Annotated in this window: 42 protein-coding genes (1 of these 42 cut by a window edge); 7 read left to right on the plus strand and 35 right to left on the minus strand. The window is 57.3% G+C overall.

Annotation, left to right across the window (positions count from 1 at the left end):
* The 35 genes from ACO54Z_RS06205 to rpsB all read right to left on the minus strand — a co-directional run.
* Positions 1-24: the beginning of a hypothetical protein gene (locus tag ACO54Z_RS06205; RefSeq protein WP_485996244.1), read on the minus strand. It extends 444 nt beyond the left edge of the window; the window shows 24 of its 468 coding nt (coding positions 1-24); its start codon is at positions 22-24; its stop codon lies beyond the left edge, outside the window.
* A gap of 187 nt (positions 25-211) precedes the next feature.
* Positions 212-625, minus strand: coding sequence for a nuclear transport factor 2 family protein (locus tag ACO54Z_RS06210; RefSeq protein ID WP_485996245.1), 414 nt, complete (start codon positions 623-625; stop codon positions 212-214).
* A gap of 166 nt (positions 626-791) precedes the next feature.
* On the minus strand, positions 792-2234 hold the full coding sequence (gene sufB, locus ACO54Z_RS06215) for a Fe-S cluster assembly protein SufB (RefSeq protein WP_485996246.1): 1443 nt from the start codon (positions 2232-2234) through the stop codon (positions 792-794).
* A complete protein-coding gene (locus ACO54Z_RS06220; RefSeq protein ID WP_485996247.1) occupies positions 2231-2698 on the minus strand; it encodes an SUF system Fe-S cluster assembly regulator in 468 nt (155 codons plus the stop codon). Before ACO54Z_RS06220 ends, sufB begins: the two co-directional genes overlap by 4 nt.
* Before the next feature lie 80 nt (positions 2699-2778).
* Positions 2779-4773, minus strand: a complete 1995-nt coding sequence (locus tag ACO54Z_RS06225) for a transglutaminase TgpA family protein (RefSeq protein ID WP_485996248.1) — start codon at positions 4771-4773, stop codon at positions 2779-2781.
* On the minus strand, positions 4770-5717 hold the full coding sequence (locus ACO54Z_RS06230) for a DUF58 domain-containing protein (RefSeq protein WP_485996249.1): 948 nt from the start codon (positions 5715-5717) through the stop codon (positions 4770-4772). The genes ACO54Z_RS06225 and ACO54Z_RS06230 overlap by 4 nt, the downstream gene beginning before the upstream one ends.
* A 3-nt stretch (positions 5718-5720) precedes the next feature.
* Positions 5721-6287: a YagU family protein gene (locus ACO54Z_RS06235; protein ID WP_485996250.1), complete on the minus strand. Its 567-nt coding sequence runs from the start codon at positions 6285-6287 to the stop codon at positions 5721-5723.
* A gap of 369 nt (positions 6288-6656) precedes the next feature.
* Positions 6657-7574, minus strand: a complete 918-nt coding sequence (locus ACO54Z_RS06240; RefSeq protein WP_485996282.1) for an AAA family ATPase — start codon at positions 7572-7574, stop codon at positions 6657-6659.
* An 868-nt stretch (positions 7575-8442) separates the two neighbouring features.
* The gene (locus tag ACO54Z_RS06245) at positions 8443-9285 is read right to left on the minus strand and encodes a hypothetical protein (RefSeq protein ID WP_485996251.1); all 843 of its coding nucleotides are present in this window, start codon (positions 9283-9285) and stop codon (positions 8443-8445) included.
* Between the two features lie 3 nt (positions 9286-9288).
* On the minus strand, positions 9289-10866 hold the full coding sequence (gene guaA / locus ACO54Z_RS06250) for a glutamine-hydrolyzing GMP synthase (RefSeq protein WP_485996252.1): 1578 nt from the start codon (positions 10864-10866) through the stop codon (positions 9289-9291).
* A gap of 13 nt (positions 10867-10879) precedes the next feature.
* Entirely contained in the window at positions 10880-11242 is a 363-nt protein-coding gene (locus tag ACO54Z_RS06255; RefSeq protein WP_485996253.1) for an MmcQ/YjbR family DNA-binding protein, read from the minus strand.
* The gene (locus tag ACO54Z_RS06260; protein ID WP_485996254.1) at positions 11217-11753 is read right to left on the minus strand and encodes a hypothetical protein; all 537 of its coding nucleotides are present in this window, start codon (positions 11751-11753) and stop codon (positions 11217-11219) included. The genes ACO54Z_RS06255 and ACO54Z_RS06260 overlap by 26 nt, the downstream gene beginning before the upstream one ends.
* Positions 11731-12243 (minus strand): hypothetical protein, encoded by a 513-nt coding sequence (locus ACO54Z_RS06265; RefSeq protein ID WP_485996255.1) that lies wholly within the window; start codon positions 12241-12243, stop codon positions 11731-11733. The genes ACO54Z_RS06260 and ACO54Z_RS06265 overlap by 23 nt, the downstream gene beginning before the upstream one ends.
* Positions 12236-12655 (minus strand): DUF6404 family protein, encoded by a 420-nt coding sequence (locus tag ACO54Z_RS06270; protein ID WP_485996256.1) that lies wholly within the window; start codon positions 12653-12655, stop codon positions 12236-12238. Before ACO54Z_RS06270 ends, ACO54Z_RS06265 begins: the two co-directional genes overlap by 8 nt.
* Complete coding sequence (locus tag ACO54Z_RS06275) at positions 12648-13034, minus strand: DUF6404 family protein (protein WP_485996257.1); 387 nt, start codon at positions 13032-13034, stop codon at positions 12648-12650. Before ACO54Z_RS06275 ends, ACO54Z_RS06270 begins: the two co-directional genes overlap by 8 nt.
* A 137-nt stretch (positions 13035-13171) precedes the next feature.
* On the minus strand, positions 13172-13540 hold the full coding sequence (locus ACO54Z_RS06280) for a DUF6404 family protein (RefSeq protein WP_485996258.1): 369 nt from the start codon (positions 13538-13540) through the stop codon (positions 13172-13174).
* 149 nt (positions 13541-13689) lie between these two features.
* On the minus strand, positions 13690-14064 hold the full coding sequence (locus ACO54Z_RS06285; protein WP_485996259.1) for a DUF6404 family protein: 375 nt from the start codon (positions 14062-14064) through the stop codon (positions 13690-13692).
* 269 nt (positions 14065-14333) lie between these two features.
* On the minus strand, positions 14334-14723 hold the full coding sequence (locus ACO54Z_RS06290) for a DUF6404 family protein (protein ID WP_485996260.1): 390 nt from the start codon (positions 14721-14723) through the stop codon (positions 14334-14336).
* A gap of 170 nt (positions 14724-14893) precedes the next feature.
* On the minus strand, positions 14894-16345 hold the full coding sequence (gene guaB / locus ACO54Z_RS06295) for an IMP dehydrogenase (protein WP_485996261.1): 1452 nt from the start codon (positions 16343-16345) through the stop codon (positions 14894-14896).
* A 74-nt stretch (positions 16346-16419) separates the two neighbouring features.
* Positions 16420-17433, minus strand: coding sequence for a tetraacyldisaccharide 4'-kinase (gene lpxK / locus ACO54Z_RS06300; RefSeq protein WP_485996262.1), 1014 nt, complete (start codon positions 17431-17433; stop codon positions 16420-16422).
* Between the two features lie 52 nt (positions 17434-17485).
* Entirely contained in the window at positions 17486-18349 is an 864-nt protein-coding gene (locus ACO54Z_RS06305) for an alpha/beta hydrolase (protein WP_485996263.1), read from the minus strand.
* 281 nt (positions 18350-18630) lie between these two features.
* Positions 18631-20454, minus strand: a complete 1824-nt coding sequence (gene typA / locus ACO54Z_RS06310) for a translational GTPase TypA (RefSeq protein ID WP_485996264.1) — start codon at positions 20452-20454, stop codon at positions 18631-18633.
* 91 nt (positions 20455-20545) lie between these two features.
* Positions 20546-21976 carry an Asp-tRNA(Asn)/Glu-tRNA(Gln) amidotransferase subunit GatB gene (gatB, locus tag ACO54Z_RS06315; protein WP_485996265.1) on the minus strand — a complete coding sequence of 477 codons (1431 nt, stop codon included), beginning with the start codon at positions 21974-21976 and terminating at the stop codon, positions 20546-20548.
* Positions 21977-22044: 68 nt separating this feature from the next.
* Positions 22045-24285, minus strand: a complete 2241-nt coding sequence (locus tag ACO54Z_RS06320) for a type IV pilus secretin PilQ (protein ID WP_485996266.1) — start codon at positions 24283-24285, stop codon at positions 22045-22047.
* Positions 24286-24307: 22 nt separating this feature from the next.
* A complete protein-coding gene (locus ACO54Z_RS06325) occupies positions 24308-24883 on the minus strand; it encodes a pilus assembly protein PilP (RefSeq protein WP_485996267.1) in 576 nt (191 codons plus the stop codon).
* The gene (locus ACO54Z_RS06330; RefSeq protein WP_485996268.1) at positions 24873-25523 is read right to left on the minus strand and encodes a type IV pilus inner membrane component PilO; all 651 of its coding nucleotides are present in this window, start codon (positions 25521-25523) and stop codon (positions 24873-24875) included. The genes ACO54Z_RS06325 and ACO54Z_RS06330 overlap by 11 nt, the downstream gene beginning before the upstream one ends.
* The gene (locus ACO54Z_RS06335) at positions 25520-26110 is read right to left on the minus strand and encodes a PilN domain-containing protein (protein WP_298079119.1); all 591 of its coding nucleotides are present in this window, start codon (positions 26108-26110) and stop codon (positions 25520-25522) included. The genes ACO54Z_RS06330 and ACO54Z_RS06335 overlap by 4 nt, the downstream gene beginning before the upstream one ends.
* Positions 26110-27213: a type IV pilus assembly protein PilM gene (gene pilM / locus ACO54Z_RS06340; protein WP_485996269.1), complete on the minus strand. Its 1104-nt coding sequence runs from the start codon at positions 27211-27213 to the stop codon at positions 26110-26112. The genes ACO54Z_RS06335 and pilM overlap by 1 nt, the downstream gene beginning before the upstream one ends.
* A gap of 305 nt (positions 27214-27518) precedes the next feature.
* Positions 27519-28874, minus strand: a complete 1356-nt coding sequence (gene rseP / locus ACO54Z_RS06345; RefSeq protein WP_485996270.1) for an RIP metalloprotease RseP — start codon at positions 28872-28874, stop codon at positions 27519-27521.
* Positions 28875-28902: 28 nt separating this feature from the next.
* Positions 28903-29736, minus strand: a complete 834-nt coding sequence (locus tag ACO54Z_RS06350) for a phosphatidate cytidylyltransferase (protein WP_485996271.1) — start codon at positions 29734-29736, stop codon at positions 28903-28905.
* 14 nt (positions 29737-29750) lie between these two features.
* On the minus strand, positions 29751-30470 hold the full coding sequence (uppS, locus tag ACO54Z_RS06355; protein WP_485996272.1) for a polyprenyl diphosphate synthase: 720 nt from the start codon (positions 30468-30470) through the stop codon (positions 29751-29753).
* Positions 30470-31027: a ribosome recycling factor gene (gene frr, locus ACO54Z_RS06360; RefSeq protein WP_485996273.1), complete on the minus strand. Its 558-nt coding sequence runs from the start codon at positions 31025-31027 to the stop codon at positions 30470-30472. The genes uppS and frr overlap by 1 nt, the downstream gene beginning before the upstream one ends.
* Positions 31028-31036: 9 nt before the next feature.
* Positions 31037-31762, minus strand: coding sequence for a UMP kinase (gene pyrH / locus ACO54Z_RS06365; RefSeq protein WP_298079128.1), 726 nt, complete (start codon positions 31760-31762; stop codon positions 31037-31039).
* Between the two features lie 96 nt (positions 31763-31858).
* Positions 31859-32740 carry a translation elongation factor Ts gene (gene tsf, locus ACO54Z_RS06370; RefSeq protein WP_485996274.1) on the minus strand — a complete coding sequence of 294 codons (882 nt, stop codon included), beginning with the start codon at positions 32738-32740 and terminating at the stop codon, positions 31859-31861.
* A 68-nt stretch (positions 32741-32808) separates the two neighbouring features.
* Positions 32809-33591 (minus strand): 30S ribosomal protein S2, encoded by a 783-nt coding sequence (rpsB, locus tag ACO54Z_RS06375; protein WP_485996275.1) that lies wholly within the window; start codon positions 33589-33591, stop codon positions 32809-32811.
* A 153-nt stretch (positions 33592-33744) separates the two neighbouring features.
* On the opposite strand from rpsB, the gene map reads away from it, so the two are divergent.
* From map to ACO54Z_RS06410, 7 genes are all read left to right on the plus strand, one after another.
* Positions 33745-34545, plus strand: a complete 801-nt coding sequence (gene map, locus ACO54Z_RS06380) for a type I methionyl aminopeptidase (RefSeq protein ID WP_485996276.1) — start codon at positions 33745-33747, stop codon at positions 34543-34545.
* Positions 34546-34620: 75 nt separating this feature from the next.
* A complete protein-coding gene (locus ACO54Z_RS06385) occupies positions 34621-34902 on the plus strand; it encodes a hypothetical protein (protein WP_392405450.1) in 282 nt (93 codons plus the stop codon).
* A gap of 5 nt (positions 34903-34907) precedes the next feature.
* Entirely contained in the window at positions 34908-38099 is a 3192-nt protein-coding gene (locus tag ACO54Z_RS06390) for a [protein-PII] uridylyltransferase family protein (protein WP_485996277.1), read from the plus strand.
* Between the two features lie 100 nt (positions 38100-38199).
* Positions 38200-38784 (plus strand): PAS domain-containing protein, encoded by a 585-nt coding sequence (locus ACO54Z_RS06395; protein ID WP_485996278.1) that lies wholly within the window; start codon positions 38200-38202, stop codon positions 38782-38784.
* 39 nt (positions 38785-38823) lie between these two features.
* A complete protein-coding gene (locus ACO54Z_RS06400; protein WP_485996279.1) occupies positions 38824-39687 on the plus strand; it encodes an HlyC/CorC family transporter in 864 nt (287 codons plus the stop codon).
* 95 nt (positions 39688-39782) lie between these two features.
* Entirely contained in the window at positions 39783-41213 is a 1431-nt protein-coding gene (locus tag ACO54Z_RS06405) for a tetratricopeptide repeat protein (protein WP_485996280.1), read from the plus strand.
* A gap of 374 nt (positions 41214-41587) precedes the next feature.
* Positions 41588-42925 (plus strand): patatin-like phospholipase family protein, encoded by a 1338-nt coding sequence (locus ACO54Z_RS06410; protein WP_485996281.1) that lies wholly within the window; start codon positions 41588-41590, stop codon positions 42923-42925.
* Positions 42926-43318 lie beyond the last annotated feature (393 nt).

A 43318-nucleotide genomic window follows, 5' to 3' on the forward strand; every position in this document is an offset into this window, starting at 1 on the left:
TAAATCTATGTTGCGTAGTGTCATGGCTGGTTTGTGTTCGTAAGGTGAATGGTTTTGGGTTTACGGTTTTACATACAGGGTAGCGGGGTTGGTGTATGTATGATGGGAGGCAGCAGATATGAAAAAGCAATGCCTCAATTCATGAACCACATCGCTCACCCCCACCCCGCCCCTCCCCCGCTGCGGGCTTCGCCCTGCGGGGGAGGGGGGGTTACTGCTGCTTCGCCAGCGCCGAGGCAATCAGCCTTTGTGTGCCGAACCAGCCCCAGTAGATGCGGTGCTGGCGGATTTTGCCGTCCGCCAGTTCCATCAGTTCGAGGATGTCGATTTGTTCGCCGTCCGGGGTGTGGCGCGGGTATTCCCATACCAGCAGGTTGCCGCTGGCGAGGTAGCGGCCATCGCGGTACCAGCGCACCAGTTCGTTCGGGCGGCGGCGCGTGCCTTCTTCGAGGAAGGCCTGTATTTCCACGCGGCCACGCAGCACACCGCTTGCGCGCGCCATGATGATGGGGACGAGCGGCGATTCAAATTCGGCGTCGTCGTGGTAAAGGGCAATCAGCGCAGCGGTGTCGCGGTTTTTGGCAGCTGTGTGCCAGGCTTCGTAGATGTGTTGGGCGTCGTTCATGGTTGGTTTCGGGGTTAGTTTCGGGTTTTACATACGGGGTAGCGGGGTTGGCGTATGTAAATAGCAGCGAGGTGGCGGTTCGAAATTTCGATTCATCAACAACATCGTTCACCCCCACCCCAGCCCTCCCCCGCTGCGGGCTTCGCCCTGCGGGGGAGGGGGTTTTTTAGCCGACGCTGCCTTCCAGTTTGAGCTCTATCAGCCGCTGCGCTTCAACGGCAAATTCCATCGGCAATTCCTGAAAGATTTCTTTGCAGAAGCCGTTGACGATGAGGCTGACCGCGTCTTCTTCGGAGAGGCCGCGTTGCATGCAGTAGAAAATCTGGTCCTCGCCGATTTTGGCGGTGGTCGCTTCGTGTTCGACTTGCGCCGTCGGGTTCTGCACCATCAGGTAGGGGAAGGTGTGCGCGCCGCAGTCGCTGCCGATGAGGAGCGAGTCGCATTGGGAGAAGTTGCGCGCGTTTTCCGCCCCCGGCAGGATTTTGACCAGGCCGCGGTAGGCGTTTTGCGCGTAACCGAGCGAGATGCCTTTGGAGATGATGGTGGATTTGGTGTTTTTGCCGATGTGGATCATTTTTGAGCCGGTGTCGGCCTGCTGGTAGTCGCGGGCGAGCGCGACCGAGTAGAACTCGCCGATGCTGTCGTCGCCTTTCAGCACGACGCCGGGGTATTTCCAGGTAATCGCCGAGCCAGTTTCTACCTGCGTCCACGAGATTTTGCTGCGCGCGCCTTCGCACAGGCCGCGTTTGGTAACGAAGTTGTAGATGCCGCCGTTGCCGTCCTTGTCGCCGGGAAACCAGTTCTGCACGGTGGAATATTTCACTTCGGCATCTTCGTGGGCGATGATTTCGACGATGGCAGCGTGTAGCTGGTGTTCTTCGCGTTTCGGCGCGGTGCAGCCTTCGAGGTAGGAAACGTAGGCGCCTTTGTCGGCGATGATGAGGGTGCGTTCAAACTGGCCGGTGTTGGCGGCGTTGATACGGAAGTAGGTGGATAGCTCCATCGGGCAGCGCACGCCGGGCGGGATGTAGCAGAAGCTGCCGTCGCTGAAGACGGCGGAGTTGAGCGCGGCGAAGTAGTTATCGTCCATGCGCACCACCGAGCCGAGGTATTTGCGCACCAATTCGGGGTGTTCGCGCACCGCTTCAGAGAAGGCGCAGAAGATGATGCCTTCTTTGCCGAGGCGCTCTTTGAAACTGGTGGCGACCGAGACGGAGTCAAAGACGGCATCGACCGCGACGCCAGCAAGCATTTCCCGCTCTTGTAGCGGGATACCGAGTTTTTCGTAGGTGCGCAGCAGTTCGGGATCGACTTCGTCCAGCGATTTCGGCCCTTCTTTTTTGTTTTTCGGCGCGGAGTAGTAGGAGATCGCCTGGTAGTCAATCGGCTTGATGTTGAGGTGTCCCCAGTCGGGCTGCTCCAGCGTCAGCCAGTGGCGGTAGGCGGCAAGGCGAAATTCGAGCAGCCAGTCGGGCTCGTTTTTCATGCGCGAGATGTGGGTGATGACGCCTTCGTCCAGCCCCGGCGGCAGGGTGTCTTGTTCGATGTGGGTTTCAAAGCCGTACTGGTATTCGGTTTCGGCGATTTTTTTCAGTTCTTCGTTGCTCATGAGGCTTCTTGTTTGAGGTCGTTTTTGTCGGGGAATTGCAGGGTGCGTTCGCGCTGGCGGCGTTCAAAGCGCTGCATTTCCGCCAGCGTTTTTGCAGCGAGCATGGTGCGGATGTCGTCGTTGATTTCCAGCCAGAACGGGCTGAGGGTGCAGTGTTCGGCGAGCGCGCAGTTATGCTCGCTGCTGGCGCATTCGACCAGCTCCGGCGCGCCTTCTATCGCTTCGACGACTTCCAGCGCGGTAATGCTTTCCGGCGCGCGCGCGAGCTGGTAGCCGCCATGCGCGCCACGGATGGATTCGAGGATGCCTTGCTGGGTCAGGCGTTTTAAGACTTTGCCGGACATCGGCACGGCAATGCGCGCTTCTTTCGCAAGGGTCGCGGTGTTGCGCGCCGCGCCGTCGGCAGCAAGCACCGCGCCCAGCAGGAGGAAGGCGTACTCGCTTTCTTTGGTTATGCGCAGCATGGTTGCTCCAATCAGAACGGGGCGGGTACTTTATGCCTTTTGCCGGGAGCGCGCAAGTGAATGATGCAGAAAAACTGGCGTTATAAGCGGATTCGTTTTAGCAAACTCAATAGTTGCGAAGCGTTATCATCTTCACGGTAACGCAGCGATTCGTAGAGGGTCGCCGCCTGTTGCAGTTGTGCCGCCTGTTTGTCGCCAGCCCTTGCGGCGAGGCGGCGGAAGAAGACGGCGACGGATTCGGCGGTTGCCTTGCTGTAGCCGCGTTTTTCCCACGCTGCCAGTTTGCGCCGCAGCGCGCGGGCAATGGCATCGTCGTCGCTGCGCGGGCGGCGCGTCCAGTACCAGTAGAGGATGGCGCTGCCGATGGCGAGCAGTAGCGCCATGACGATGAATAGTCCCGCCGAACCGAAGGCTTGCAAACCGAGGCCTTCGAGCAATCCCTGTTGTTGGTCGCGGTCGAGGTTGATGACCCAGTCCTGCCAGAAGGCTTGCGTTGCATCGATGGCATTGCGCAGCCAGGCGACAGCACCGAGGTTTTCGGCAATGCGGGTACCAAAGGCGCGGCTGTCTTCGCCGCTCAGGCTGTTGCCGGAAAGGCGACCTTGCAGGATACGGTCCGGGGCGACGGCGGCGGTCGGGTCGAAACGCACCCAGCCTTCGCCATCAAGCCACAATTCTGTCCAGGCGTGCGCCGATTCTTCGCGCACCACCCAGTCGCCGGTGAGCGGGTTCAATTCGCCACCCTGATAGCCGATGACCACCCGCGCCGGGATGCCAACACTGCGCGCCGCCAGCACCATCGCACTGGCGTAGTGTTCGCAGAAGCCGATGCGGTCGCGGAAGAGGAATGTTTCCGGGTTGCCCGCGCCGGGCGGCGGTTCGAGCGAGTAGTAGTATTCTTCTTCATGTAGCCGTTTGAGGAAACCTTCGGCGAAGCCGCGCGCCGTGCCGCCGTTTTCCTGAAGCAGACGTTGCGCCAGTCCCTGTGTCTGCGGGATGGTCAATCCGGGTGGCAGTTGCAGCGCATCCTGACGGTCGCGCCGCGACAGTTCGCCGGTGGTGTGATAAGCGAGCGCCGAGGCGAGCCGGAAACGTTTGCCGGTCACGCCGTTAGCCGCAGGAAACAGCGCAATCTGGTAGGCATGGCCAAGCGGCAGGTTATCCGGCAGTTGCTGCGGCAAATCCAGTGCGGGCAGCCATTTCAGCGACGACTTCACCAGCGTTGTTTCGTAGCGAACGATGCTGTCCTGTTGATAATCCACCGGTGCAGGCGGGCGGAAAGGGTCGCCACGGCGCTGCAACCACTGCGTGCCGTCAAACTGCCACAGCACCGGGCCGCGCCAGTACAGGTTGCGGCTCTGCGGCACCTGGTCATGGTCAAAGCGGGCGCGGAAGGCTATTTCGTTGGACTGCGCCAGCGACGACAAATCGCCCATGTTCATCTCGTCCGGCAGGCCGGTGACGGCACCCTTGCCCTGCTGCGGCATCCCCCACAGCGGCTGGATGCGCGGGAAAAAGAAAAACATCGCCGCCGCAAACGGCAGGGCGATGAGGAAAAGGCGCAGCAAATCGCGCCAGCGGGCGAACTGCACCCGCGCCCGCCCGCGTTGCTCGAAGCGCACCAGACCATGCACGCTGATGGCCAGCGCAAAGAGCAAATAGAGGAAAATTAGGATGGACTGCGAATACATCAAAAACGCCAGCATCAGCAGCGTTTCCAGCAAAAACAGCACATGAACATCGCGGCGGTTGCGCGACTCCAGCAGCTTGCAGACGCTCATCGTCACCAGCAGCGCGACGAACGACAGCGTCAACCCCTGCGAGCGCAAGCCGCCATAAATCAAAAAAGCGCCCGTCAATATCAGGCCAATCGCAACGCCAATGGCGAGGCGCTCATCATCACGAGCAATAGCGACGAATTTCAGCGCAATCGCCGCTGCCAGCAGCACGCCAAGCGCACTCGGCAAAAAGAAAAACAGCGGCAACGCCACCAGCGTAAACGTGGCGGTAATGCGCCGCCATTCGCGCCCGTCCAGCCGGTCCTGATACGCCTGCGCGCTCACCCAGCGAATCATGCCCCACCCCCGAACAGCGCCAGCGCGCACAAACAGGCCTCGCGCTGCTCGCGCCCGTGACCAAAATCAAAATACTGCTGTTGCAGGCGCAGCGCGTAGGACAACCCCTGCGCCTCCGCCTCGACAATCCATTGGGCGAGCTGCGACAGGCGCTGCTCGGTGCCGCCGGGAATCGCGGCAAAATCGAACAACAACTGCGGCGCGCCTTCCCCGGCAAACTGCTTCAGCAACAGCTCGCCGCGACCATAACGCTTCCAGGCAACCCGCGACAGCGAATCGCCCAGCACATACGGACGCAAGCCGGACAACTCATCATCGCCCGACGTCGCGCCCTGCGCCTTGCCCTCGCCGGCTGCCGCCTGCCACGGCAGCGGCAAATCGCCCGCCGGACGCGGATAGACCAGCACCCGCGCTTCCAGCCACGTCCACGACCAGGTGACAAACGCGCCGAGCGGATGCGTACAAAACACCTCCAGCGGCGCCATCGCGTGCCAGCCGCGTTGCCACGTCGCCTCGCGCAACACCACCCGTGCCGTCGCACCTGCCTGCAAATCATCACAGGCGACGCGCTGCTCCTCATTGCGCAAAAACACCAGCCCGCGCGCACGGCCATCGCGCTCGGTAATCGTCACCGTAAACGCCGCCTCGTCGCCCGCCCACACCGGCTCACCGCCCTGTGCGGCGAGCGACAGCCCGGACAACTGCCCGGCGGTAATCGTGCCGCCGAGCAAAAACACGGTAAAAGCGAGGAACGTCAGCGCATAACCGAGATTGAGCTGGTGATTCGCCGACCAGACGAACATCACCGCCAGCACCGCAAAAAAAGCGAGGCCGAAGCGCGTCGGCACCACCGGCATCCGCAGCGCCGAGGGCAAATCGCGGCTGGCGACGGCATAACGCTGCCGCGCCTGCCAGCGGGTGCGGATTTTGTCCTCAATCGCCATGAATCAGCGCACCACCCAATCGCCACGAATCGGGCGGGCATAATGGGCAAGTACCGCAATCATGCAGACCTCAATCGACACCGACCAATAAATATGACCGAGAATCTCGCTCCACAGCTCATAACCATTCAAATTCCATAACCAGCCGACCTTGCCCTCTGCATACACCGGATTACGAAAACCGAGCAGCGGAATCAAAAAGCCGTGCATCACTACCGTAATAATCAAACCATAAAGCACGCCATACCACATCCGAATGCGCGGCCAAAAAACAGAGCAAAAGACATAGACAAAAGCAAAACTGAAGAGCCAGTGATACAGCGTGACCGCACCGGCGACCGTCGCCCCCTGATAGACATAATCAAGCGAGTGCGAATTAAAACCGAGCCAACCGAGCCAGGCATCAATATGCGCCCCCGGCGGCGACACCTCGCCCGGCACACGCGGCGGCATATTCACCTCTGAGCCCCATTTCACCAGCGAACTGAAAAAGCCGCCGACAATCGTCGTCCAAAAAATCACGCCAAAATTGACGCGGCGTTCCGTCAGGCCATAACCCAAAATAGACATAACAATCTCCCAATATCCAAAAATAAAAAGAATGACAAAACGGCACAAAAACGTGCCAATCCTTGAAGTCTGCCTGAAATCTGCGGATAGAAGCAATGTCCCCCTCCCCTGCAGGGCGAAGCCCGCAGCGGGGGAGGGTCGGGGAGGGGGTGAACAATATTGTTTCCGAAGAGCCGTTTCGGTTTTTCATCTCAGCCGCTCTCCCCAAATCTCTCTTGCTATACAAACAATGCTTTTCACCGCGCGAACTGTTCCAGCTCTCCACCGGGACGCATTGCCCGCGTAGCGAGAGAGGGAGAATATCAACGGTTGCCCTACTTCCATTTACGCAGGGAACCGGGTTCTTCCCAGACTCCAAACAAACTCCTGTTACAACGGCACATCCACCTGCCCCAGCACCCGTGCCAGAGCCGCCTGATGACCGTCGCTGTCGGCGTGTACCGAACGCAGCCGGTGCCAGGCGACCGCCGGAAACACCTTCTGCACAAACTCCGGCAACACCGCCGATTCACCGCGCAACAGCGCATACGCCTGCGCCGCCCGCACCAGCGCCAGACCGGCGCGGGTGGACAGCCCGTGGACAAAATCGCCGCTGGTGCGCGTATGCGCCAGCAACTTCTGCACATATTGCGACAGCGACTCCGACACCACCACCTGCACCACCGCCTGCTGCAACGCGAGAATCTCCTCGCGCGACAGCACCGGTTTCGCGGCGGCAAGCATCTCGCTACGCGACACACCGCGCAAAATCTCCGCCTCGCGCGCCGCCGACGGATAACCGAGCGAGAGGCGCATCAAAAAACGATCGACCTGCGACTCCGGCAGGGCAAACGTGCCAATCTGCTCCAGCGGGTTTTGCGTGGCAATCACAAAAAACGGCGACGGCAGCGGGTGGGTGTGATGATCCACCGACACCTGCCGCTCCTCCATCGCCTCCAACAGCGCCGACTGACTCTTGGGCGAAGCGCGGTTAATCTCGTCAGCCAGCAACAACTGCGTGAACACCGGCCCCTGATGGAACACCAGCGCCTGCGTCGCCGTATCCAGCGTGGAAAAACCGATGACGTCCGCCGGTAACAAATCCGAGGTGAACTGAATGCGGCGGAAATCCAGCCCCAGCGTGGCGGCAAAGGCCTTCGCGAGCGTGGTCTTGCCCGCACCGGGCAAATCTTCGAGCAACAAATGCCCGCGCGCGAGCAGACAGGCAACCGAAAGCGCAATCGCCTCCTGCTTGCCGACGACAATCGAGGCGAGCTGCGACAGCGCCTGATGCAGCCGCTGGCGCAAATCGGCAGGTAACACCGGTGATTTCATACATATCTCCCTGAAAAAGCTCCGTAGTGAAAAAACCGCACTGCGCGGGCGGTGCGGTACGAATGTGGCGGAATCTTAACAAAAAGCCGCCGACCGCGACGGGGATTTTCCCAATGCTGCCATTTACATACAGGATAGCGGGGAAGGTGCATGTATAGCGATACTCACAAAGTTCTGTACAAGGCACGCCGCCGAAGGCAGTACAGTTTAGTACGGCGAGGCGGCGCAACGCTGTACAGGGCTTTGCGAGGATTGCTATAAACAGCGGACGGTTTCAGGCGTTCAGATATTTTTCGCACGAGGCTTCCGGCGGTTGTAGGGTGGGGCTTGCCCCACCGTTAAAGCCGCGGGTTCCGTCATGGTGGGTCAAGCCCCCCTACAATTTACATACAGGATAGCGAGGAAGGTGTATGTAAACGGCGAACGGTTTCAGGCGTTCAGGTATTTTTCGCGCGAGGCTTCCAGCGGTTGTAGGGTGGGGCTTGCCCCACCGTTAAAGCCGCGTGTTCCGTCATGGTGGGTCAAGACCTACCCTACTAATTACGAAGGTGGCCTGAAATGTATGCTGATAACCAGCAGAGCGGCAAAAACCAGCCGTTGCCAATATTCCGCCGGTTCGCCCCCTCCCCCGCAGGGCGAAGCCCGCAGCGGGCGGGTTCCCATGCAAAATGCGTCCGCATTTTGCATGGGGCCCGGGGGGAGGGTTGGGGAGGGGGTAGCATCCGTAACTTCACCGCCAATGCAATTCAGACGCCCCTGAGACAGCATACATTTCAGGACACCATCCAATTTACATACAGGATAGCGGGAATGGTGTATGTAAACGACCTGCCTTCTGCGCTCACTCCGTCGGACTGTCCGCTGCCCCTGGGGAAAGTATTTGCCGCAACAGCGCAGTTTTCACCGGGTCGGCGGGGTCATTCAGCGCTTCGTAGAAATCAATCGTCGCCGCGCAAAGAAAGGCGCGGTCTTCCGCTGTTTTTGCCATTTCTGGTACCGCCGCCAGAACGATTTTCTCGCCGTAGCGTTGGTGCAGGTCTTGCCGGATTTGCGCCTGTAGCGCCTGAATGGCGGCGGCATCTGGCGGTGCGGCAGGCGTGGTTTTGTCGCGCAGGATGGCGATTTGCATCGCGTCCATGCCGCTTTGGGCGGTGGTTTCGCGCAACAGCGCCATGTCGCTCGCTACGCCGTTACCCGGAAAAAGCAGGGCAAAGCATTGCTCCGGGTCGCGCTCCTGTAACAGCTTGAGCTGTTTCAAAAAAATCGCCTCGAACTGTTGCAGGGTAGCGTCGCCGAGGCGCGGCAGTCGTCGCAACAGCACCGGCGCGTAGGTCTCGCGCAAGAGCGTCTCCAGCTGTTGCGGGTCGGTACTCCCGCCCTGCCGCATTTTGGCGAGGATTTCCTGATAAACCTGCGGCTCTTCTTCTTTCAGCGTCGCCAGCAGTGCGCCCTGTTGTGGTTCATCCTCGCCCTGTTGCGGCGCAGGCTCACTGTCCGGCGTGGTGGTGCGCAGATAGTGATTCAGCCCCCACAGCGCGGGGGCGACAAGAATGGCGAAGACCATCGTGGCGACGAGCAGGCGTACGCCTTTGCGCTCGCTATCAACCACCATCCTGCTGATAAACAGGGCAATAATGCCACTCACGCTGATGACGGCCAGCGTCAGCATCAAGTCGGTACTCATCGCTCACTCCCACTCAATCGTCGCCGGCGGCTTGCCGCTGACGTCATAAACGACGCGGTTGATGCCGCGCACCTCGTTGATGATGCGGTTGGAGACGCGCCCCAGCAGGCTGTAGGGCAGCTCCGCCCAGTGCGCGGTCATGAAATCGCTGGTAATCACCGCGCGCAGCGCGACCACATAATCATAAGTGCGGCCATCGCCCATCACCCCGACCGACTTCACCGGCAGAAAAACGGCAAACGCCTGACTGGTGCGGTCATACCACGAGACACCGTTCTCATCGCGCGTCTGCCGCAGTTCCTCGATAAAAATTGCGTCGGCGCGGCGCAGCAGGTCGGCATAATCGCGCCGCACCTCGCCGAGAATGCGCACGCCGAGACCGGGGCCGGGGAACGGATGGCGGTAAACCATGTCATGCGGCAGGCCGAGGGCGACGCCCAACTCGCGCACCTCGTCCTTGAACAAATCGCGCAGCGGCTCCAGCAACTTGAGATTGAGCGACTCCGGCAAACCGCCGACATTGTGGTGGCTCTTGATGGCGTGCGCCTTCTTCGTCTTCGCCCCGGCGGACTCAATCACATCCGGGTAAATCGTTCCCTGCGCCAACCAGCGCGCGTTTGCCCGCTTGCCCGCTTCACGCTGGAAGACCTCGACGAACTCCGCGCCGATAATCTTGCGCTTCTGCTCCGGGTCGGTAACGCCCGCCAGCTTCGCCATAAAATCGGCGCTGGCATCGACGTGGATGACATTCACGCCGAGATTTTTGGCAAACATCTGCATCACGTTCTCCGCCTCATTGAGACGCAGCAGGCCATGATCGACAAACACACAAGTAAGCTGCTCGCCAATGGCGCGGTGAATGAGCGCGGCGGCGACCGACGAATCCACCCCACCGGAAAGACCGAGAATCACCTCCTCGTCGCCGACCTGCGCGCGAATCTTTTCGACCGCTTCCTCAATATAATTCGGCATCGTCCAGCTTGGCCGCGCGCCGCAAATATCCAAAACAAAGCGGTTAATTAGCGCCCTGCCCTGCTTGGTGTGCGTAACCTCCGGATGGAATTGAATGCCATAAAAATGCTTGGCAACATTTTCCATCATCGCAATCGGGCAAGAAGGCGTCTCGCCAATAATGCGGAAACCCTCCGGCAATTGCGAAACCTTGTCGCCGTGGCTCATCCACACATCGAGCGTATGCGGCAAATCATCCTGAATATTGCGGGTCAAATCGCTGTCAATCGTTTTCACCTGCGCATAACCAAACTCGCGCTGATCGCCGGGGCTAACCACACCGCCCAAATGATGCGCCATAAACTGCATCCCGTAACAAATGCCCAATATAGGCACACCCAAATCAAAAATCCCGGTATCGGCCTGATAGTCCGAATCATAAACCGAATTGGGGCCGCCGGAAAGAATAATCCCCTTCGGATTAAAAGCCCTAATCTCGGCCAGCGGCATATCAAACGGATGCAACTCACAATAAACATGAGCCTCGCGCACGCGGCGGGCAATCAATTGCGCAACTTGCGAACCAAAATCGAGGATAAGAACCTTGTCGGCATCGGGCGGGGTCGTCATAAAAAATCCTTGGTCAAGAAAAACGTTTACGGGTTAAAAGAAAACTGTCATCCAGCAAATCCCAAATTACCGCATCGGGCAAAACCGCGAGCTGCAAACTTACCCAATGCGCCTTGTTCATATGCCAGGCGGGTAGCACACCATCCATACCGCGCAATATTAACAGATTTTCCGGCTGCGCCTTCACATTCAGGAGCTGCACCGCCTCCGCCTGCGGCAAACCGACACTTGTACCGGGCGGATTCAACAACACCGCAAACCATTTGCGGTTATCCGCATGACGGAACACCGCATAATCAGGATGCGCGCGCCACAAAAACTCTGGCGCGACGCCATAGCGGGTTTCCATTTCAGTGAATAACATTTGCGGATTCACGACTATCCTCCTTGCGGAAAAAACGGCGGATCATAACCCGGCGCAAAATACGGTAAAGAATGACGGCGAAAGGAATAGCGTAAACAGCAGAAACCATCTTTTTCAGCGTAGCTGCATGACGCCACCATAATGGCGTAACCGTTGACGGCTGGGTGCTGTCATCAATACGGTAAGAAAACTCCAGCGGATCGCTCATACTGTCGGCAAATTCCCTGACATAAAGCGCATCGCCATCGCGTTCAAGATAAATACGGTGCAATCCATCATTCTCCTCAAAATACAGCGACTCACGACAAAGCGGCTTGCTTTGCCATTGCGCCGGCTCTGCCAAACGCACCAGTTGCGGACGTGCATCATCCAAAATACAAACCGAAAATAACGCATTGGGCGTATCAAGTTTTGGTGCCAGCCAAAGAAAAAAGCCCAAACTCAATAAGAGCCAACAAGCAAGACCAAGCGGAATGCGCAGCCAAAAGGGAAGTAACGATTTAGCGCAGGTTTTCTTTGCCATATTTCCCTCTATAACGGATAACATAAAAAGAGATGACACTATAAAGCAACCATGCCAACGGTATCGCATAAAAAGCAGCGGTAATTTTCTCTACCGTTGTTGCCCGTTGCCACCAAAGCGGTATAACCGTCGGCGGGGTTGCCCTTTCGTCCAGACGATAAACAAACTCTCGCGGGTCGCCCGGAATATCCTCATAGACCTTGCCATAAACCGTATCACCATCGCGCACAATATCGATACGATAACTGCCATCCTGATACTGCAAGGCTTCACGACACAGCGGATACTTCCCCCAGTTTTTGCCCGAAAGCCGGTCAAAACGCGGATAACTCCCATCCATAACACAAACCGCAAAATGTTCATCCGGCATTTGCCGCTCAGGAATATCCCGCACCAGCCGAAAATAAACCATCAACCAAACCACACCCCAACAAATCAAAGCCAGCAACAGGCGAAACCATAGCGCAGGCTTGGGATACTTTTTACTCATGTAATTTCCAGATTTCCTGCCACGATGGCAAATTGTGTGCTTCCCGCCATTCACGCAAACGGCAGGCGACGATTAACCCGCCAATCATCGCGGCAGAAAAAGCGCCGCCCATGATTGCCAGCAATGACCCGCCAGAAAGCAGCCATAAAACCAAAGCGGCAAGCAGTGCAAAGCAAAAACCATAGCCCATAAAATTGCCGACAAAACCCGCCAATATCGGCGGCGACAACATCACGCCCCGCTGCCAAAGAAAATGATGCAACGGCGTGCGCTGACACCAGCCGGGCAACCCAAGCGGTTGCAAGATTGCCAAAGCGCTGCGGATAGAAGGCGGATAAACGCCATTTTGCTGCCCGGTTTTTGCTGGCCGGTAAATGACGGGCTTTGGATAATGGGGGAAAGGCTCAGTCATGGTTATTATTTGGAATGGTGGGAAGATTCTGCATTTCTTGCCACGAAAGCAGTTTCAATTTTTTCTGTACACGCCTAATACCGAACGCACCACCCAATCCGGTAGCAATACCAAAGATAGCCCAGTGGAAGAAAAAATCACTAGGAAAATGCCATTCATTGCGTTTTATCAATAAAAATAATATTAAAACGACAAAAAATCCATTTATTAGTCCTGAGATTATCATATTAGTAAAAAATCCTGCCAATAATACAGGCGGAAGCGTGATGCCTTTTCTCCAAAGTAATCTGTAAAACCAAGGATGTTTTCGATAGCCTTTGGGCATATCAATAGTTTGCAGATAGGCTAGTGCTTTTTCAATGGAAGGCGGATATGACATGATGAACTCCTTCAAGAACACGGATAGTTTACTGCCCCCACCCAGCCCTTACGGGAGAGGGAGTTGTTGGTGATTTTACGCGCTTTTGTTCCCGTATCCCGTTTTGGAATGGTACTCTAAAGCGCACCCTGTGGCCTTTACGGTTTTTCATCGGGCAGGTTTTGGATTTCTTTCCACGAAAGCAACTTTAATTTTTTCTGCGTCCTTCTCACATCAAACGCACAACCCAATCCGATAACTACTCCATAAATAACCCAGCGATAGAACAACCCACCAGGGAAACTCCAATTATTGCGCTCTACCAGGAAAAATATTGCCAAAACCAAAAGGGTTCCATATCTCAGCCCAAAAACCAGCATATTAGTAAAAAATCCTGACAACAAAGCAGGCGGTATACCTTTTTTCCAGAGGAATTGGTAAAACCGAGGATATTCCTGGTATCCTTTCGGTATATCAACCGTTTGCAGATATACTAGTGCTTTTTCAATGGAAGGCGGATATGACATGATGAACTCCTTAAGAAATACAGTCGCTAACGCGGATGGTTTGCTGCCCCCACCCCTCCCCCACGGGGGAGGGAGGTGTTTGGTGGCTTTACGCACTTTTGTTCCCGTATCCCGTTTTGGGACGGTACTCCAAAGCGCACCTATGGCCTTTACAGCTTTTCATCAGGCAGGTTTTGGATTTCCTGCCACGAAAGAAGCGCAAATTTACGACGCGCGTAGCGCTCCAACAATGCGAGAAACAGCCCCCAAAATATGGCGTTAAAGACAAAGATAAAAATCCATAATCCCGCAGACGCATGAATATTGAAGCCGTAGATAAATATCAGCATTATTGGTACAAGGCGGATACTGGTATTTATACCGCCAGTAATAATATTTATTGTAATGCTTGCCAGTATCGGCGGCGGTATCTCAATACCGCTCCGCCATAATATTTTGTGCAATACCGATTCCCGGTGAAAGGAAATAATGTTTTTTTCTTGCAGGTATGCTAATGCTTTTTCGATAGCGGGCGGATAAGTCATGATGTACTCCTTGCAGATTGACAGAAGAAAAATATTGCCGCTTGATGATTCGCCATGCAGGCTTTTTGTTTTAGATGATTTTATACATACACCTGAGCGCTCGATGTGTATGTAAATGGCAGATAGCGCCTGCCGTAATAGGCACCGAAGTATACGGGCTAACCCCACCCCCGCCCTCCCCCACAGGGGGAGGGCGTTATTTGGTGGTTTTACGCTTTTGTTCGCGTATCCCGTTTTGGGATGGTACTCCAAAACGCTCCCTGTGGCCTTTACGGTTTTTCATCGGGCAGATTTTGGATTTCTTTCCATGAAAGCAAGCCTAGATTGCGTCGCTCACGACTTTTCTGCCAGGCCAAAACAAAGCCAAAAGCGACAAACCAAAGCAGCAAATCAACCATCACTTCTGAAGCAATCCAACTTTTATTAATGCGAAATACCAGACCCGTTATCAATGACACCGGAAAATACATCAGCATTCCATAAATGCCAAAGTAAAGCGTATTAACAGAGAAATCTGCCAATATAGCAGGCGGCAAGGCAATACCGCGTTTCCAGAAGAATTTGTGCGCGTACCACATTTTGTCATTTTTGAATTCATCCGGAATATCTTTGGTTTGCAGGTAAGCCAGTGCTTTTTCGATAGCGGGCGGATAACTCATGGTGTACTCCTTGCAGATTGACAGAAGAAAAGTGTTGCCGCTTGATGATTCGCCATGCGAGCTTTTTGTTTTAGAGGATTTTATACATACACCTGAGCGCTCGATGTGTATGTAAATGGCAAATGGCGCAGGAAAACAAATACCCGCCTGTGCAGGGCGGGCATTGCGGTTTAGCGCCGGTAGTTCGGCGGCTCTTTGGTGATGGTGACGTCGTGGACGTGCGATTCTTGCATCCCGGCGTTGCTGATGCGGACGAAGCGCGGTTTTTCCCGCATTTCCGCGAGGTTGCGGCAGCCGGTATAGCCCATGCTGGAGCGCAGGCCGCCCATCAGTTGTTCGATGACGCCCGCGACCGCGCCTTTGTACGGCACGCGGCCTTCGATGCCTTCCGGCACGAATTTTTCTGCTTTTTGTCCGCCCTGGAAGTAGCGGTCGGCGGAGCCCGCGCTCATCGCGCCGAGCGAGCCCATGCCGCGATAGGCCTTGTAGGAGCGGCCCTGGTAGAGTTCGACTTCGCCGGGCGATTCTTCGGTACCGGCGAGCAGGCCGCCGACCATCACCGCGTGCGCCCCGGCGGCGATGGCTTTGGCGATGTCGCCGGAGTAGCGCAGACCGCCGTCGGCGATAACGGAAACCGGGCGACCTTTCATCGCCTGGGCGACGTTGCTCACCGCCGAGATTTGCGGCACGCCGACACCGGCGACGATGCGGGTGGTACAGATGGAGCCGGGGCCGATGCCGACTTTGACCACGTCCGCGCCCGCGTCTGCCAGCGCGATGGCGGCGTCGGCGGTGGCGATATTGCCGCCGACGATGACCAGTCCGGGATGCTGGCGGCGCAGGTCACGCACGCGGTCGAGCACGCCTTTGGAATGGCCGTGTGCGGTATCGACGACGATGATGTCCACCCCGGCGGCGGTGAGGAGTTCGATGCGGCGCTCGCTGTCGCCACCGGTGCCGATGGCGGCGCCGACGCGCAGGCTTTCGTTTTCGTCCTTGCACGCCTGCGGGTAGTCGCGCGCGCTGCGCAAGTCCTTGACGGTGACGAGGCCTTTCAGGCGGAATGCGTCATCAACCAGCAGTACTTTTTCGATGCGGTGTTTGTGCAACAGGCCTTTGATTTCTTCGGTGCTGGCGTTTTCTTTGGCGGTGACAAGGCGCTCTTGCGGCGTCATCACTTCGCGCACGGGGACGTCGTCTTCGACGTAGCGCAGGTCGCGGCGGGTGACGATGCCGACCACTTTGCCGTTTTCGATGACCGGCAGGCCGGAGAATTTGTGCTCCTGCGTGGTTTCGCGCACCGCGCCGACGGTGGTGTCCGGCGTGGTGGTGAGCGGGTCGCGGATGACGCCGGATTCAAAGCGCTTGACTTTGCGCACCTCGTTCGCCTGTTGTTCCGGCGTCATGTTTTTGTGAATGATGGCGATGCCGCCGAGTTGGGCGAGGGCGATGGCAAGGCGCGCTTCGGAGACGGTGTCCATCGCGGCGGCAAAGAGGGGGATGTTGAGCCGGATGTCGCGCGCCAGCGGCACGGAGAGATCGACGTCGCGCGGGAGGACGTCGGAATAGTCGGGGACGAGCAGGACGTCGTCAAACGTCAGTGCTTCTTCGATGATACGCATGGTGTGAGCCTCCTGATTTTCAGTGGCGGCGTATTTTAGCAGAATGCACGGCGGGGCTTGGGCGCGGGGCGTGTTCACACCCCCAACTTGCGTCGCAACGCGGGCAATAATTCTGGCGGCAACACGGCGCGATAATCGGCGACGAAGGTGCGCGCCTTGAGTGTCTCCGGCCAGGCAGCGGTTTTCACCGCATCTTTGCCGCTGATGATGAGCCAGCCGTCTTCGGCAAACGCGGCGGCGTCAGCGGGTATCGCAGCGTGGTCGGGCAGACTGCGCGTCGCGGCGAGTTCTGCACCCTGCGCGCGCAGGCTGTTAAAAAGGCGTTCGGGACGGGCGATGGCGGTCAGCGCGTACAGCGGGCAGTCATTCAGGCGCGCAAGCGGTTGCAGCACGCCACCGCCGAGCGGGCGCACGCCGTCGCTGGCGTATGCCAGGGTATAACTGCCCTGCCCTGCCCTGCGGTTATCATTTTTTGACAGGGATGTTGCCCCGCTATGCACTACCGCATCGACACGTTTCAGGCGGGCGACACTTTCGCGCAATGGCCCGGCGGGCATGAGCCAACCGTTGCCGAGGCCGAAATCGGCGGCGATAACGGCGATTTCCGCGTCGCGGGCGAGTGCGTAGTGTTGCAGGCCGTCGTCAGCGAGGATGAGACGGGTGGCGGGGTAATCGCGCAGCAGTTTTTGCGCCGCCTCAGCACGCTTACGCGCGACCACCACTGGCGCGCCGGTGCTGTGCCAAAGCATCAGCGGTTCGTCGCCAACGATGGCGGCGTCCGCGTAAGTGGCGACGTCGGTCGCCTCCCGCGCCGTGCCGCCGTAACCGCGGCTGATGATGCCAACGGCGATGCCTTCCGCCTGGAACGCGCGGACGAGCGCCTGCACCAGCGGCGTTTTGCCGTTGCCGCCGACGCTGATGTTGCCGACGACGAGGACGGGGATGGGCGCGCGGTATTGCCGCAAGATGCCCGCGCGATAAAGGGCGCGACGGCAGGCGGTCGCGAGGGCGAACAGCGCCGAGAGCGGCAACAGCAAATAGCTGGTGAAGGTGCGGCGGCGCCAGAAGTGAGGCAGATCGTGGGGCATGAGTACTCCGGATGGGGATTGAGACGTGATGAAGACGCACGTCATGCCACCTTCAGACGTGTTGCGCGACAAAATCCCGCATCAAATCGCCCAGCGCGTGATCGCCGCTCCCCACCGCGAAGATTTCGGATATGTGGCTGTGTCCCGCCAACTGGTAATGTGGCAGTCCCGGTAATGCCGCCTGTCGCTGGAAGTCGGGCGGGTCTTGTTCGGCGCTGACGATGAGCAGCGGGACGCCCGCCTGCAGCAGTCCCGGCAGGGCGGAGCGGGCGGCGAGTTGTGTCGGGTCATCGCCAAAGTAGGCGTGCAGGTATTCGTTGGGTTCGGCGCGCATGGTGTCGTAGATGCCGGAGACGAGGATGGCGCCGCGTGCGCCGTCGTCTCCCAGGCGCAGCGCCGGGTGGGCGAGGTATTGTGCGGCGTGTGCCGCGCCTGCCGAGTGTCCGGCAAGGATGATGCGCTGCGGTTCGCCGCCACGGCTGGCGATGTTCGTCTGTATCCAGCGCAAGGCGGCGGCGATGTCCTGTTGCGCGGCCGGCCAGGGATGGGCAGGCGCAAGGCGGTAGGTCATGTTGACGCCGACCAGGCCATTGGCGACCGCCCAAAGCATGAGGTTGTCGTAAAAGGGGCTGTCGCCGTTGCGTTTGTCACCCCTGACGAAGCCGCCGCCATGTATGAAGAGGAAGACGGGGCGCGGAGCGGTGTCTGCGGTTTGCGGGGTGAAGACGTCCAGGCGGTGGCGCGGGTCGTCGCCGTAGCGCGCGTCGCGCAGAACGCGGACATTGGCATAGGGCTCACGCGGTTGCAGCGGTGCGTACATCGCGCCGGTTTCGGCGGTTTCAATGACGGCGCCGATTTGTTGCAGACGGGCGGCGATGGCGGCGGGTATTTGCGCGGGAATGTGGGTCGGGCTCATGGCAGCCTCCGGTAGAAATGGGGCAGACAGGATACTGCGCGCGCCGCTGTTTGCCCAGTTCGCGCGGGGTGTCAGAACCTGTTCAAAATCCTGGGGAATCGTATTTTTTCCGTGTGCTTGTGCAGGGAACTGAAAACAGGAAAAAACGCCGATATACCCCCACCCCGACCCTCCCCCGCTGCGGGCTTCGCCCTGCGGGGGAGGGGGATTCTTGGGCTGTTTCTGTTTTATTCCACTATAAAATGGCGGGGTTTTCGCCCCGCCATTGCGCTTTTCATCGGTTATTTTTTCGCCTTTTTCCGTTCGTTTTCCGTCAAGTATTTTTTGCGGATGCGGATGGATTTGGGCGTGACTTCGACCAGTTCGTCATCGTCAATAAATTCCAGCGCCTGCTCCAGCGTGTTGCGAATCGGCGGGGTGAGGATGAGGTTTTCGTCGCTGCCGGCGGCGCGGATGTTGGTCAGCTGTTTGGCTTTGAGCGGGTTGACGGTGAGGTCGTTGTCGCGGCTGTGGATGCCGATGACCATGCCTTCGTACACTTCGTCGCCGTGGCCGATGAAGAGGCGGCCGCGGTCTTGCAGGTTGAAGAGGGCGTAGGCGAGCGCTTTGCCGGTCGCCATCGAGACGAGAACGCCGTTGTGTCGCGTTTTGCCGAGGCCGTCTTTTTTCGGGCCGTAGTGGTCGAAGATCTGGAATTTGAGGCCCGAACCGGAGGTGAGGGTCATGAATTCGGTCTGGAAGCCGATGAGGCCGCGCGTCGGGATGAGGTATTCGAGGCGGATGCGGCCTTTGCCGTCCGGCACCATGTTGCGCAGTTCGCCTTTGCGCTCGCCCATGCGCTCCATCACCGCGCCCTGGTGTTGTTCGTCAAGGTCGAGGACGACGAATTCGTAGGGTTCGTGGGTTTCGCCATCAACTTCTTTGTAGATGACTTCGGGACGCGAGACGCCGAGTTCGTAGCCTTCGCGGCGCATGGTTTCGATGAGCACGGAGAGGTGCAGTTCGCCACGGCCGCTCACTTTGAATTTGTCCGGGTCGTCCATTTCTTCGACGCGCAGGGCGACGTTGTGGATGAGTTCGCGGTCAAGGCGCTCCTTGATTTGGCGGCTGGTGACGTATTTGCCTTCGCGCCCGGCGAAGGGGGAGTTGTTCACCTGAAAGGTCATGCTCATTGTCGGTTCATCGACGGAGAGACTCGGCAGCGCTTCGACGTGGTTCGGGTCGCAGAGGGTGTCGGAGATGTAGAGCGGGTCGATGCCGGTGAAGGAGATGATGTCACCGGCGGCGGCGCTATCGACTTCGACTTTTTCGAGGCCGAGGAATTTGAAGATTTGCAGGACGCGGCCACTGCGCACCGCGCCGTCGCGGCCAATGATTTTTACTGGAGTGTTGCTGCTGATGCTGCCGCGCTCAACGCGGCCGATGCCGATGACGCCGGTGTAGCTGGAGTAGTCAAGCGAGGAGATTTGCATTCGGAACGGCGCCTCGCGATCCACGGCAGGCGGCGGCACGTGGGCGACGATGGCTTCAAAGAGCGGGGTCATGTCGCCACTGCGGATGTCGGGGTTGTCGCCCGCGTAGCCGTTCAGGCCGGAGGCGTAGACGATGGGGAAGTCGAGTTGTTCGTCGGTGGCGCCGAGGCGGTCGAAGAGGTCGAAGGTTTCGTTCAGCACCCAGTCGGCGCGCGCGCCGGGGCGATCGATTTTATTGATGACGACGATGGGGTGCAGTCCCATGTCGAAGGCTTTTTGGGTGACGAAGCGGGTTTGCGGCATCGGCCCGTCCATCGCGTCAACCAGCAGCAGCACGCTGTCCACCATGGAGAGGACGCGCTCGACTTCGCCGCCAAAGTCGGCGTGTCCGGGGGTATCAACGATGTTGATCTGGTAGTCTTTCCAACGGATTGCGGTGTTTTTCGCCATGATGGTAATGCCGCGTTCGCGCTCCAGGTCCATCGAGTCCATCATCCGCTCATAGACTTCGGCGCGTTCGGCCAGGGTGTCGGATTGGCGGAAGAGTTGATCGACCAGCGTCGTTTTGCCGTGGTCGACGTGCGCGACGATGGCTATGTTGCGGATTTTTTTTACATCATGGATATCACTCACGGTTCACCTTGTCTGTGGTTGGGGTTTTTTGGGCATAAAGAACGCCGCATCGTGCGGCGTGACGGGCACGGATTATACGCCGCGCGCGGGGTTACGGGGCGAGTTTTTCTTGCAGCAGCGCGTTCACCGTTTTCGGGTTGGCCTGCCCCTGCGAGCGTTTCAGCACCTGGCCGGTGAGGAAACCGAGCATTTTCGTCTGCCCGTCGCGATAGGCGGCGACTTGCTGCGGGTGCGCGGCGATGACTTCATCGACCCAGGCAGCGATTTGGCTGTCGTCATTTACCTGTTGCAGGCCTTGTGCAGCAATGAGCGCGTCGGCGGTTTCATTGCTTTCCCACAGTTGCGGCAGCAGTTTTTTGCCGACGGCAGCAGAGATGGTGTTGTCCTTGATGCGCAGCAGCAGTCCGGCGAAGCGCTCGGCGGAAAGCGGGATGTCTTGCACACCGCCACCGAACTCGTTGTACAGGCGGGCAAATTCGCCTTGCAGCCAGTTCGCCGCCAGCTTGCCGTCGCCACAGGCGGCGGTCAGCGCGTCGTAGTAGTCGGCCATTTCGCGCGTTTGCAGGATGAATTGCGTCGCATCATGATCGAGCCCGTAGGCTTGCTGGTAACGGGCGGCGCACGCCTGCGGCAGTTCCGGCAAGGTCGCGCGGATTTCTGCAATCCACGCGGGCGAGAGGTCAAGCGGCAGCAGGTCGGGGTCGGGAAAATAGCGGTAATCGTTGGCTTCTTCCTTGCTGCGCATGGTGCGCGTTTCCATGCGGTCGGGGTCAAACAGGCGGGTTTCCTGCTCGACCGTGCCGCCGCTTTCCATAATGTCGCTCTGCCGCTCGATTTCCAGGTTAATCGCCTGCTCAACGAAACGGAAGGAGTTGATATTTTTCAGCTCAACGCGCGGGTTCAGCACGTCGCTGCCCTTCTCGCGGATGGACACGTTGGCGTCGCAGCGGAATGAGCCTTCCTGCATATTGCCGTCGCTGATGCCGAGATAGCGCACCAGATGGTGCAATTGCCGCATATAGGCGACCGCTTCGGCGGCAGAGCGCATATCCGGTTCGGAAACCAGCTCAATCAGCGGCACTCCGGCACGGTTGAGGTCAATACCGGTGCGGTCGGAAAAGGCATCGTGTACCGATTTGCCCGCGTCCTCCTCCAGTTGCCCCCGGTTGATGCGGATTTCCCGCGTGCCGTCAGCCGTTTCCACCACGATTTTGCCGCCGCGAATAATCGAATCATCCAGTTGGCTGATTTGATAACCCTTGGGCAGGTCAGGATAAAAATAATTCTTGCGCATGAAAAAAGCGTGCGGGTTGATCTCCGCGCCAATCGCCAGACCAAACAGCGTCGCAAAATGCACCGCCTGCGCATTGAGCACGGGCAGCACGCCCGGATAGCCGAGGTCGATTTCATTCACATGGGTGTTGGGCTCGGCACCAAAAGCCGCCGAAGACGACGAAAACAGCTTGCTTTCAGTCGCCAGTTGAATATGCAACTCCAAGCCAATCACGGGTTCATAACGCATACGGGTTTCCTCATAAAGAAAGCCCCACCAAGGTGGGGCAAAGATGGTATGGAAATTATAGGGTTTGCTTACTTGTCCCGCAAGCTGGAGAACTTGTCGTTATCAACCAGTTGTTTGTCCACGATACGCGGGGTAACGAAGATCAGCATTTCGTTCTTCTTGAATTCCCGTGAATTTTTCTTGAAGGCATTACCGATAACCGGGATATCGCCCAAGAGCGGAACTTTGTCTGTTTTTGCTGATTGTCTTTGCTTGTAAACACCACCAAGAACAATCGTTTCACCATTATCTACCAACACATTGGTTTTTACGCCGCTGGTATTCTTGGTAAACGAAGTTTGCCCTGCAACAGAAACGTTATTACCCAATTCATCATTATTGATATTTAGTTCCATATCAACCATATTGTTTGGTGCAATACGGGGTGTCACATTGAGGCGAAGTGCGGCAGTAACCGTTTCTAATGTAGTGGACGTAGTACCACCGGTACTCTCATTACGCGTCACGATCGGTACTTCAGTACCAGACCAGACTTCTGCCTGAGCGCCGTCCTGGGTGACTACGCGCGGACTGGAAACAATTTCTACGCGACCTTCCGTTTGCAGCGCAGACAATTCCAAATCTACCAGGAAATCACCACTCAAGATGGACAAACCATAACTTGCCGGTGTACCGGAAGTACCACCAATAACCGGCATATTGACACCCAAACGATTGGACAGATCCGGAATATTTAGCGGACGCGTTCCATTCACAATATCTGTAGCCAGACTGGTTGAGGCATTGCTAGTTCCACTTCCCGTAATCAGCTTGCTGTTGCTGCGGTTAATGAAAGAAACACCGAAACGAGCACCCAAGTCACGGGCGTAATTATCTTCTGTCAGCACAATACGGGAATCTATCAGCACCTGTTTGACTGGTTTATCCAGTTCGGCAACCAGCTCACGTACAGCCTGAATCTTTTCCGGAATATCGTTCACAATCAGGGTATTCGTTCTTTCATCTACAGATACCGAACCTTTGTCAGAAAGAATGGAATCCACATTATTGGATAATCCGTTAGTGTTGGTTGCACGTACATTATTTTTTGCCTCATCAATCAATTTTTTGAGGTCCGTAGCCCGCGCAAACTGTACCTGAATACGGTCAATACGTGTTGGCGTCAGGCTTCTTTTTTCTTCCAATGTGCGCAATATCGTTAATTCAGAGGTTCTTAATTCCTCGAGTGTCGCCACATAAATAACATCACCGCTTTGACGTTTATCCAGCCCTTTGGTCTTCATAATAATGTCTAAAGCCTGATCCCAAGGCACATTATCCAGACGTAAGGTAATATTGCCCGTTACACCATCACTGACTACGATATTGTTATGGGTAAACTCGGCAATAATTTGCAGAACCGCACGAACTTCAATATCTTGGAAGTTCAAAGATAACGGCTCCCCTTTATAGTGTTTACCACTACCAAAACCAAGCATTTCCTGCACTTTTCGATCTTGGGCATTTTGTGCCGGTTTCATTACCTCAATGGTGTAGGTATTACCACTCTGATAACTGACAAACTCAAACGGGTTACCTGCCATATTTAAAGAGACTGTAGCACCACCATTTCCCTTCTTAATTTCGGCATAGCTGACTGGTGTATTGTAATCTGTTACATCCAGGCGCTTCTGTTCACTATTACTGATTGTGATACCGCGTACATCCGCTATTACTTTATTGCCATCTTTGCGGACATTCACGACTGTATCGGGTGATGGCAAATTAAAGGTAAAGGCAGCTCGGCCATTAGAAGTGCGACGAAATTCCGGCGCAAGGGCGCTGGCAGAATTAACACCTTTGCCAATGGTAGCAGTACCTTTGCCAACAGTAACCATTTGTGGATTAACGGCTCCTCTAAATCCGGCAGCAGGAGCAGCAGGCGTTTTGACAGCAAGAGCTCCTTTAGGAGCGGCTTTCGAACCAGGCATTACATTTACTATGACATCCTGCCCTTGCTGGCTGACATTATAATTCATCGGTGAAGACAAATTAATAACAGCACGGGTGCGTCCTTGTCCCGGAATGACATCCACATTATAAATTCCATTAGAAGCCACATCTACACCACGGGATTTCATGGAAGATGTCGTATTGGGGAAATCCAGAACAATAGAAGAATCGGTATTGAATGCTGTAGGTTTAACCCCTGCATTTTTAAATACGAGTTGATACCCGCCAGCAGCACTACCATGTTCAACGCCGCTAATAGCTGCCGCATATAAACTTGAGGACAACAGCAACAAGCTTCCAGTAAAGATATGTTTCATAATTCCATAACCTCTGTAAAAATCAATAAGTAAAGAGTTCTAAAATGGCCATCCGGTTCTGCCACCCGCGTGGAACTTTAAATTTTTCACGAACCATAATGTGATCAGGTTTGATAGAAATTATCAGACCATTATTTTTACCCATATATTCACCTTGCATAGTATTAACAATACCTGCATCGGGGGTCTGAATCAGTGCAGCACGTCTCTGATTCTTATTCACAACCGTGCCTACCATTGATAATTGACCCAAATCGTAATTTTCTAGGAAATATTTGGTATGTGGTACTGGTGCACCATCACCACAACTATCATCAGCACATGTATCTTGTTTTTCATCTACCGGAGCCTTTGCATCTACCACGAAAGGCTTCAATGCAAAAGGATCAGTATTCTCGGATTGATACGCATAGGGAACATATTCCTTGTTTGCTGGCAAGGAACCAAGATCAAGATTGGGGCTCGGTTTTACGGTCTCGGATGTCTCCTGTATAAACTGCGCTACTTCAGATTCCGGACTACCATTCATAAAGCCCGTTGATAGACACACAACAAGAGATAAACCGACTGCCTTGCACAAGATTGTCTTATTTGGCATTTTGACCCTCTCCATTGCTGGTTAGTTGTTCCAAATTTTTCTTTAAAAACTCATCCAGGTCTACGTTGTAAACATAGGTCTGTAACTGGCTCTCAATAGTTAATTTATTAGGATCATTGTCTGCTATTTTGATAGACATATCAGAAACATTCATGATACGCTGCAATGCTGACATTCTCCCTGTAAATTTAGCAAAATTGGCATATTGTGTATCGGCTTTCAGTTTTACCGGTTTAATATTGTAATAAGGCTGTTTTATATCAACATCTGGCCTGACAAAAGAATCAAAAATAATACCATTATCTACGCCAGCGACGTAAACGCTATCAATAAGATCAGGAACCTCATCATCTGAAGGCAAATATTCAAGCAATGATCTCAAGACCCCAACCAATGCCTCTGTTCTTTCTTGATATTTGGGAAGATCCTGTTGATATTGATAAAGCACTTTATATTTGTCTTTTAACTCGGTAATTTTTGCATCATGAGTATCTTGTTCTTCAACCAAAGGTTGTCTAAAGAACTTGTTATAAACAAATGCCATCAATCCTACGATAATTACCCAGCATATAATCTTGTAATAAACGGGCCATGTACCAGGATTACTGGTATCTAGCTGTGAGGGTGATACAAATTTCATCCCTGACCTCCTTCAACTTTAGGATTACGTTTGACATCTATATGAACCGTAAACTGTTTAACTTCACTTCCTTCAGGAACGGTAAAACTATTGTTTTTTACTGCAGTAACAATATTCTCAATAGATGCCTTGGAAAAATATTGGAACTTTTCCATATTACGAATAAATTGAGCGACTCCACTATCATTACTGGCAACCCCGGTAATAACAACTTTTCCTGCCTGATAATTAATAGAACTTAAAAATACCGTCTCCGGTGTATGTTGAGCAATATAGTCCAACATTTCCGTCGCCAGTCCACGCTCCGCCTGCAAGCCCTGAATAACATCAATTTGCAAATTAACTTGCCTGTTGAGTTCTTGTAAGCGTTTAACTTCAGTTTCAGCAGTAGAAAGTTTATTTATATTTTCTTCCAGTTGACTAATTGCCGATTTCTGTTCTTCAATATAATTGGTTTGCTGCCAATAATCAGCACCTAACGCAGCTGCGCAAAGGAAAACGATGCCAAAACTTGCATAGGTGAAGTTTTTCTTCTGTTCGTCGCGACGTTGTTCACGCCACGGTTGTAGGTTAAATTTTCTAGCCATTAGTTTGTGCCTTCCATCGCCAAGCCTATTGCCAAGGCATGATTGATTCCAGACTGCAACGTATCATCAGAACGTTGTGAGCCTGACAGCTTGATATAAGGAGCCAGATTCAGCAATCTAATCGTGTGCGAAACGTTTGCAGCACCCAGTGCATCCACGAAACCGGTCAGTCTTGCACCACCACCAGTCAGATAAATGACTTTTATTGGTTCGGGATTTTCTGTGACATTGTTTGCTTCGTAGAAGTCCAACGCCAAATGAAGCTGTTCGGAAAAAGTCTGTACATAGGGCGTCAATACCAAATCTCTGTACTCATCGCCAAAGCTGTGGCCAATTTTGCGGTTTTCTGCAGATTCGGCATCAATATCAAAGACGTCCATGATGATTTCATTGACCGTATTGCCGCCAATTTGCTGTTCACGGCTGAACAGCAGTTCGCTGCCTTTACAGACATAGAAACGGCTGCGGCTGAAGCCAATATCAATCAGCATGATGCGGTCGTTTTTGCCGACATCATTCTTGGCAACATATTTCAATACGCGGGTAAAAGCGAAGGCATCAACATCTACCTGTGGCTTGCTGAAGTTTTTCGGCAATTTGTTCAGGAGTGCCGTCTTGTCATCCGCAACATCGCGACGTACCACAACTGCCAAACGCGTTCCTTTTTTGTTCGGCACTTCATCGAAGTCAAAATAGACTTGATCCATGCCGAAAGGAATGGCGTCATTCAGTTCCAGCTCTACTGCACCTTCCAGCTCATTGCCACGCAGGGAGGATGTTACATTAACCTCACGCATGATAACGTCGCCGGTATTAACGTGCAGAACCACCTGCCCGTTTTTCACCCCTTGTTTTTTCAGGATGTTTGCAACAAGTGTACTCAGCGTTGCCCGGTCACGCTGTTGGCGTACGTCTGGCGGAATCACTTCGTAAGCGAGGTGATTGGCGGTAAATGCCTTGCCCGACTGTTTGACCTTGGCAACCTTGATGCTGTATTGCCCGATATCTACCCCGATAATCTCAGGTTTTCCCAACATATATTTAACTCCTTTTAAGCCTGCCGGGATGTTCTGCCGCCAGCGGGATGCTGGCAGTTCGTGCAATCACGGCAGTCTTCAAACGTCTTATCTAAATCCCATGCTCAATTTATCCGCTTTCTGAACAAAAATCAATATTTGGTTAGTCTTTTCTTAAGCATTTTGCAATGTGACTGCAAAGTGTGTTGAAAATACTGGTAAAACATCGCGTGTCCAGAAAACAACAAATTTTGCGATTGCGCTATTGTAACACAAATTTCATGTTTGTCTGCTTTGCAAGGCACGGTTTTTCTGCCGTATAAGCGTTTTTGCCCGCACGAAGGCGGGCAAAATGGTAATGTTTGGGAAGGGCTGAAGGTTTTTTGCTGTTTTTACAGCAGATATTTCCAGAAGTCTTTGAGGACGACGAAGCCCATCAACGCATACACCAGCGTCGCACCGGCGCGCAGCGCCCATTTCATGGTCGTTTCGGAGAGCGGTTTGCCACGTACGGTTTCCAGCGCGTAGAAGAGCATATGGCCGCCGTCCAGCATCGGTACCGGCAGCAGGTTGATGGCAGCAAGCGAGAGGCTGACCACGCCAAGGAAGTTGAGGAAGATGTCCCAGCCGTAGCGCAGGGTTTTGCCTGCCGCGTCACCGATGGTGAGCGGCCCGCCGATGTTGTCGAGCGAGATTTTCCCGGCGAACATCCGCCCAAACATATCGTAGGTCAGGCGGACGTAATAAACGACTTTGTCCCAGCCGTGGCCGAGCGATGCCCACACGCCGTAGCGCTCTACGGTCTGGTAGGCGGAGACGTCCACCGGCTGCCATTTGACGCCAAGGAAGCCGTGTTCTTGTCCTTTTTTGTCGGTGCGCGAACCGAGTTTGCCGTGCAGGGTTTGTTCGTTGCCCGCGCGCATGACGGTAATGGCGATATTCGCGCCCGGTTTGCCGTCGGCGATGACTTTGCCGATGCGGATGAGGTCTTGCGCTTTGCCATTGACGGCGGTAATGCGGTCGCCTTTTGCGATGCCCATCGCTGCCGCCGGACCGTCCGCGATAGCCTCGGCAACGTTGGCGGGTAGCCATTCGTCAACAAGGTAGAGCCCGGTCGCTTCGTCCATTTTCAGCTCGTCGCCCGCGCGCAATCCGCTGAGATCAAGCGCGAGGATACGTTCTTCACCGTCGCGCTGGATGACGAGGTTGACGTCGCTGCGGCGCGGCGCGCCCACGAGGGCGATATGCGCGTCGCTGCTGAGCAGGATGTCTTTGCCTGCGATCGCGCGTATTTGGTCGCCAACCTGTAATCCCGCTTTGCTGGCGAGGCTGTCCGGCGCTATGTACGCAATTTCCGGACGCAAGCCCTGCACGCCGTAAAGATACAGGGCAGCGAAGGCGAGAACGGCAAAGAGGAGGTTGACCGCAGGTCCGGCAAAGGCAATAAGAAAGCGTTGCCAGGCTTTTTTGGACTGGAAGGTGCGGTGTTTTTCGCCTTCTTCAACCGCTTCGTCGCTGCTCTCGCCCAGCATTTGCACGAAGCCGCCCAGCGGGATGGGGGCGAGGGTGTAGAGCGTGCCGTCTTTTTTGCCGCGCCAGCTGAGGAAGGGTTTGCCGAAGCCGAGCGAGAAGCGGATGATTTTGACGTCGCAGCGGCGTGCGACCCAGAAGTGTCCCCATTCGTGGATGGTGACGAGGATGCCGATGGTGATGATAAAGCCGAGTATTCCCCAAAGCGCGGGTAACATTGCCTGCGTCTCCTTGCAGTGATGGTGTTCAGAAAAGGTTGGCGTAGAGGAAGCCTGCCGCCCACAGCACCATTGCCGAGAGCCAGCTGTCGATGCGGTCGAGGATGCCGCCGTGGCCGGGCAGGATGTTGCTGCTGTCCTTGATACCGGCGCGGCGTTTGAGCACGCTTTCCCACAGGTCGCCGATGGCGGCGTAGATAACGACCAGCGCGGTCAGCGGCAGGAACGGGCAGAGGCCGAGCGGCAGTTTGACGATGAATGACAACACCAGCGCCGCCAGCATCGCCGCGAGGAAGCCGCCGATGAAGCCTTCGACGGTTTTTTTCGGGCTGATTTTTTCCGCCAGTTTGCGTTTGCCGTAATGGCGACCGGCGAAGTAGGCACCGATGTCGCTGCACCAGACGATGATAAAGAGGCCAAGCAGGCCGCCGCCGCCAATCATGCGCTGGATGGCAACGGTTGCCCAGACGAAGGCGAGCAGCATCACCGAGCCGGCGACGGCAAGCAGGCTGTCGGGCAGGTTGAGGCGCTGGTCGCGGCCATAGCGGTAGAGCGCGTATGGCACGATGAACAGCCAGATGAATGAGGCGGCGGCGAGAAAGTAGAACAGCAAGCGGCTTTTGGCGACGCCACCGAGGCCGTACTCGAGCAGGAGCAGGCCGAGCGCGGCGATGCCAGTGTTGATGAGGGCGTATTTCCACCGGCTGCGCGGTTTCCAGCGCAACAGGTTGCCCCATTCGCGCGCGGCGAGGGCAACCAGCGCCAGCCAAAAGAGGTTAAACCAGACCGCGTCGGCGTAGAGGTTAATCCAGAAGAATAGCGGGGCAATGACCAGTACGGTCAGGATGCGGTAAAGCAGCATGGCGTTTTTGTCCGTCAGGTGTGCGACAGCGCGCCAAAGCGGCGGTCGCGGTGGTGATAGGCGGCGAACGCCGCTTGCAATTGTGCTTCGCCGAAGTCCGGCCACAGCACGTCGGTGAACCACAGTTCGGCGTAGGCGAGCTCCCACAGGTGGAAGTTGCTCAGGCGCATTTCGCCGCTGCTGCGGATGAGCAGGTCAACCGGCGGCAGGTCAGGCATCGGGCGGTGGGCAGCGAAATCGCTTTCGTTGATGGCATCCGCTTGCAGTTCGCCCCGCGTGACCGCTTGCGCCAAACGGCGGGCGGTTTCGCACAATGCCCATTGGCCGCTGTAGTTGATGGCAAGGACGACGTTCATGCGCGTGCCATCGGCGGTCAGCGCCTCTGCTTCGTCAATGGCGTTGCAGAGCGAGGCGGAAAGCGGGCTGCGGTCGCCGAGGACGCGCAGGCGGATGTCGTTTTTCCGCATTTTTTCCGCTTCTTCACGCAGCGCCGCTTCGATTAGTTCCATCAGCACTTTGACTTCGTGCGCGGGTCGGCGCCAGTTTTCGGTGCTAAAAGCATAGAGGCTGAGGGTTTGCACGCCCGCCTTGGCGCAGGCGGTGACGACGCGGTCCACCGCTACCCGTCCGGCCTTGTGGCCAAAGGCGCGCGGGCGCAGGTGTTGCTGCGCCCAGCGGCCATTGCCATCCATGATGATGGCGACGTGGGCAGGCGGGGTTTGCGCGGCGCTCATCAAACTTCCATCAGTTCCTTTTCTTTGTCGGCGAGGACTTTGTCCACCTGTTCGACGTATTTGTCGGTCAGTTTCTGGATTTCCGCCTCGGCACGGCGCTCGTCGTCTTCGGATGCCTGTTTGTCGGTGACGAGCTGTTTGATGCTTTGGTTGGCATCGCGGCGCACGTTGCGGATGGCGACTTTTGCCTGTTCGCCTTCGTTACGCACAATTTTGACCAAGTCTTTGCGGCGTTCTTCGGTGAGCGGCGGCAGGTTGATGTGGATGTTTTGCCCGGCGGTGTTCGGCGTCAGGCCGAGGTCGGAGTTAATCAGCGCTTTTTCGATGACGGCGACCATGTTGCGCTCCCATACCTGGATGGTGAGGCTGCGGTAGTCGGTGACGGAGACGTTCGCCGCCTGCGACAGCGGCACCATTGAGCCGTAGTATTCGACCTGGACGTGGTCCAGCAGGCTGACGTTTGCCCGTCCGGTGCGGATTTTGCTCAACTCGTGTTCGAGCGACTGCACGGATTTTTCCATGCGCGTGGCGGCATCTTTCTGGATGGTCTGCATCATATAAACTCCTTAGGCGTGAATGACCGTGCCAACGCCGTCATCGAAGACAGCACGCACGATTTCATCGGGTTTGGTCATGTCAAATACCACCATCGGCATATCATTGTCGCGGCACATCACCACGGAAGTTGCGTCCATGACATTGAGGTTTTCGGTGAGTACCTGACGGTAGCTGAGGGCGTCGTATTTTACCGCATCATCAAAGCGTTTGGGGTCTTTGGAATAGACGCCATCGACCTTGGTCGCCTTGAACATCGCATCGACTTCCAGCTCAATCGCACGCAGGCTGGCGGCGCTATCGGTAGTGAAAAACGGGTTGCCGGTGCCGGCGGCGCAGATGACCACCCTGCCCTTTTCCAGGTGGCGGATGGCGCGGCGGCGGATGAACGGCTCGCAGACCTGGTCGATAATCAGCGCCGACATTACCCGCACCGGCACGTCAATCTGCTCCAGCGCGTCCTGAATGGCAAGCGCATTCATCAGCGTCGCTAGCATTCCCATGTGGTCGCCGGTGACGCGCTCCATGCCGAGCGCCGCCAGTTGCGCGCCGCGAAAGAGGTTGCCGCCACCAACAACGATGGCGATTTCCACGCCGGACTCTACCAGTTGGCGGATTTCTCCGGCGATGCGGCGTACCACTTTCGCGTCCAGGCCGAAAGCCTGGTCGCCCATCAGCGCCTCGCCGCTCATTTTCAGCAAAATTCTTTTGTATTTAGGGGGATTGCCTGTAGTCATGTGTGTGTTCTCCGGATTGTTATAGGGCGCGCGCATTATACGTTGCACGGCATAAAAAAACCGCCGACGGGCGGCGGTTTTGCGGGCGGTCAAGACTTAAACGCCTTTGGCCTGCGCCATAACTTCGGCAACAAAATCGGATTCTTCCTTCTCGATGCCTTCGCCCAGCTCGAAGCGGGTGAATTGCACCACGTCAGCGCCTTTTTCTTTCAGCAACTGCTCAACGGTGATGTCCGGGTTTTTGACGAAAGACTGCCCTTTCAGCGTCACTTCGCTGAACAGCTTTTTCATCGCGCCTTCGACCATCTTCTCGATGATGTTCGCCGGTTTGCCACTTTGCTCGGCCTTGGCGCGGTGGATTTCGTTTTCCTTGTCGAGGAAATCCTGCGGCAGGGAAGCGGCATCGAGCGAAATCGGGTTGCTGGCGGCGATGTGCATCGCGATGTCTTTCGCCAGTTCAACGTCGCCGGTGGTGATTTCTACCAGCACGCCGATTTTTTGACCGTGCAGATAGTGGCCGATAACACCGCTGCCCGCAGTCAGGGTGACGAAACGGCGGATGGTCATGTTTTCGCCGATTTTCGCGACCAGCTCGCGGCGACGCTCGTCGGCGGTCACGCCCGGTGCGACTTCGGCGGCATTCAGCGCGTCAATGTCGGCCAGCTTTTGCGTGCGCGCCACTTCGGCGAGACGGTTGGCAAAACCACGGAACTCGTCGCCCATGGCAACAAAGTCGGTTTCGCAGTTGGCTTCAAGGATGGTAGCGACCTTGGCGTCATCGCTGATGGAGACAACCAGCGCGCCTTCGGCAGCAACGCGGCCGGCTTTCTTGTCGGCCTTGGCGAGGCCGGTTTTGCGCATATGTTCAACGGCAGCTTCAATATCGCCTTTGGTTTCGAGCAGTGCCTTCTTGCACTCCATCATGCCTGCGCCGGTACGTTCGCGCAGCTCTTTTACTAATTGGGCGGAAATGGACATATTCAACTCCTGAAAACAAGGACGGCTGCGGACGTGCCGCAGCCTTTAATCATGCAAAAACAGACAAATTACTCGGCGTCGCCGCTTTCGGCAGCTTCAGCAGCCGGTTCATCAGCCACGACCGCTTCTTCCAGCGCCTTCTCGGCGTTCTCGCCGCCACGGGCGGTCACAGAAGCCTTGGCTTCCTCAATCGCGCTGGCGACCGCGTCCACATACAGGCGGATGGCGCGGACAGAGTCGTCGTTGCCCGGAATGATGTAATCAACACCATCAAGCTGGCTGTTGGTATCAACGACGCCAACGACTGGAATGCCGAGCTTCTTCGCTTCCTGAATGGCGATGTGCTCATGGCCTACGTCGATGACGAACAGCACATCGGGCAGACGGCGCATATGGCGGATGCCGGTGAGTGAGCGGGCGAGCTTGTCGCGTTCACGACCCAGCACGATGACCTCTTTCTTCACCAGCTTTTGGAACGTGCCGTCTTCGGCCATGCGTTCAATCGCTTCGAGGCGGTTGATGGACTGGCGGATGGTCTTGAAGTTGGTCATCATCCCGCCGAGCCAGCGGAAATTGACATACGGCATGCCGCAGCGGGCAGCCGCTTCGCCGACCGCTTCAGAAGCGCTGCGCTTGGTGCCGACGAACATCACGCTGCCGCCGTTGGCGACAACCGTGCCGACAAAATTCAGCGCGTCGTTCAACATCGGCACCGTCTTTTCGAGGTTGATAATGTGGATGTCGCCCCGCTTGCCATAAATATAAGGCGCCATCTTGGGATTCCAGAAACGGGTACGGTGCCCGAAGTGTGCGCCTGCCTCAAACAGCTCGCGCATACTGACTTTACTCATAGTATTTACTCCATAAAGGGTTAGGCCTCCAAACGCGCAAACGCTCCAACCCGCAGGCACCCGGAGCGTCGAAAACAGCGTTTGTGTGATTTAGTTGCCAGAAAGGCGCGCGCTTTATACCATGCCCCGCCTCATTTACCAAACGAAAAAACCATGACCATTACCCTGAAAAGCGAAGCAGACCTCGCCCAAATGCGCGTCGCCGGGCGGCTCGCCGCCGATGTGCTAGACATGATTGCGCCCTACGTCGTCCCCGGCGTCAGCACCGCCGAACTGGACCGCCGCTGCCACGACTACATTGTGAACGTACAACAGGCCATCCCCGCCTGCCTCAACTACGGCAGCCCGCCCTTCCCCGCTTCGACCTGCATCTCCGTCAACCACGTCATCTGCCACGGCATCCCCTCGGAAAAAACCCTGAAAAACGGCGACATCGTCAACATCGACGTCACCGTCATCAAGGACGGCTGGCACGGCGACACCAACCGCACCTACCTCGTCGGCGACGTCGGCGTACTCGGCCGCCGCCTGGTGGACATCACCTACGAAGCGATGTGGCGCGGCATCCGCACCGTCCGCCCCGGCGCGACACTGGGCGACATCGGCCACGCCATCCAGAGCTTTGCCGAAGCCGAACGCTTCTCCGTCGTGCGCGAATTTTGCGGACACGGCATTGGCCGTGGCTTCCACGAAGACCCGCAAGTGGTGCATTTCGGCCAGCCGGGCAAAGGCCTCACCCTCGAAAAAGGCATGACCTTCACCATTGAGCCGATGATTAACGCGGGCAAAGCCGCCCTCAAAATCCTCGGCGACGGCTGGACGGTTGTCACCCGCGACCGCTCGCTGTCTGCACAATGGGAACACACCCTCGCCGTCACCGCCGACGGCTACGAAATCTTCACCCTCGGCGCCGCCGAACGCGAACGCTTCAGCCCGACCGGGCATCAAAAATAGCCCCTGCAAGATGCGCTCCGGCGCATCTTTTTACATGACGCGCACCCAAAATGTAAGCCAATGGAAAATCTCCCCATGACCCCGGAAGACAAATTCACCCTATGTAGAGTTATGACAACGCTCTTTGTGGGATTTCTGATATTGCCCTATTTCATCCTGGCCAGGCGAATTCACATCCCCTTTTGGTTTTCCAACATATTGCTGCTCATCATGTGGCTACTTGTCGTAGCGATGGAGCGTCTGCGCGACAAAGGCATGGGAAACAGCCCCCTTTTCGAAATCATCACCATTGTCTACGCCAGTATCGTCATGCCGCTGTTTTTGTGGACATTACTCGCCGTATACATCAATAACTGACCGCCATGCCCTCCCCTGACCTCCCCGACTGGCAACCCGCATCCCTGCCGCTCCCCGAAGAAGCCGCGCGCGCCCGCGACTACCTGCGCGCCCTGCGCCATGCGCTTGCCGCGCACATCAGCGGGCGCGATTACGACGTCCACCGCCTCATCACCCACTACACCGCGCAGATTGACTGCATCATCAGCGGCCTTTACCAGCGCTGCATCAGCGACCCGCGCGTCCGCCTCTACGCCATCGGCGGCTACGGGCGCGCTGAACTCTTCCCTGCCTCCGACATCGACCTGCTGCTGCTCACCCCGGACGAAACCGACCGCGACGCCATCGAAACCTACATCCAAACCCTGTGGCAACTTGGTCTCGACATCGCGCAGCACGTCCACCACACCAGCGACCTCAACGCCGCCGCGACCGCCGACACCGACCTCCTCACCAGCCTGCTGGAAAACCGCCAACTGGCGGGCGAAGCGCAGCCCATCGACCCCGCCCGGCCGCCGCTCATCAGCAAAACCGCCTACATCCGCCACAAACAGCAGGAACAGCGCGCGCGCGACGGCAAACAGCACGGCCAGCTCGAACCCAACCTGAAAAACGGCAACGGCGGCCTGCGCGACTACCAGATGATTGACTGGCTCACCGCCTACTGCTACCACGACCGCAGCCACGCCACCCTCATCGCCCGTCACCTGATGACCGAAGGCGAATCCGCCGGACTCAAACAAAGCCGCGACGCCCTCTGGCGCATCCGCTTCGCCCTGCACCTCGGCGGCGCGCGGCAAAAAAACACCCTCGACTTTGAACAACAAAAACGTCTCGCCGCCACTTTCGGCTACCGCGACCAGCGGCACAACCTCGCCATCGAACAACTGATGCAGCACTACTACCAGCACAGTATGCGCATCCGCCGCATCAACCAGCGCGTGGTGAGCCACATCGAAGCCGACCACCAGCCGCCGCAGCCCGCCGTACCGCTGACTGCCGACTACGCCAGCCAGCACGGCAAACTCACCCTGCGCGACCCGGCGGCATTCACCCAAAACCCGCAGCAGCCGTGGGCAATGTTCCAGTACCTGCAACAAAACCCGGCGATACACGAACCGCACCCCGACCTCGTGCGCCACATCCGCCGCCACCGCGACGAACTAACCAACATCGCCCGCCGCCGCGACGCCGACAACCGCCGCGCCTTCCTCGCCCTGCTCGCCCGCCCCGGCACCGTGTACCCGCAACTGGCGCGCATCCACCAATACGGCCTGCTCTACCGCATCATCCCCGCCTTCGCCCACATCACCGGGCGGATGCAATACGACCTCTTCCACCAATACACCGTTGACCAGCACACCCTCAAACTCATCGAAACCCTCGACCGCCTCGTGCGCCCCGACCCCGCCTACCCCGAAGTCGCCGCCATCATCAGCGGCCTGCAAAACCCGACCATCCTCTACCTCGCCGCCCTCTTTCACGACATCGGCAAAGGTTACGACGGCGACCACAGCCAGACCGGCGCACAAATCGCCGACCTCTACGCCCGCGAAAACGACGCCATCAGCCCGGAAGACCGCGCCCAACTCGTCTGGCTCGTCGCGCACCACCTTGACCACAGCCTGACTGCACAAAAAAAAGACCTGACCGACCCGGCGACCATCGCCGCCTACGCCGCCACCATCCCCGACCGCGACCACCTCGACAACCTCTACCTTCTCACCATCGCCGACATCAGCGCCACCAACCCTACCCTCTGGAACAACTGGCGGGCGAGCCTCATCCACGACCTCTACCGCCAAACCCGGCACCAACTCGAACATCACCAGGACAGCCTGCACGAACAAGAACAACACGCGCGCGCACAAGCCAAAGCGCAACTCGCCGCCGCCCCCGCCACCATTGACGCCCTCTGGGCGCAGTTACCCGAAGCCTGCTTTCGTGGCGAAACCGCCGCCGCCATCGCCGCCAAAACCCGCCATTTACTAGGCACGGCTTACCACCCAACCCCGCCCCATGACGGACTCCGCCCTGCGGACATCCACCAAACTGCCCCCTCCCCCGTGGGGGAGGGTCGGGGTGGGGGCAGCAAACCAGCCGCGCCAGCGACCACACCCCAAACAAACCACAAACCATCTCCAAAGGTTGCATACCATTCGTCCCCCTCCCCCGTGGGACTGGGACAGCTCGCGCGCAGTGCGAGAAAGGGCTGGGGTGGGGGCAGCAAACCAACCGCGCCAGCGACCGCACCCCAAACAAACCACAAACTACCGCCAAAGGTTGCAAACCATTCCACCCCCTCCCCCGTGGGGGAGGGCCGGTGTGGGGGCAGCAAACCAACCGCGCCAGCGACCACACCCCAAACAAACCACAAACCACCTCCAAAGGTTGCATACCATTCGGCTCCCTCCCCCGTGGGGGAGGGTCGGGGGCTCCCCACGAAAAATGCAGACGCATTTTTCGTGGGAACCCGGGGTGGGGGCAGCAAACCATCCGCGCCAGCGACCGCATCCCAAACAAACCACAAACCACCTCCAAAGGTTGCATACCATTCGGCCCCCTCCCCCGTGGGGGAGGGTCGGGGTGGGGGCAGCAAACCAACCGCGCCAGCGACCGCACCCCAAACAAACCACAAACCGCCCCTGACACACGGCAAACCACACGCCGCAAGCCTCATCCAGCAACACCCGCCGCGCCTCATCATCAGCAGTCCCAACCCGGCGGACATCCTGCTGGCGCGCATCACCCACTACCTCGAAAAACACAACCACAACATCCACGAAGCGCGCCTCTACACCACGCGCGACCACCGCCTCACCATCCAGGAATACACCCTCGGCGAAACACCGCCACCCGCGCCCGAACTCGCACACGAACTCGAACGCCACATCGCCGACAACCGCCCGCCGCCGCCGCTCGCCCGCCGCCTGCCCGGCAGCCGCGACAAACACTTCACCATCCGCCCCCGCGTCCACATCCAGCAAGAAGCGGCGCACACCACCCTCGAACTCACCTGCAAAGACCGGCACGGCCTGCTCTCGCTGGTGAGCCGCATCCTGCTCGCGCACGGCGTACACATCAGCCACGCCAAAATCAGCACCTTCGGCGAAAAAGCCGAAGACAGCTTCCACCTCACCGACGCCGCCCACCGCCCGCTCACCGACCCAGCAACCCTCACCGCGCTGCAACAGGCGCTGCTGGCAGCGCTGCAATAGCGTCCCAACTGGCACAACCGCAGGGCGCGCCCTATAATATGAACAACCGGCAATCACCCGGAAAGCCACCCAACCACCTGCAAGTTAAAAGGAAAGAACGATGCCCCGCCTGCCCAACATGGTCAAACCCGCCGGCAAAGCCACCCGCCACGAACTCACCTATTACGATGGCGAGCGCCGCATCGTTTACACCGTGGACGAAGGTTACAACCAAAACGACGGCACCATTCTCATCTCGCGTACTGACGCCAGCGGCATCATCACCCACGTCAACCGCGTCTTCACCGAAATCAGCGGCTACAGCCAGCGCGAACTCATCGGCGCACCGCACTACATCATCCGCCATCCCGATATGCCAAAATCCGCCTTCAAAGACCTGTGGGATACCATCATCGGCGGCTCGGAATGGCATGGTTACGTCAAAAACCTGCGCAAAGACGGGCGCTACTACTGGGTCTATGCCACCGTCGCGCCGATTATCAGCAATGGCCTGTTCGTCGGCAGCACCTCGGTGCGGCGCAAAGTTGATGCCAAAACCATCGCCAAATACGAAGAACAATACCGCATCATGCGCCAAAACGAAGAACGCTACGGCTTTGAAGACGACGACACCGATACCACCGCATCCGCACCCGGCAACAGCGTCGGCAACCTGATTGGCAAACTGTTCACCCGAAAAAAATAACCCCTAAAATACCGCCTTCCCCCAAAACCCAACCATCCCATGAGCGAAGAACACCCGGAACCCAAGCCCTCGCTCCTCAGTCGCCTCACCGCGCTGTGGAGCAACAACGAAGAACCCGACTTTCACACCACCTTTCACGAACTCGTCACCCAGGCACGCGCGAGCGGCGACATCGGCGACGAAACCGCGCAAATGCTCGAACGCCTCACCACCCTCGGCGACACCCGCGTGCGCGACATCATGATCCCGCGCGGACAAATGCTGCTCATCGAAGAAGACTGGAGCCTTGAACAAATCTTCAACGTCATCATCGAATCCGGCCACTCGCGCTACCCCGTGGTGGACGAAACCCACGAACAAATCCGCGGCATCCTCCTCTCCAAAGACCTGCTGCCGCACGCCTTCCGCCAGCAACTGCCGGAAGACATCAGCACCCTGCTGCGCCCGGCGACCATCGTCCCCGAAAGCAAACCGCTGGACGCGATGCTGCGCGACTTCAAGACCAACCGCAACCACATGGCGCTCGTCATCGACGAATACGGCAACCTCTCCGGCCTCGTCACCATCGAAGACGTCATCGAAGAAATCGTCGGCGAAATTGACGACGAACACGACGAAATTGCCGCTTCCCCCATCACCCCCAACAGCGACGGCAGCTACCAGGTGAGCGCGCTGACACCGATTGCCACCTACAACGAAACCTTCAACGCCGACCTTTCCGACGAAGACGCCGACACCATCGGCGGCTACATCCAGCACATCCTCGGCAAAATGCCGGAAATTGGCGAAACCGCCGACCTCGGCGACTGGCAGGCGACCGTGAGCAAGGCCAACCAGCGCCAGCTCATCAGCCTGCACCTGCGCTACCGCCCGGCCGAGCCGCCACCGGTACCGGAAGACTGATTTCTCCCGCCCTTCCCCGGCGGGGAGCATATAAGGGCGGTTAAACGCTTGCGGCGTAACCGCCCAATTTTTTTACCACCACTACCCCAACCGCCATGAACGAAAACCTCAACAAACTCAAACGCGCCATCCGCTTTCTTTTCCGCCCCGGCAACGCGCTCTACTGGGGCATCCTCGCCGTCGTCCTCTGCCTGGAAGGCCTGGAAACCCTGAAACACCTCCACACCATGAAAGAAATCTTCCAGGCGCACGGCGTTGCCCTCGACTGCGACCTGAACGAAGTACGCTGCTTCACCGCGATGATGGAAACCTCCAAAGCCATTCCCGCCAACTACGGCATGATCGCGCTGAAAATCATCGCCGGCTTCCTCTTCCTCTGCAAAATGTTCGACGGCATCCTCCGCCTCTCCGAAGGCCTGGAAGACGAACCCGTGCCTTTCGCACCGGTCAGCCTCGTTCCCTTCCTCACCCCGCTCAAATACATCGCCGGCAGCATCCTGCTCGCGCTTGCCACCCTGCCGATCGCCTTCCTGTTTGGCCTGAAAAGCTGGCAACTCTGCCTCATCCTCATCAACAGCCTCTTCATGCCGGCGATGGTGATGAACCTCGTCGGCAACGACAGCATCCTCAGCATGATTAGCCCGCGCGCCTGGCTCATCACCATCAACAACATGGGGATTAAAAACTACCTTGCCCTGCTGCTGTTCCCGCTACTGGTCGCCTTTTCGCTGTCTTTCGTTTTCGGTTTCCTTGCCGCCCTGATGCGCAGCGAAGGCCTGATTATCATCGGCATGGAAATCGTCGTCGTCCTTGCCATTGCCCTTATCTACATGTACATCGGCTACTTCATGCGCGCCGACATCCCGCAAGAACTCAGCGAAGCCGAACAGCGCGCCCTCTACGAAGCCGACACCTACCGCATGGACGACGACGCCAAAAAACAATTCGCGCAAGACCTGCTCGCCGCCGACACCCTGCGCAACGAAGGCAGCTTCGACCAAATGGAAGCCCTGCTCCTGCCCTACGCTACGGCGCAGCACAACATCGCCCAATACTTCCCCGCCTACCGCCGCCTCTACGAACACTACAGCGTGCACCGCCGCTATGACGCGCTGCAAACCCTCGAACAGCGCCTGATAGAAGCCGCCGCACAAGGCAACGAACGTTGCTACCTCCTCGTGCGCAAAGCGGTAGAAAACATAGCGCTGGACGACCCCGCCCGCCTGCCTGCCGACTGGATCCAGCCACTGGCGCGAATGGCGGTTGAACACCACGACTACGACATCGTCCTCGCGCTGACCCGCAACTTCGCCCAACGCCACCCCGGCCACAAACACATCCTCGACAACTACTACTGCGCCGCCCGCGCGCTGGACAAAAAAGGCGAGCGCGAGCGGGCGCTGCACCTGTTGCAACAACTGATTGCGCACTACCCCGACCACCCGAAAACCGCACAAGTACGCCGCACCCTCGAACGGCTGCAACAGGCGGGACAACACAAAACCAGCCCCAACAAACCACATTAGAGGCTGTTTGCCTTCAGGGCGAAGCCCGTAGGGGCGGTTAGGACGAAGTCCATAACCGCCCGAACGATAGTAATTTAGTCATAACACGATGATTTTGCGCGTAGGTTGGGTTAGCGCGCAGCGCGTAACCCAACCTGCAAAGGCCCACGGCTGAATTGCAAACGGCCCTTAGGCGCCGCCATGCACCCTGCGCGCGGAGCCTGCCATAGGGTGCGCCTCGGCGCACCGTCCGGGACATGGCGACAATTTGCGGCGCCGGGGTGGGCTGCAAACCATCCGCATCAGCGACCACATCCCAAACGACGCAAACAACCCCGGTGGTGCGCCCTGTACAGAACTTTGAGCATATCGCCATAACCCCGCCCAAACCCGCCATGAAAACCCTCGCCACCCTGCTCCTCGCCTGCCTTCTCACCGCCTGCGGCAGCGTGCAATACCAGCCGCTTGCAACCCTTGATCACATCGACCACAGCCGCGGCTACCGCCTGCAAAACCTTTTTCAAAACAACCAGGATGACGACCTGCTGCTCGTCCTCCTCATTTCCGGCGGTGGCAGCCGCGCCGCCGCCTTTGGCTATGGCGTGCTCGAAGTCCTCGCCGCCACGCCCATCACCGGCCACGGCAAAACTGCGACGATGCTGGAAAAAACCGACCTCGTGCATGGTGTCTCCGGCGGTTCGGTGCTTGCCACCTATCTCGCCCTGCACGGCAAAGAAACCGTGCCGCGTTTTGAGCGCGAATTTTTGCAACAAAACCTGCAAAGTACCGTACTGCGCCAGCTTTTTTCCCTGGCCAACCTGCCGCGCCTCACCAGCCCGCAATACGGACGCGGCGACCTGCTCGCCGAAGAACTCGACCGCCTGCTCTACCACGGCGCGACCTTCGCCGACCTCGCCACGCGGCGCAAGGGGCCGTTCGCCCTCATCAGCGCCACCGACATGAGCATCGGCCAGCGCATTGAATTTACCCAGGAACACTTTGACGCGCTCTGCCTTGACCTCGGCCAGATGCCCGTCGCCCGCGCCGTTGCCGCTTCCAGCGCGGTGCCGCTCATATTCGCGCCTATCACCCTCAACAACCACGGCGGCCACTGCCGCTATACCCCGCCACCGTTGGCACAAGGCGACCGCGACACCCTCGCACGCTACACCGTGCCTTATCAGAACAGCGCCGCCCGCCCGTACATTCACCTGCTGGACGGCGGCCTCACCGACAACCTCGGCCTGCACAGCATCCTCGACTACAGCGACATCCACGGCGACGCCCTGCGCGCACGCATCGCCGACGGCAATATCCGCGACATCATCGTCATCAGCATCAATGCACAGAACCGCCTCGACAGCACCATCGACCAAAGCCCGGACATCCCCGGCCTGCGCGACGTCGCCGCCGCCATCATCAACGTCCCCATCGACCAGAACACCGAACAAAGCATCCGCAATTTCCAGCGTTTCACCGACACATGGAACCAGCACCGCCACACGGGCACGCGCCCGACGCTGCACTACATCAATCTCGACCTGAACGACCTGCCCGACGGTGCGCTGAAAAAGCGGGTACTGAACATCGGTACCACCTTCTACCTGCCGGAGGCGGAGGTGCGCGACTTGCGCACCAGCGCCAAAATCCTGCTCGAACAAAACGAAACCTGGCGCAACCTACCGGGGCGCAACGGCAACTGGCACGCGCCGGACGACAAACCACATCCATAAATCTCGGCGTAAAGGACAAAATTCAGACTAAAAATTGCCGCAAACCTTAGAGCCTGTTCAAAATCCCCCTCCCCCTGCAGGGCGAAGCCCGTAGCGGGGGAGGGTCGGGGAGGGATGTTGTTCATGAATCGAAATTCCGGTTTTTTCAATCGTTTGCTGCCCTCACCCCGGCCCTCTCTCGCTGCGCGAGCTGTTCCGGTCCCACGGGGAGAGGGGGCATATTGGCTGTTTTCCCGGTTTTCAGTTTCCTACACAAGCATACGGAAAAATGCGGTTCTCCAAGATTTTAAACAGGCTCTCACAGATAGTTATCCCTCCTGATTTTTTAGGGCGGTTCAAAATCCTGCGCAAGGCCGCGGCTTTTTTTGCCCAGGCGGAGCTCGACCGCAAACT

The organism is Cardiobacterium sp. (genome assembly GCF_057314735.1).

Bases quoted from the DNA above. Each gene is read 5' to 3' on its own strand.
- ACO54Z_RS06210 (WP_485996245.1), bottom strand. From the start codon at position 625: ATGAACGACGCCCAACACATCTACGAAGCCTGGCACACAGCTGCCAAA.
- sufB (WP_485996246.1), bottom strand. From the start codon at position 2,234: ATGAGCAACGAAGAACTGAAAAAAATCGCCGAAACCGAATACCAGTAC.
- ACO54Z_RS06220 (WP_485996247.1), bottom strand. From the start codon at position 2,698: ATGCTGCGCATAACCAAAGAAAGCGAGTACGCCTTCCTCCTGCTGGGC.
- ACO54Z_RS06225 (WP_485996248.1), bottom strand. From the start codon at position 4,773: ATGATTCGCTGGGTGAGCGCGCAGGCGTATCAGGACCGGCTGGACGGG.
- ACO54Z_RS06230 (WP_485996249.1), bottom strand. From the start codon at position 5,717: ATGGCGATTGAGGACAAAATCCGCACCCGCTGGCAGGCGCGGCAGCGT.
- ACO54Z_RS06235 (WP_485996250.1), bottom strand. From the start codon at position 6,287: ATGTCTATTTTGGGTTATGGCCTGACGGAACGCCGCGTCAATTTTGGC.
- ACO54Z_RS06245 (WP_485996251.1), bottom strand. From the start codon at position 9,285: ATGAGTACCGACTTGATGCTGACGCTGGCCGTCATCAGCGTGAGTGGC.
- guaA (WP_485996252.1), bottom strand. From the start codon at position 10,866: ATGACGACCCCGCCCGATGCCGACAAGGTTCTTATCCTCGATTTTGGT.
- ACO54Z_RS06260 (WP_485996254.1), bottom strand. From the start codon at position 11,753: ATGGCAAAGAAAACCTGCGCTAAATCGTTACTTCCCTTTTGGCTGCGC.
- ACO54Z_RS06265 (WP_485996255.1), bottom strand. From the start codon at position 12,243: ATGAGTAAAAAGTATCCCAAGCCTGCGCTATGGTTTCGCCTGTTGCTG.
- ACO54Z_RS06270 (WP_485996256.1), bottom strand. From the start codon at position 12,655: ATGACTGAGCCTTTCCCCCATTATCCAAAGCCCGTCATTTACCGGCCA.
- ACO54Z_RS06275 (WP_485996257.1), bottom strand. From the start codon at position 13,034: ATGTCATATCCGCCTTCCATTGAAAAAGCACTAGCCTATCTGCAAACT.
- ACO54Z_RS06280 (WP_485996258.1), bottom strand. From the start codon at position 13,540: ATGTCATATCCGCCTTCCATTGAAAAAGCACTAGTATATCTGCAAACG.
- ACO54Z_RS06285 (WP_485996259.1), bottom strand. From the start codon at position 14,064: ATGACTTATCCGCCCGCTATCGAAAAAGCATTAGCATACCTGCAAGAA.
- ACO54Z_RS06290 (WP_485996260.1), bottom strand. From the start codon at position 14,723: ATGAGTTATCCGCCCGCTATCGAAAAAGCACTGGCTTACCTGCAAACC.
- guaB (WP_485996261.1), bottom strand. From the start codon at position 16,345: ATGCGTATCATCGAAGAAGCACTGACGTTTGACGACGTCCTGCTCGTC.
- lpxK (WP_485996262.1), bottom strand. From the start codon at position 17,433: ATGCCCCACGATCTGCCTCACTTCTGGCGCCGCCGCACCTTCACCAGC.
- ACO54Z_RS06305 (WP_485996263.1), bottom strand. From the start codon at position 18,349: ATGAGCCCGACCCACATTCCCGCGCAAATACCCGCCGCCATCGCCGCC.
- gatB (WP_485996265.1), bottom strand. From the start codon at position 21,976: ATGCGTTATGAACCCGTGATTGGCTTGGAGTTGCATATTCAACTGGCG.
- ACO54Z_RS06320 (WP_485996266.1), bottom strand. From the start codon at position 24,285: ATGAAACATATCTTTACTGGAAGCTTGTTGCTGTTGTCCTCAAGTTTA.
- ACO54Z_RS06325 (WP_485996267.1), bottom strand. From the start codon at position 24,883: ATGCCAAATAAGACAATCTTGTGCAAGGCAGTCGGTTTATCTCTTGTT.
- ACO54Z_RS06330 (WP_485996268.1), bottom strand. From the start codon at position 25,523: ATGAAATTTGTATCACCCTCACAGCTAGATACCAGTAATCCTGGTACA.
- ACO54Z_RS06335 (WP_298079119.1), bottom strand. From the start codon at position 26,110: ATGGCTAGAAAATTTAACCTACAACCGTGGCGTGAACAACGTCGCGAC.
- rseP (WP_485996270.1), bottom strand. From the start codon at position 28,874: ATGTTACCCGCGCTTTGGGGAATACTCGGCTTTATCATCACCATCGGC.
- ACO54Z_RS06350 (WP_485996271.1), bottom strand. From the start codon at position 29,736: ATGCTGCTTTACCGCATCCTGACCGTACTGGTCATTGCCCCGCTATTC.
- uppS (WP_485996272.1), bottom strand. From the start codon at position 30,470: ATGAGCGCCGCGCAAACCCCGCCTGCCCACGTCGCCATCATCATGGAT.
- frr (WP_485996273.1), bottom strand. From the start codon at position 31,027: ATGATGCAGACCATCCAGAAAGATGCCGCCACGCGCATGGAAAAATCC.
- pyrH (WP_298079128.1), bottom strand. From the start codon at position 31,762: ATGACTACAGGCAATCCCCCTAAATACAAAAGAATTTTGCTGAAAATG.
- tsf (WP_485996274.1), bottom strand. From the start codon at position 32,740: ATGTCCATTTCCGCCCAATTAGTAAAAGAGCTGCGCGAACGTACCGGC.
- rpsB (WP_485996275.1), bottom strand. From the start codon at position 33,591: ATGAGTAAAGTCAGTATGCGCGAGCTGTTTGAGGCAGGCGCACACTTC.
- map (WP_485996276.1), top strand. From the start codon at position 33,745: ATGACCATTACCCTGAAAAGCGAAGCAGACCTCGCCCAAATGCGCGTC.
- ACO54Z_RS06385 (WP_392405450.1), top strand. From the start codon at position 34,621: ATGACCCCGGAAGACAAATTCACCCTATGTAGAGTTATGACAACGCTC.
- ACO54Z_RS06390 (WP_485996277.1), top strand. From the start codon at position 34,908: ATGCCCTCCCCTGACCTCCCCGACTGGCAACCCGCATCCCTGCCGCTC.
- ACO54Z_RS06395 (WP_485996278.1), top strand. From the start codon at position 38,200: ATGCCCCGCCTGCCCAACATGGTCAAACCCGCCGGCAAAGCCACCCGC.
- ACO54Z_RS06400 (WP_485996279.1), top strand. From the start codon at position 38,824: ATGAGCGAAGAACACCCGGAACCCAAGCCCTCGCTCCTCAGTCGCCTC.
- ACO54Z_RS06405 (WP_485996280.1), top strand. From the start codon at position 39,783: ATGAACGAAAACCTCAACAAACTCAAACGCGCCATCCGCTTTCTTTTC.
- ACO54Z_RS06410 (WP_485996281.1), top strand. From the start codon at position 41,588: ATGAAAACCCTCGCCACCCTGCTCCTCGCCTGCCTTCTCACCGCCTGC.